The sequence below is a fragment of the Moraxella sp. FZFQ2102 genome (assembly GCF_024137865.1).
Taxonomy (GTDB): Bacteria; Pseudomonadota; Gammaproteobacteria; order Pseudomonadales; family Moraxellaceae; genus Moraxella.
Map to the genome: position 1 here is coordinate 1,845,486 of NZ_CP099960.1, position 57,671 is coordinate 1,903,156.

Annotated in this window: 48 protein-coding genes, 5 tRNA genes and 1 pseudogene (1 of these 54 only partly in view); 27 read left to right on the top strand and 27 right to left on the bottom strand. The window is 46.6% G+C overall.

Features of this window, described 5'->3' with window-relative positions:
• Positions 1–95: 95 nt before the first annotated feature.
• The 6 genes from kdsA (at position 96) to sppA (ending at position 7,314) form a co-directional block, all read left to right on the top strand.
• Entirely contained in the window at positions 96–959 is an 864-nt protein-coding gene (gene kdsA, locus NGM44_RS08700; RefSeq protein WP_253223281.1) for a 3-deoxy-8-phosphooctulonate synthase, read from the top strand.
• 65 nt (positions 960–1,024) lie between these two features.
• Positions 1,025–2,338: a phosphopyruvate hydratase gene (eno, locus tag NGM44_RS08705; RefSeq protein ID WP_253223282.1), complete on the top strand. Its 1,314-nt coding sequence runs from the start codon at positions 1,025–1,027 to the stop codon at positions 2,336–2,338.
• 3 nt (positions 2,339–2,341) lie between these two features.
• Positions 2,342–2,761 carry a septum formation initiator family protein gene (locus tag NGM44_RS08710; RefSeq protein WP_253223283.1) on the top strand — a complete coding sequence of 140 codons (420 nt, stop codon included), beginning with the start codon at positions 2,342–2,344 and terminating at the stop codon, positions 2,759–2,761.
• A gap of 99 nt (positions 2,762–2,860) precedes the next feature.
• Positions 2,861–3,595: a 2-C-methyl-D-erythritol 4-phosphate cytidylyltransferase gene (gene ispD, locus NGM44_RS08715; protein WP_253223284.1), complete on the top strand. Its 735-nt coding sequence runs from the start codon at positions 2,861–2,863 to the stop codon at positions 3,593–3,595.
• Between the two features lie 28 nt (positions 3,596–3,623).
• The gene (locus tag NGM44_RS08720; RefSeq protein ID WP_253223285.1) at positions 3,624–6,197 is read left to right on the top strand and encodes a ComEC/Rec2 family competence protein; all 2,574 of its coding nucleotides are present in this window, start codon (positions 3,624–3,626) and stop codon (positions 6,195–6,197) included.
• 94 nt (positions 6,198–6,291) lie between these two features.
• On the top strand, positions 6,292–7,314 hold the full coding sequence (gene sppA / locus NGM44_RS08725) for a signal peptide peptidase SppA (RefSeq protein WP_253223286.1): 1,023 nt from the start codon (positions 6,292–6,294) through the stop codon (positions 7,312–7,314).
• 107 nt (positions 7,315–7,421) lie between these two features.
• On the opposite strand, the gene NGM44_RS08730 is transcribed toward sppA, so the two are convergent.
• From NGM44_RS08730 to leuS, 10 genes are all read right to left on the bottom strand, one after another.
• Positions 7,422–7,727: a CopG family transcriptional regulator gene (locus NGM44_RS08730; protein WP_253223287.1), complete on the bottom strand. Its 306-nt coding sequence runs from the start codon at positions 7,725–7,727 to the stop codon at positions 7,422–7,424.
• Positions 7,728–8,002: 275 nt separating this feature from the next.
• Positions 8,003–8,078: transfer RNA gene (locus tag NGM44_RS08735), tRNA-Asn, on the bottom strand.
• A gap of 4 nt (positions 8,079–8,082) precedes the next feature.
• Positions 8,083–8,158: transfer RNA gene (locus NGM44_RS08740), tRNA-Lys, on the bottom strand.
• 20 nt (positions 8,159–8,178) lie between these two features.
• A tRNA-Lys gene (locus NGM44_RS08745) sits at positions 8,179–8,254 on the bottom strand.
• Positions 8,255–8,418: 164 nt separating this feature from the next.
• On the bottom strand, positions 8,419–9,324 hold the full coding sequence (locus NGM44_RS08750; RefSeq protein ID WP_253223288.1) for a 1,4-dihydroxy-2-naphthoate polyprenyltransferase: 906 nt from the start codon (positions 9,322–9,324) through the stop codon (positions 8,419–8,421).
• Positions 9,325–9,433: 109 nt separating this feature from the next.
• Positions 9,434–11,467, bottom strand: a complete 2,034-nt coding sequence (locus tag NGM44_RS08755; RefSeq protein ID WP_371923485.1) for a MacB family efflux pump subunit — start codon at positions 11,465–11,467, stop codon at positions 9,434–9,436.
• Positions 11,468–11,475: 8 nt separating this feature from the next.
• A complete protein-coding gene (locus tag NGM44_RS08760; protein ID WP_253223289.1) occupies positions 11,476–12,810 on the bottom strand; it encodes an efflux RND transporter periplasmic adaptor subunit in 1,335 nt (444 codons plus the stop codon).
• A gap of 428 nt (positions 12,811–13,238) precedes the next feature.
• Complete coding sequence (holA, locus tag NGM44_RS08765; protein WP_253223290.1) at positions 13,239–14,258, bottom strand: DNA polymerase III subunit delta; 1,020 nt, start codon at positions 14,256–14,258, stop codon at positions 13,239–13,241.
• Complete coding sequence (locus NGM44_RS08770; protein WP_253223291.1) at positions 14,258–14,773, bottom strand: hypothetical protein; 516 nt, start codon at positions 14,771–14,773, stop codon at positions 14,258–14,260. Before NGM44_RS08770 ends, holA begins: the two co-directional genes overlap by 1 nt.
• A complete protein-coding gene (gene leuS, locus NGM44_RS08775) occupies positions 14,773–17,403 on the bottom strand; it encodes a leucine--tRNA ligase (RefSeq protein ID WP_253223292.1) in 2,631 nt (876 codons plus the stop codon). The genes NGM44_RS08770 and leuS overlap by 1 nt, the downstream gene beginning before the upstream one ends.
• 120 nt (positions 17,404–17,523) lie before the next feature.
• On the opposite strand from leuS, the gene NGM44_RS08780 reads away from it, so the two are divergent.
• The gene (locus NGM44_RS08780; RefSeq protein ID WP_253223293.1) at positions 17,524–17,913 is read left to right on the top strand and encodes an ArsC/Spx/MgsR family protein; all 390 of its coding nucleotides are present in this window, start codon (positions 17,524–17,526) and stop codon (positions 17,911–17,913) included.
• A gap of 55 nt (positions 17,914–17,968) precedes the next feature.
• On the opposite strand, the gene NGM44_RS08785 is transcribed toward NGM44_RS08780, so the two are convergent.
• Positions 17,969–18,934 carry a hypothetical protein gene (locus NGM44_RS08785; RefSeq protein WP_253223294.1) on the bottom strand — a complete coding sequence of 322 codons (966 nt, stop codon included), beginning with the start codon at positions 18,932–18,934 and terminating at the stop codon, positions 17,969–17,971.
• 222 nt (positions 18,935–19,156) lie between these two features.
• On the opposite strand from NGM44_RS08785, the gene NGM44_RS08790 reads away from it, so the two are divergent.
• Both NGM44_RS08790 and lolD read left to right on the top strand, forming a co-directional pair.
• Entirely contained in the window at positions 19,157–20,401 is a 1,245-nt protein-coding gene (locus NGM44_RS08790; protein WP_253223295.1) for a lipoprotein-releasing ABC transporter permease subunit, read from the top strand.
• Between the two features lie 9 nt (positions 20,402–20,410).
• A complete protein-coding gene (lolD, locus tag NGM44_RS08795) occupies positions 20,411–21,085 on the top strand; it encodes a lipoprotein-releasing ABC transporter ATP-binding protein LolD (protein ID WP_253223296.1) in 675 nt (224 codons plus the stop codon).
• Positions 21,086–21,170: 85 nt separating this feature from the next.
• Here the strand turns inward: lolD and NGM44_RS08800 are convergent, their stop codons facing one another.
• From NGM44_RS08800 to ppc, 3 genes are all read right to left on the bottom strand, one after another.
• Positions 21,171–22,322 carry an ArgE/DapE family deacylase gene (locus tag NGM44_RS08800; RefSeq protein WP_253223297.1) on the bottom strand — a complete coding sequence of 384 codons (1,152 nt, stop codon included), beginning with the start codon at positions 22,320–22,322 and terminating at the stop codon, positions 21,171–21,173.
• 335 nt (positions 22,323–22,657) lie between these two features.
• The gene (locus tag NGM44_RS08805; RefSeq protein WP_253223298.1) at positions 22,658–23,974 is read right to left on the bottom strand and encodes an ArgE/DapE family deacylase; all 1,317 of its coding nucleotides are present in this window, start codon (positions 23,972–23,974) and stop codon (positions 22,658–22,660) included.
• 65 nt (positions 23,975–24,039) lie between these two features.
• Positions 24,040–26,793 carry a phosphoenolpyruvate carboxylase gene (gene ppc, locus NGM44_RS08810; RefSeq protein WP_253223299.1) on the bottom strand — a complete coding sequence of 918 codons (2,754 nt, stop codon included), beginning with the start codon at positions 26,791–26,793 and terminating at the stop codon, positions 24,040–24,042.
• A gap of 260 nt (positions 26,794–27,053) precedes the next feature.
• Here ppc and NGM44_RS08815 point away from each other — a divergent pair, with 260 nt between their 5' ends.
• The 4 genes and pseudogenes from NGM44_RS08815 to NGM44_RS08830 all read left to right on the top strand — a co-directional run bounded on the left by NGM44_RS08815 (position 27,054) and on the right by NGM44_RS08830 (position 28,689).
• Complete coding sequence (locus NGM44_RS08815) at positions 27,054–27,299, top strand: DUF333 domain-containing protein (protein ID WP_253223300.1); 246 nt, start codon at positions 27,054–27,056, stop codon at positions 27,297–27,299.
• A 76-nt stretch (positions 27,300–27,375) separates the two neighbouring features.
• Positions 27,376–27,807: a MarR family winged helix-turn-helix transcriptional regulator gene (locus NGM44_RS08820; RefSeq protein ID WP_253223301.1), complete on the top strand. Its 432-nt coding sequence runs from the start codon at positions 27,376–27,378 to the stop codon at positions 27,805–27,807.
• Between the two features lie 19 nt (positions 27,808–27,826).
• Positions 27,827–28,507: pseudogene (locus NGM44_RS08825) on the top strand (ABC transporter six-transmembrane domain-containing protein).
• Positions 28,486–28,689: a hypothetical protein gene (locus NGM44_RS08830; RefSeq protein ID WP_253223302.1), complete on the top strand. Its 204-nt coding sequence runs from the start codon at positions 28,486–28,488 to the stop codon at positions 28,687–28,689. Before NGM44_RS08825 ends, NGM44_RS08830 begins: the two are co-directional and overlap by 22 nt.
• Positions 28,690–28,736: 47 nt before the next feature.
• On the opposite strand, the gene NGM44_RS08835 is transcribed toward NGM44_RS08830, so the two are convergent.
• The 3 genes from NGM44_RS08835 to NGM44_RS08845 form a co-directional block, all read right to left on the bottom strand.
• Positions 28,737–29,069, bottom strand: a complete 333-nt coding sequence (locus NGM44_RS08835; RefSeq protein ID WP_253223303.1) for a DUF3144 domain-containing protein — start codon at positions 29,067–29,069, stop codon at positions 28,737–28,739.
• A 122-nt stretch (positions 29,070–29,191) separates the two neighbouring features.
• Entirely contained in the window at positions 29,192–30,352 is a 1,161-nt protein-coding gene (gene metK, locus NGM44_RS08840) for a methionine adenosyltransferase (RefSeq protein ID WP_253223304.1), read from the bottom strand.
• Between the two features lie 237 nt (positions 30,353–30,589).
• Positions 30,590–31,261 (bottom strand): DUF2062 domain-containing protein, encoded by a 672-nt coding sequence (locus NGM44_RS08845; RefSeq protein WP_253223305.1) that lies wholly within the window; start codon positions 31,259–31,261, stop codon positions 30,590–30,592.
• A 296-nt stretch (positions 31,262–31,557) separates the two neighbouring features.
• On the opposite strand from NGM44_RS08845, the gene orn reads away from it, so the two are divergent.
• From orn to NGM44_RS08870, 5 genes are all read left to right on the top strand, one after another.
• The gene (gene orn, locus NGM44_RS08850) at positions 31,558–32,145 is read left to right on the top strand and encodes an oligoribonuclease (RefSeq protein ID WP_253223306.1); all 588 of its coding nucleotides are present in this window, start codon (positions 31,558–31,560) and stop codon (positions 32,143–32,145) included.
• Positions 32,146–32,426: 281 nt separating this feature from the next.
• The gene (locus tag NGM44_RS08855) at positions 32,427–33,302 is read left to right on the top strand and encodes a pirin family protein (RefSeq protein WP_253223307.1); all 876 of its coding nucleotides are present in this window, start codon (positions 32,427–32,429) and stop codon (positions 33,300–33,302) included.
• Between the two features lie 111 nt (positions 33,303–33,413).
• Complete coding sequence (locus NGM44_RS08860) at positions 33,414–34,139, top strand: pirin family protein (RefSeq protein WP_253223308.1); 726 nt, start codon at positions 33,414–33,416, stop codon at positions 34,137–34,139.
• Between the two features lie 10 nt (positions 34,140–34,149).
• Entirely contained in the window at positions 34,150–34,290 is a 141-nt protein-coding gene (locus NGM44_RS08865; RefSeq protein WP_253223309.1) for a hypothetical protein, read from the top strand.
• A gap of 93 nt (positions 34,291–34,383) precedes the next feature.
• Positions 34,384–35,181 carry a transporter substrate-binding domain-containing protein gene (locus NGM44_RS08870; RefSeq protein WP_253223310.1) on the top strand — a complete coding sequence of 266 codons (798 nt, stop codon included), beginning with the start codon at positions 34,384–34,386 and terminating at the stop codon, positions 35,179–35,181.
• Between the two features lie 51 nt (positions 35,182–35,232).
• On the opposite strand, the gene NGM44_RS08875 is transcribed toward NGM44_RS08870, so the two are convergent.
• On the bottom strand, positions 35,233–36,021 hold the full coding sequence (locus NGM44_RS08875; RefSeq protein ID WP_253223311.1) for a UDP-2,3-diacylglucosamine diphosphatase: 789 nt from the start codon (positions 36,019–36,021) through the stop codon (positions 35,233–35,235).
• Positions 36,021–36,530, bottom strand: coding sequence for a peptidylprolyl isomerase (locus NGM44_RS08880; RefSeq protein WP_371923487.1), 510 nt, complete (start codon positions 36,528–36,530; stop codon positions 36,021–36,023). The genes NGM44_RS08875 and NGM44_RS08880 overlap by 1 nt, the downstream gene beginning before the upstream one ends.
• 213 nt (positions 36,531–36,743) lie before the next feature.
• Here NGM44_RS08880 and NGM44_RS08885 point away from each other — a divergent pair, with 213 nt between their 5' ends.
• Positions 36,744–38,513 (top strand): glutamine--tRNA ligase/YqeY domain fusion protein, encoded by a 1,770-nt coding sequence (locus tag NGM44_RS08885; RefSeq protein ID WP_253223312.1) that lies wholly within the window; start codon positions 36,744–36,746, stop codon positions 38,511–38,513.
• A gap of 61 nt (positions 38,514–38,574) precedes the next feature.
• Here NGM44_RS08885 and NGM44_RS08890 read toward each other — a convergent pair whose 3' ends face one another.
• Positions 38,575–39,267, bottom strand: a complete 693-nt coding sequence (locus NGM44_RS08890; RefSeq protein ID WP_253223313.1) for a hypothetical protein — start codon at positions 39,265–39,267, stop codon at positions 38,575–38,577.
• A gap of 115 nt (positions 39,268–39,382) precedes the next feature.
• Positions 39,383–41,281 (bottom strand): dihydroxy-acid dehydratase, encoded by a 1,899-nt coding sequence (gene ilvD, locus NGM44_RS08895; RefSeq protein WP_253223314.1) that lies wholly within the window; start codon positions 41,279–41,281, stop codon positions 39,383–39,385.
• A 582-nt stretch (positions 41,282–41,863) separates the two neighbouring features.
• Between ilvD and NGM44_RS08900 the strand changes: the two genes are divergently transcribed.
• The gene (locus tag NGM44_RS08900) at positions 41,864–43,549 is read left to right on the top strand and encodes a BCCT family transporter (RefSeq protein ID WP_253223315.1); all 1,686 of its coding nucleotides are present in this window, start codon (positions 41,864–41,866) and stop codon (positions 43,547–43,549) included.
• 58 nt (positions 43,550–43,607) lie between these two features.
• Here NGM44_RS08900 and NGM44_RS08905 read toward each other — a convergent pair whose 3' ends face one another.
• Entirely contained in the window at positions 43,608–44,282 is a 675-nt protein-coding gene (locus tag NGM44_RS08905; protein ID WP_253223316.1) for a hypothetical protein, read from the bottom strand.
• Positions 44,283–44,380: 98 nt separating this feature from the next.
• Between NGM44_RS08905 and NGM44_RS08910 the strand changes: the two genes are divergently transcribed.
• Entirely contained in the window at positions 44,381–44,806 is a 426-nt protein-coding gene (locus tag NGM44_RS08910) for an HIT family protein (protein ID WP_253224667.1), read from the top strand.
• 98 nt (positions 44,807–44,904) lie between these two features.
• On the opposite strand, the gene NGM44_RS08915 is transcribed toward NGM44_RS08910, so the two are convergent.
• The gene (locus tag NGM44_RS08915) at positions 44,905–45,678 is read right to left on the bottom strand and encodes a ferredoxin--NADP reductase (protein ID WP_253223317.1); all 774 of its coding nucleotides are present in this window, start codon (positions 45,676–45,678) and stop codon (positions 44,905–44,907) included.
• A 142-nt stretch (positions 45,679–45,820) separates the two neighbouring features.
• Between NGM44_RS08915 and tsaA the strand changes: the two genes are divergently transcribed.
• Entirely contained in the window at positions 45,821–46,537 is a 717-nt protein-coding gene (gene tsaA, locus NGM44_RS08920; protein ID WP_253223318.1) for a tRNA (N6-threonylcarbamoyladenosine(37)-N6)-methyltransferase TrmO, read from the top strand.
• A 68-nt stretch (positions 46,538–46,605) separates the two neighbouring features.
• On the opposite strand, the gene NGM44_RS08925 is transcribed toward tsaA, so the two are convergent.
• Both NGM44_RS08925 and NGM44_RS08930 read right to left on the bottom strand, forming a co-directional pair.
• A tRNA-Leu gene (locus NGM44_RS08925) sits at positions 46,606–46,692 on the bottom strand.
• Positions 46,693–46,763: 71 nt separating this feature from the next.
• Positions 46,764–46,837 (bottom strand) — tRNA-Cys (locus NGM44_RS08930).
• Between the two features lie 518 nt (positions 46,838–47,355).
• Between NGM44_RS08930 and NGM44_RS08935 the strand changes: the two genes are divergently transcribed.
• From NGM44_RS08935 to NGM44_RS08955, 5 genes are all read left to right on the top strand, one after another.
• Positions 47,356–48,801 (top strand): efflux RND transporter periplasmic adaptor subunit, encoded by a 1,446-nt coding sequence (locus NGM44_RS08935; RefSeq protein WP_253223319.1) that lies wholly within the window; start codon positions 47,356–47,358, stop codon positions 48,799–48,801.
• Positions 48,802–48,821: 20 nt separating this feature from the next.
• Positions 48,822–51,959 carry an efflux RND transporter permease subunit gene (locus NGM44_RS08940; protein WP_253223320.1) on the top strand — a complete coding sequence of 1,046 codons (3,138 nt, stop codon included), beginning with the start codon at positions 48,822–48,824 and terminating at the stop codon, positions 51,957–51,959.
• 10 nt (positions 51,960–51,969) lie between these two features.
• Positions 51,970–53,589 carry an efflux transporter outer membrane subunit gene (locus NGM44_RS08945; RefSeq protein ID WP_253223321.1) on the top strand — a complete coding sequence of 540 codons (1,620 nt, stop codon included), beginning with the start codon at positions 51,970–51,972 and terminating at the stop codon, positions 53,587–53,589.
• 162 nt (positions 53,590–53,751) lie between these two features.
• Positions 53,752–55,905, top strand: coding sequence for a M3 family metallopeptidase (locus NGM44_RS08950; protein WP_253223322.1), 2,154 nt, complete (start codon positions 53,752–53,754; stop codon positions 55,903–55,905).
• Positions 55,906–55,929: 24 nt separating this feature from the next.
• On the top strand, positions 55,930–56,529 hold the full coding sequence (locus tag NGM44_RS08955) for a hypothetical protein (RefSeq protein WP_253223323.1): 600 nt from the start codon (positions 55,930–55,932) through the stop codon (positions 56,527–56,529).
• 92 nt (positions 56,530–56,621) lie between these two features.
• Here the strand turns inward: NGM44_RS08955 and NGM44_RS08960 are convergent, their stop codons facing one another.
• Both NGM44_RS08960 and NGM44_RS08965 read right to left on the bottom strand, forming a co-directional pair.
• Entirely contained in the window at positions 56,622–57,476 is an 855-nt protein-coding gene (locus NGM44_RS08960; RefSeq protein WP_253223324.1) for a WG repeat-containing protein, read from the bottom strand.
• 90 nt (positions 57,477–57,566) lie between these two features.
• Positions 57,567–57,671, bottom strand: partial view of a DUF2939 domain-containing protein gene (locus NGM44_RS08965; protein ID WP_253223325.1) — the 3' end only. It continues 483 nt past the right edge of the window; the window shows 105 of its 588 coding nt (coding positions 484–588); its start codon lies beyond the right edge, outside the window; the stop codon is at positions 57,567–57,569.

Sequence of the window (57,671 nt, forward strand, 5' to 3'; positions counted from 1 at the left end):
TAAGCGCACCAAACAAGTTTTGGTGTGCTTTTATCCTTTTGAGCCAATTTAATGCTATAATCCATCTACTAAGGTAGCAAATAAAGGTAATCATTATGACACAGCCACTTACCGTTGCTCAATCTACGGTCACTGTCAGCGGCATCGAGATCGCCAACGACAAACCATTTGTTCTGTTTGGCGGCATGAATGTGCTAGAAAGCCGTGAATTGGCATTCGAAATCGCTGAGCAGTACATCGACATTTGTACACGACTAGGCATTGGCTATGTCTTTAAGGCAAGCTTTGATAAAGCCAACCGCTCAAGCCTGCATTCATTCCGTGGTCCAAGTCTAGAGACGGGTTTGACATGGCTTAATGACATCAAAGAAGCTTATAATGTGCCAATCATCACTGATGTGCACGAGCCATACCAAGCTGCACCAGTGGCGAAAGTCGCTGATGTGCTGCAACTGCCTGCGTTCTTGTCGCGCCAAACTGATCTGGTCAGTGCTATTGCGCGCACAGGTAAGGTGATCAATGTCAAAAAAGCACAGTTTCTAGCACCACATGAGATGCGTCATATCATCAATAAATGCCTAGAAGCAGGCAATGATCAAATCATTCTATGTGAGCGTGGTTCTGCGTTCGGTTATAACAACCTGATCGTTGATATGCTTGGCTTTGACACCATGAAAGCGATGAATGTGCCTGTATTCTTTGATGTCACGCACGCACTACAAGAGCCGGGCGGTCGCGCGGACAGTGCAGGCGGTCGTCGAAGCCAAATCACCACTTTGGCGCGTGCAGGTATGGCAACAGGATTAGCAGGGCTGTTCTTAGAAGCGCATCCAGATCCTGATCTTGCCAAGTGCGACGGTCCAAGTGCGCTGCGACTAAGCCAACTTGAGCCATTCTTGACACAGATCAAGCAGCTTGATGACTTGGTCAAGGGCTTTGCGGTGCTTGACACCAAATAAGCAAATATTTAATTGTACTAATTTTTATGCCAACTGGCGATTGATAACTGATTAAAGGAGTGACTATGTACGCTGAAGAGACCAAAAACCAAATTGAAATCAAAGACATTCGCGCGCGCGAAATCCTAGATTCTCGTGGTAACCCAACCATCGAAGCGGATGTGATTCTTGCCAATGGCATCTGTGGTCGTGCCGCTGCGCCAAGTGGTGCATCAACAGGTTCGCGTGAAGCCCTAGAGCTGCGCGATGGCGAAAGCCGTTATCTAGGCAAGGGTGTCAAAAAAGCTGTCGCCAATGCCAATAGCCAAATCCGCAGTGCGCTATTAGATAAAGATGTCACAGATCAACAAGGTATTGATAATATCCTAATCGAGCTTGATGGCACTGAGAATAAAGGCAATATGGGTGCGAATGCCATGCTTGCTGTGTCGTTGGCTGCGGCAAAAGCTGCTGCACTGGCTCAAAACTTGCCGCTACATCAATACATCGCCAATCTGCGTGGTCAGACTGCATTGACCATGCCAGTACCGATGATGAACATCCTAAATGGCGGTGCGCACGCGGATAATACTGTTGATATCCAAGAGTTTATGATTGAGCCGGTTGGTTTTAGTTCATTCTCTGAAGCATTGCGCGCAGGTACTGAGATTTTCCACAGCCTAAAATCAGTGCTAAAAGCACAAGGTCTGAACACTGCGGTTGGTGATGAAGGTGGTTTTGCACCAAACTTGCGCTCAAACGAAGAAGCGATCACTGTGATCATGCAAGCGATTGATAAAGCGGGCTATAAAGCAGGTCAAGATATCTTCCTAGCACTAGACTGTGCATCGTCTGAGTTTTATAAAAATGGTCAATATATCCTAGCAGGCGAAGGCAACAAAGCCTTTGACAGCCAAGGTTTTAGCGACTATTTGACTGGTCTGTGCAACCAATACCCAATCATCTCAATTGAAGACGGCTTGGATGAAAGCGACTGGGAAGGTTGGGCATATTTGACTCAGCAACTGGGCAAAAAAGTTCAGTTGGTTGGTGATGACCTATTTGTTACCAATCCAAAAATCCTACAAGAAGGTATAGATAAAAACATCGCCAACGCGATTTTGATCAAATTCAACCAAATCGGTACGCTATCAGAAACCCTAGATGCGATTTATCTGGCTAAGCAAAACGGCTATGCGACCGTCATCAGCCATCGCTCAGGTGAAACTGAAGACTCAACTATCGCTGATTTGGCAGTGGGTACAGCAGCAGGTCAAATCAAGACAGGCTCGCTATGCCGTTCTGACCGTGTCGCCAAGTACAACCAACTGCTTCGTATCGAAGAGCAAGTGAGCGCTGCTTACCGCGGTCGCGAAGAGTTTATCGGTCTGCGCGGCTAAGAGATGGCAAAGAGTACACAGAGTTTGACTTATGCACCTAAGCGACGCATTGGCAATAACATCGGCTATCTAATCGCTATTGTCTTTGCGTCTGTGGTGCTTGCGATGCTACAGTATCAATATTGGTATGGCGAATATGGTCATGTCAATTTGCAAAAGCTTGAGCTTGATCTTAAGGATCGTCAGCGACTGATCGAAGAGCAGATGTACACAAACAGTATCCTAGTGGCTGATGTACAAGATCTGAAATCAGGGCTGTCGGCAATTGAAGAGCATGCGCGCCTTGAGCTTGGTTTGATCAAGCAAGGTGAAGTGTTCATGCAGCTGTCGAATGCGCCGATTACCTACAGTCGGCAGGTAGCACCGAGTGCTGAAGATCAGGTGGAAGCGGTCGATGCTGTGCCTGAAGCTGTCGCCCCTTAATGCGTGGATGGTGTGAGCTTTGATAAGCTTTTACACCGACCAAATTTCCCCAAAAATCGTCAACTTTCGTTTGGCGATTTTTATTATGAGTAATTCACCATGAACACCCCAACTATCCATGCCTTGATGGTCGCCGCTGGCAAGGGCGCGCGCTTTGGTGCTGATCGCCCAAAGCAGTACCTACAGATCAATGATCTACCTGTGTTGGTGCATAGTGCGCTTGCAGTCAATGAACCGCGCATTAGTGATTTAACCTTTGTACTGGCGGCAGATGATGTGTATGCAGATCAGGCGGTGCGGCAAATCACTGATCGCTGTAATAAGCCGATTTATCGCACGCTAGGCGGTGATGAGCGTTGGCAGTCGGTGCAGGCAGGGCTAATGTCTCTAAAGGCGCGTGGCGTGGCTGATAATGCATGGGTGCTGATTCATGATGCGGCGCGTCCGTGCTTACCGATGGCTGATTTATCGCGATTGATTGATGCGATTGAGCAGATTGATCAAGGGCAGGATGCAGCCGATGCGTTGATCTTGGCAAGTCCTGTGGTCGATACGCTAAAGCGCGCACATGATGGCAAAATCCTTGAAACCGTTAGTCGTGATGGGCTGTGGCAAGCACTGACGCCGCAGGTGTTTCACTTAGGTGGGCTGATCACGGTACTTGATCATGTAGCGACGCACAAGCTTGTCATTACTGATGAAGCCAGTGCTTATGAATCTCTTGGTAAAATGGTGAAAATTATCCCAGCATCAAAGATGAATATCAAGCTGACTTATCCTGATGATTTGCCGCTATTGACGATGATTTTGGCACATCAAGCGCAGCATGGCTAATGATAGCGTGAGTGCGGGATAAATTGGCATGAGTGTCTGGCTGTTTGTACTGATTACGCTGGTATCCTTGACGGTGCTTGGCGTGATGGATGGCTTTATGCTCGATGCTGATTTGGTATCGCAGCTTGGCACAGGCAGTGGCACTTTGGGGCTTACGCTAATTTTATTATTGCTGCTATTTATTTTTGTTAAACTTTCAAATTTCAACCCTTCTTATTACTCATCAGATTTATCCAAATCTTTTTATCTAAAAATCGGGCAGAAGCATTTATTAAAGCTTGCTAAAACTGGGCTGATGATCGCCATCATTGTGCTGTTTGCTTTTCGGACGATGGTTGCATTTGATGCTTATCAAGCCAAGCTGCCCCAATCGCGCCATATCATCACTGCCACAGTGCATATCGAGCAGCTGAGTGATGGCGTGTACGATCCAGTGCTTGAGCGTAGTTTTCGCCAAGTGGCGCGCATTGATGATGTTAAGCTGGACGATGCCACCAGTAGCGGGCGATTGCTGACGGTGCATAATCCATTTGGTGGTGATGATGTCAATCTGCACACGGATACCGATACGCACAGTGATGATGTCGATGCACTAAATGACATGACTGTCATGCTACATGCCAATCCAGCATTTGCCAAAAGTGATTTATCCGCTTTAGGCAAAATAACTGTCGGTGATCGTGTGCCGATGGCTTTGCTGATCACGCCGATCGATACCAAAAGCAGCGCCAATGGCTTTGATGTTGCAGAGTGGCTAACGACACGCCATGTCCATGCCAATGCGCAGATTTTGGCGGTGGGTGAGCCTGTTCAGGATTTACCAAACGGTATCTTTGTCAAGTTTCGTCTTGCGCTTGAGCAATATCGAGCGCGATTGCGTGCGCATTTTTATCAAGATTGGCAAGCATACAGCACGGATCAAGCGCAGGCGCGCGCCGTGACTTTAAGCCTGCTTACTGGCGATCGTGCGCTGATTGATAATCCGACCAAGCAGCTGTATCAACTGGCAGGGATTTCGCACCTGCTTGCTATTTCGGGTACGCATGTGCTGTTCTTAGCGGTACTACTGTCGGCGATGGTGGTTGGCGTGCTTGATCGTGCTGCACTGCGCATCTATCAGCGCGTGCCCAGATGGCAGATCAAGATGGCGGTGATGGTCGCAGTAGGGTTGATTTATGCTGTTTTTACAGGCTTTGAAGTGCCTGCGGTGCGTACGGTGTATATGCTTGTCGTCGTATGGCTGGTGCGCTATTTGGCATTGCCGATTGGGGTGGTGTCAGCGGTGGCGATTACGGCGCTGGTGATGATTTGGCTAGATCCTTTTGTATTGTGGCAAGCAGGGTTTTGGCTGTCGTTCGTGGCAGTTATTATCCTTGCGCGTTATGGGCTTGATGAGACACAGAGTGATGGCGGCAGCTTGCGCACGCAGTCATGGTGGCGGAGATTTGTGCAATTGGCAAAGCTGCAAGCATGGCTATTTATCAGTATGCTGCCGATCAGCTTGCTGCTGTTTGGCAAGGTGTCGCTATGGGGCTTGGTGGTGAATTTATTTGCTATCGGCTTATTTGGCATGGTGATTGTGCCGATTAATTTGCTTGCAGGGGTGTTATTTGCCATCATGCCTTGGGCAGCAGATCTGTTATGGGCGGTGTCATCGCAGATTTTGTGGTTTTTGCATCAGCTGCTTGAAGTAGCTTTGGTGGATCAGTGGGGTGGTGTCAGTGCGTGGCTGTATGCACCGTTTGGCATGGCGGGCTTTGCGCTGTGTGTGATGGCGGTTGTAATTTGGCTGCTGCCCAATGTAGTGCCGCGATCGCTGCTTGTGATTATCATGACGGCGTTGATTTTGGTGAGTATCGGACGCATTACGCCAAAAACAGAACTCATCATCCTTGATGGCGCACCAAAAACCACGCAATGGCTGCTGCAATCGTATGCTGATGGCAAGCTTTCACGATGGCTGATTTTATCTGACCAAGAGGCGAATAAGCTTAGTGATATGCAGATACAGCGACTGATTGATCAGCTATTTGCTCAAGGTGTGGCACAAGGTGGGCTTGATGGTATCATCGTCCAAAGTCCAAGTGCATTGTTCGTCCCTGCTGTCGCCGCCATCAATGAGCGCGTGGCAGTGGGGCGGTATTGGCAAGCAGGGCAGCACGAGCCACTGCCGCATCTACATCACGACACTTGCGTTGCAGGGCTGAACTGGCAAAGTGATCATCTTGCGATCCGCACCCTGACAGGGTGGCGGCAGATTGACGATCAGCGTGTGTGGCATTGTGAGCTTGAGATTGACAGTAAGCTACCGTTTGAGCTGACCGATACTCGTGCTCAAGATGGTATGATTGCCGTCGATGAGCTTGATCGTTACGATGATGCGCCTGATAATACGCCGATGCAGTATGAGCAAGGGGTGCAGCTGATCACCGCGACCAGTCAAGCACCGATACTTTGGCAGCTGTGGCAGATGATGTGCGTAACAGATCTTAATTTGGATTTGACAAAAAGCACTCGCCCACGATTACTACTGAATGCGACCGAGACCATGCCTGATGCTTTGCAAGACAAGCAAGCACAGCAGATGCAGTTATCGCCGTAATTGATGTTGTATGGATTTTTCAGCGTATCTTTTTCTACCGTTTGAGTGTATTTTGCGGTAGAATGTAGCATGAATTTTCATTGGGATAAACATTATGGCATGGCCACCAAATCCAAATAAATCTGACAATCTGCCAAAAAGCGAGCTGACACCGCCAAGCACAGGGCAAGAATGGCGACTGCTTGAAAAGACCTTGCTTGCCAGTATCGAAGAGCAAAAATCCAGCCGCCGTTGGGGTATTTTCTTTAAACTATTGACCTTTGTGTATTTGCTGTTTATCATCATTGCGCTTGGCTATGGTTGCAGCGCATCATCGACATCGCTTGAGCGTGTGGGCGTTGGCGAGCCACACATTGCCATGATTGATGTCACAGGTGCGATCAGCAGTGATAGCGACACCAATGCAGCGAATATCAATGACGCCTTGCAAGATGCGTTTGACAATAGCCAAGCCAAAGCCGTGGTGCTGAACATCAATTCACCAGGTGGTTCACCAGTGCAGTCAGATGAGATTTGGCAAATGGTGATGGATCTGCGCAAAGAAAATCCAGACAAAAAACTCTATGCCATTATCGGCGATGTCGGCGCGTCGGGTGCATATTATATCGCGTCGGCTGCCGATGAGATTTGGGTTAATCCATCAAGCTTGGTCGGCTCAATCGGCGTGATCATGTCAGGCTACAATGTCGAAGAGCTGATGCGTAAAGTGGGCGTACAAGATCGCACCATGACTGCAGGCGAGTACAAGGATATCTTGAGTATGAGCCGCGAGATGACTGCGACAGAACAAGCCCATGTCCAAAAACTGCTGGACGACACGCACCAAAACTTCATCAATGCTGTTAAACAAGGTCGTGGTAATAAACTTAAAAATCCTGAACAAAATCAGCTATTTACAGGGTTATTTTGGAATGGTAATGAAGCGGTGAAATTGGGACTGGCTGATAAAACTGGCGGCATTAGCCAATTGAAAAAACAGCTTGAGCTTGACACGGTTGATTATACCTACATCGATCCGATGAATAAGTTTTTTGATCGCTTCGGGGTACAAATTGGCAAAGGGCTGGGTGAAGGTGTAAAACTCAGCTTTGGCGAGCCGAGCGCTGAGCTGAAGTAAGTTTTGTAAAAAGCCTAATCATAAAAAATCCGCTTATTTATAATACGCGGATTTTTTATGGGCTAAATTTGGTGGAATATTAATCAATATTCTAAATTGCTTTTCAATCACTTTTCCAAATCGCATTTGCCATTGACATCGTTCAGTGCTTCATCGATGATTTTTTGGCTGACGCCTTTTTTGCGCAGTTTTTCGATGAATAGCACATCATTGGCAAGGCTGTAGTTGCTGTTATCGCGGTCAAGTCCTTGGCGGATATACAGACGAATCAAGCCTTGAATGCGATTAAAACCATGCACGCTGGCGGTCTCTTCTAGATGCTTGATGATCTCTTCAGACAGGCGCAGATGCACAGGGCGCATGATGACCTGCGGATGATCAGAATAGCGATTTTTGATATGTGGGGGTAGCATGGGTCGTCCCTTGATAATGTCTTGGAATTGATTGTTGATGATTATAACATGATGAAGACACTTGTCAAACTGATAGTCTGCCAACTTTAAAATAATACTGCGTCAAACTCACTCGTAGTGCTACTTGTGCAACTTCGCTCGTTTTCCTTGCTTTATTTTTAAATTTGTTTGACTATGCATGTACAATCTGCATACTTGTGATCATAATTAATCGCTATCTTGTAAATCTCACATAAGAAAAAGCCCTGGGTAAATTACCAAGGGCTTCTCAAATATGGCTCCCCAACCTGGGCTCGAACCAGGGACACACGGATTAACAGTCCGATGCTCTACCGACTGAGCTATTGGGGAATGATGGTGGGTCGTGCAGGATTCGAACCTGCGACCAATTGATTAAAAGTCAACTGCTCTACCAACTGAGCTAACGACCCGTTAGCGATACTAGGATAAATGGTGGGTCGTGCAGGATTCGAACCTGCGACCAATTGATTAAAAGTCAACTGCTCTACCAACTGAGCTAACGACCCATTTATCTAGTCGGATACGGTACTCCGTATCGCTAATGTGGTGCATATTATACGCATAATTTTTATGATTGCAAGCATTATTTTGCAAAAAATTCAAAAAATTTGCGATTTTATCAAAATGATCTGCCAAAGCCTTATGCAGCAAGGGTTTTGGTAGTCAGATTTTAGCCAAAAATTTTATCCAAGATCAAACCCAAGCTGAACAAGCCATTAAAAATAAGCGTCAAAATCGCCATTTGTGCAAGTAGTGGGCGCAATTCAAGCGGGCTTTGGCAGTGATACACAGCACGCAGATGGCAATAAAGTAGCAGAATACTAAGCATAAATAGCCATCGCCACAGCGAGCCGTCTGTTATCAATACAAAGGTAGCATCTAGGCAGAGCGACAAAATGAGTAGCAGTGCGTGATAATGGCGTGCATTATGCGCGCCAAGCTTGACAGCAAGGGTGAGTTTGCCTGCTTGATAGTCTTGCTCAATATCGCGTAAGTTATTGATATTTAACACAGCAGCAGCCAGCAATCCTGTGGCAATGGCAGGCAGAAAAATCAGCGGTGTGATGATATGTGTCTGTAAATAAAAACTGCCACCAACGCCCAATATACCAAAAAATATCAGCACCGACACATCGCCAAGTCCGCGATAGCCATAGGGTCGTGCGCCCATAGTATAGGCGATCGCTGCAATGATGGCACACAAGCCTAGGGTTAAAAATATCAACAAATCCACCATACTTTGTACCGCCACCAACAGTAAAGTACTGCCAGAGATGACACACAGCGCAATCACCACCATCAGTGCTCGGCGCAAGGCATGACTGTCAATGCTGCCTGTCTGAATGGAGCGCACAGGTCCGATGCGCTCGGCGGTGTCACTGCCTTTTTGGTGATCGCCATAATCATTGGCAAAGTTTGATAAAATCTGCAAAAGGAGCGTCGTGACTAAGCATAATAATGCAATGGTTGGCTCAAATGCGTCTTGCCAAAATGCCAGCGCACTGCCCGTGATGATACTGGAAGCAGCGACGGGCAAAGTCTTTGGGCGAGCGGTGATGATCCAAGGATTCGGCATGGGTTTTGGTTTGTAATGATGATTTGAATGATACTTGTATTGTATAAAGCGATATTTAAGATTGCAATAAAAAACCGATGATAGCTGTGTGCATCATCGGCTGTTTGGGTTAGTTGTGGCTTAACGCATCCACAGGATTTAGCTGTGATGCACTGCGCGCAGGTAAGAAGCCAAAGACCACGCCAATCAGTGTTGAGCAGATAAAAGCTGCGACGATGGATAAGGTCGAATATACGACGCTAAAATTCCCGCCAGCAAATTTATTAATCAGCTCACCAATACCAAAAGCAAGCGCAACGCCCAAGATACCACCAAGTAAGCACACCAAAATCGCTTCGATCAAAAACTGCTGCATGATGTCGCTTTGGCGCGCGCCGACCGCCATGCGCACACCGATTTCGCTGGTGCGTTCGGTGACAGATACAAGCATGATATTCATCACGCCGATGCCGCCGACGATCAGCGAGATGATGGCAATGGACGATACCAGCAAGGTCATCGTGCCTGTGGTGGATTCGACCGTCTGACGGATGGAATCGGTATTCATGATATTAAAATCATCGGTGCCGTGCCGTGCTTTGATCAGATCACTGATGGCGGTTTCGGCGACTTTTGATGGCGTACTTTCATCGATCAGCACCACGAAGCGATCAATAAAACTCTTGCCAAGCATACGGTGCATGACGGTGTTGTAGGGCATATACAGCTGTGGCGTGTTATTGACGCGTCCAAAGCTCGTGTTTTTGCTTGATAAAACGCCAACCACTTGCCCTGGTACATTGCCAACCAAGATGATTTCGCCAATCGGATTGCCTTGACCATTAAAAAAGGTTTGATAAGCGTTATTATCAAGGATGATGTCTTGGGTGAGATCATTGATATTTTGACTACTAAAACCTTGCCCCATCACCAGTTTTTCACCAGTGACAGTCAGATAATCTTTGCCCACGCCACTGACGCTGGCGGTGGCTTCGATGTTCTTGTAGCGTGCGGTGACATTGCTATCTACTTGGGGGCTGACGCTTTTGGCATATGGCTGTGCGGCGACGGCATCGGCATCGGCGGTGGTGAGATTGTCATGTCCATAGCGGCGGCGCGGATCGCCAAAGGGATAGCCGTCGATGACGGTGATGGTGTTTGTGCCCAGCTGATTGATGTCGGCTAGGATTTTTTGTTGTGAGCCTTGTCCTAGACCGACCACCGATACCACCGATGCGATACCGATGATGATGCCAAGCATGGTGAGTAAGGTGCGCATTTTGTGCGCTTTCATCGCGTAGATCGACATCTTAAAGGCTTCGGTTAAGCGGTCAAAAAATCCCAATAGGGCGTTTTTACTCACCGATTTTTCACGGCTATGATCATCGTGCGTACTTGGCGTGCGTACTTTGGCGTGATCGGTATAATAATCATTGATCACTTGACCGTCTTTTAATTCGATCACGCGCTCAGCTTCACTGGCAAGCTTCGGATCGTGAGTAACCATGATGATGGTGTGTCCGCGATCTTTGAGCTTGTGCAAGATTTTCATCACTTCGATGCCTGAGTGACTATCAAGCGCACCTGTCGGCTCATCAGCAAGGATGATGTCACCGCCATTCATCAAAGCACGCGCGATAGAAACACGCTGCTGCTGACCGCCTGAGAGTTGATTGGGGCGGTTGTGTAGTTTTTCGCCCAGTCCCAATTCGCCAAGCAATTGCGCGGCACGCTCTTTACGCTTAACGGTATCCATCCCTGCATAGACAGCAGGCACCGTGACATTATCCAAAGCATCGATGTCACCAAGCAGATGATAGCGCTGAAAAATAAACCCAAAATGTTCGCGGCGCAGGCGTGCCAGCTCTTCGGTGTCCATCTCATCGACCGCGCGCCCAAAGATGCGATACTGTCCACCACTTGCTTTATCAAGGCAGCCTAAGATATTCATCAGGGTTGATTTGCCCGAGCCTGACTGACCGATGATGGCGACCATCTCGCCTTGGTATAGTGTCAGGTTAATCCCGTGCAAAATGCGAATGCTGCTATCGCCTGCAGGAAAATCACGCACCAAATCACGCACTTCGATCAATGGTACTTTATCTGGTGGCGATTGATTTGCAAGCATTGGTTCTGATGGCTGTTTATTGGAAATATCCGTCATGCCATCACCTACATCAAGCGCGGTGCATTGCCGCGGCGATTATTGTCACTGTTATTGCCGCTGCCATTATCGCTGCTTTGTTCGCCGATGATGATGGTGTCGCCATCTTTTAGCCCTGATGTGATTTCAGCATTGACGCGGTTATTGATGCCGACACTGACTTCTACAGGTTTGGCAAAGCCATCTTCGCCTAGGATACGCACCATGGTTTTGCCGTCTTGTTCGATCAGTGCTGATGATGGTACGATCAGTACATCGCGCGCAGCATTGATGATGATATTGACTTGCGCGGTCATATCGACGCGAAATTTACCTTCATGATTATCCACATCCAGATAGCCGATATAATACACCGCGCTGTCAGTACTGCTCGTGCTGCTGATGGTCTCAGGTGCAGGCTCGATACCGCGTAGCATGGCATCGTATTGAATGTCAGGATTGCCAATGATATTAAAGCGCGCTGGCATATTTGGCGTGATGTTCACGACATCCGCTTCTGAGATCTGCGCATTGATACGCACGCGGCTTAGGTCGGCTAGGGTGACGATGGTCGGCGCTGATTGATTGGCATTGACGGTGGTGCCTTGTTTTTGGCTGACTGAGACGATTGTGCCGTCCATTGGTGCGGTGATGGTGGTATAGCGCAAATCTTCTTGGGCGGTGACGACATCATTGCGCGCTTTGGTGATGGCGGCTTGTTGGCTGTCGATGGCAAGGCGTGCGTTGCTCACTTCGGTGAGCGCGTTATTATAGCTGGCTTGTGCGGCAGCAAGATTGGCTTTGGCAATGTCCAATGTCGTGCGCGCATCGTCGTATTCTTCGCGGCTGATGGCATCGATGTCGATCAATCCTGCTAAGCGGTTAAAGCTTTGTTCGGCTTTTTTTAGCTCAGCTTGCCGCGTGGCAATCGTGGCTTTGGCACTGACGACATCACCTTCGCGACTGGCAAGATCACCGCGTGCTTGATTGAGTTTAGACTGTGCTTGAGCAAGGCTGGCTTCGGCATTGGAGACGACATTTTTTTGCTCGACTTGGCTGATCTGTGCGATGACATCGCCTTTTTTGACATGATCGCCGACATCGACATACAGACGCACGATTTCACCAGAGACCTGCGCGCCAACATCAACCGTTTCGATGGCTTTGATTTTGCCTGATGCCAATACGGTGTTTTCAATGTCGCCTTTTTTGACGGTAGTGGTGAGATATTCAGGGGCGATAGGGTCAGGGTTTAGCTTTTTATAACCAAAAAAAGCCAATATCGCAAGGATAATGGCTAAGACGATCCATTTGATATACGGGGTGAGCTTGATCGGTTTGCGAACAGGTTTGCTAGAAGTCATAAAATTACTTGGGTCAATGCATGGTCTGATCAATCAAAAGATAAGTTTGGCGTATTTCAAGCTTGTGCTTATTTGCACATCTTATTTTGATGATAAAATGACCGTTTTATCGTCGTATTGTTAAAATTAATCCGTGTGAATGATAACAATTTTTATTTAGAGAAAAATTTGAACGAATGTAACTTATGTAGTGAAATGTTGTATTTTTGTAAATTTAGGGTTGGGGTGGTGGTTTAATTTATAAATTTTTATAAGTAGGGTGTTAAAAAATTAAAAAAAATTTGGGGTGTGTCCCGCGCGCCAATTTATCATAGATATTTGATTTTTATGATAAAATTTGCAAAAATTTTGCGAAATTGATGCATAGGGTATTTTAATGGTGCATGGAACGCACCCTGCGCTGCCGATTGTGCTTTATGAATTGCCAATCACCCTAACAAACCCACACCGCAAATCATCATCACAACCCGTTCAAATTGCCGCCAAGTATTATCATCGCTAAGACCTTTGATGCTTTTATCAATGGCATAAATCTCGCTCAGCAGCTGATTAATCATCATCGGTGATAAATGGTGCGACAGTGTGTGATAGCTGTGTTCTTTATTGCGCCAAATGCCAAGGCTTTGTGGATTTTTGCCTGCTTGCAGTCCTGCGACGGCTTGCACATCTTTATTAATTGCCCATAGGATGATGCTTGGTGCGGTGTCGGTCTGCTTAAGGTGGTGTAGGATTTTTAAAGATTGCGTGGCGTTTTGCTGAATCAGTGCATCGGATAAATCAAACACACTAAAGCTGCCACCATCGGTCAGTAGCGTCATCAAGGTGTCAGCATCAATGGCGGTCGGCGTGCTTTGATTGGGCGTGGTGTGGTTAAATGACAATCGCCACAAGGTCTGATAAGCATTCAATAAATCATGCTCGGTATGGCTCATCAGCACTTGCCATGCACCACGGTCAAGACTGAGTGAGAGTTCCTGTGCTTTAAAGGCTAGGATTTCTTGCCGCTGATTTTCGTTATAGACATTGGCATCGATCAGCGTGCCATGCGTCTCAAACAGCTTTACAGCTTTGGTGGCTTGCGCTTTTTTGTCTTGCTTGGGTAAAAGCCAAATCAAATGGTTCCGACTTTGACCATCTTTGATGTCTTGGGCGAATTGCTCAAGCTCGGCAAGGGCAGCAGCATCCGGTTTATGCTTACCTGTCACGATGATGGCACTGGCATCATCAAACAGTGACAGACTGCCAAGTTCATTGATGACTTCTTGCCACTGCTTAGGGCTGCCAAGCTCAATACGCTTGATGACTTGATGATGCGCGCGCCAACTGGGACGGCAGGCATCAATGAGCCACTGCAAGGTCAATGGTTCATCAGAATGCGCAAGCCACAAGCCACTGACAGCAGGGGTCTTGGCAAGTGACTGTAAAATCGCCAAAAAGCGTTGCTGCACTAGGGTGTACCCTTGCTGCCTGACTGTGTGGCAAGCGCGTAATACTGCTCGGCGATGCGCTCGGCTAAGTTATTTTGCAGCCAGTTTTGCGCTTGTTCGCCTTGCTGATCGCTGGTGGCGACAGTACCTTGGTTGTACTGATAACTGCGCTCGACTTGGATCGGATAGCTGTGGGTCTTGCCATCGACTTGATAAGTGACATCCGCCATCAATAATAGACGCACTTCGGTCAAAATCCCAAGCAGTTCATAGCGGCGATAGCGCAAATTATCAATGCGAATCTGCTGAGCGGCATCACTTGTGCTATTGACGCCAAGCTGAGACAGACGCGTTTCAAGCTTGTATTTGAACGCATATGCCGTTGGGTCATCGGCAGTGCTGATGGTGACTTGATGATAGGCAGGGGCAAGCTGTTGGCTGTTAGTCCCCACGCCACGCAGTGCAAAGCCACAAGCGGTCAGTGAAAAGACACTCACCGCAAGTAGGCTTGCACGGATTAGGTTATTGGCTTTCATTAGCTACCTGTTACGACGAAGCTGATCAGTTTATTTGGCACGACGATTTCTTTTTTGATTTCGCCGGTGATGAACTTGGCAACACCTTCTAGTGCTTTGGCTTCACGGATTAGCGTATCATTATCGGTGCCAACAGCAACTTCCATTTTGCCGCGTACTTTACCATTGACCTGTACAACCATTGTGATGGTGTCATTCACCAGTGCTGATTCATCCAGAGCTGGATAAGTGACTGTACGAGTGTCCACACCAAGTTGGGTTAATAGATACTCACCGACGTGTGGTGCGTATAGTGACAGCATGGCAAGCAAAGCATGGATGGCTTCGTGGCGTACTGCTAGCTCATTATCATTTACTACTTCAAAGCTTGCGATCTCATTGCACAGCTCCATCAGACTAGAGACTGGCGTATTTAGTGCCAAATGCTCACCTAGGCTGACATCAATTTTGGCGATGGTTTCGTGTGTCTTACGGCGTAGGTCTTTGGCAGCTTTTGATAAATTGGCTTTATCGATATCGCCAATGGTTTTATCACTAATGGCATCAATATGTTCGCCAACGGTACGCCATACTTTTTTGACAAAGTTATGCGGGCCTTTGAGTGCTGAATCTGACCATTCTAGTGTCTGATCAGCAGGGGCGGTGAATAGTGTGTATAGACGCACTGTGTCCGCACCGTATTGCTCAATGATTTCTTGGGGATCGACACCGTTGTTTTTAGATTTACTCATCTTTTCGATTTTGCCGATGATGACAGGTTCGCCATCAGCTTTGAGCGTCGCGCCACTGACTTCAGTACCATTCATCACAAGGTCGATCTCATGTGGGAAATAGTATGACTTTGAGCCATCGGAATTTTCACGATAATAAGTACCAGCCAGTACCATACCTTGGGCAAGTAGATTGGCAAATGGCTCATCACCGCTCACTAAGCCTTCATCACGCATCACCTTGTGGAAGAAGCGTGCGTATAGCAAATGTAGGACAGCGTGCTCAACACCACCAACATACTGATCCACAGGCAGCCATTTGTCAGCTGCAGCACGGTCAATCATTTGTGTGTCGTCATGTGGGCTGGCAAAACGCTGTGCATACCAGCTAGACTCCACAAAAGTATCAAAAGTATCTGTCTCACGCTCGGCAGGCTGACCGCATTTTGGGCAGGTGCAGTTGATGAATTCTGGCATATTTTTGAGTGGATTACCACGACCGTCAGGGATGACATCGGTCGGTAGCACCACTGGCAAATCTGCTTCATCGACAGGGACAGTACCGCAGTATTCGCAGTTCACCATCGGAATTGGGCAGCCCCAATAACGCTGACGGCTCACGCCCCAGTCACGCAGGCGATATTGAATGGTGGCTTTGCCAAGATTTTTGGCACTGACGATTTCTTCGACTTTGGCGGTGGCATCAGCTGATGATAGACCGTCAAGTACGCCTGAGTTGATGCAGTAGCCTGTGTCTTTGTCGCCGTACCATTCTTGCCACTCACGGCTGTCGTATTGACCTTGTTTGTCTTTGAAGTCAATGACTTGGGTGATTGGCAGGTTGTATTTATTGGCAAATTCAAAATCACGCTCATCATGCGCAGGAACGCCCATTACTGCGCCTGAGCCGTAGCTCATCAGTACATAGTTGGCGACCCAGACAGGGACATTTTCGCCAGTGATTGGGTGGGTGGCAAATAGACCAGTATCCATGCCGACTTTTTCGGCTTTGGCAAGGTCGGCTTCTGCCACCGAGCCTTGTTTGCATTCGGCACAAAACTGTGCAATCGCTTCGTTTTGCTTGGCAGCGTATTGTGCCAAAGGATGCTCAGCAGCTACAGCTAGATAGCTGACGCCCATCACGGTGTCAGGGCGAGTGGTGAATACACGCAGTACATCGTCATTACCATCGATATGATAAGCAAAATCCAGCTCCATACCACGGCTTTTGCCAATCCAGTTGTGCTGCATTGATAGTACTTGTTTTGGCCAATGACCTTCTAGGGTTTTTAGGTCATCAAGTAGCTCATCAGCATAGTCGGTGATCTTAAAATAGTACATCGGGATGTCGCGTTTTTCGACAATCGCACCTGAGCGCCAGCCACGACCATCCACCACTTGCTCATTGGCAAGGACGGTATTATCCACAGGATCCCAGTTTACGGTGGCAAGTTTTTTGTACACCAAGCCTTTTTTGTAGAGTTGTAAAAACAGCCACTGCTCCCAGCGATAATATTCAGGCGTACAGGTGGCAAATTCACGAGACCAGTCAATCGACAGACCCAACGCCTTTAGCTGCTCACGCATATTATCGATGTTTTGGAAGGTCCACTTGGCAGGGGCGACCGCATTGGCGATGGCGGCGTTTTCGGCAGGCAGACCGAACGCATCCCAGCCCATCGGCTGCATGACATCATAGCCTTTTTGGCGATAATAACGGCTTAGCACATCGGTGATGGCATAGTTACGCACATGACCCATATGTAGTTTGCCACTTGGATAAGGGAACATTGACAGCATATAGCGAGTTGGTTTATCGCTTGGCTCGTTGGTGGTGTGATAGCGTTTGTCATTATCCCATTGGGCTTGCAACTGGCTTTCGATGCTGGCAAAATCATAATTTTCTAAAGAAATTTTCATGTCTTTATCCAAAATAGCAAATTAAAATTAAATTGTGAAAAATAACATCGTATTATACCGAAAAATGCCAAGAATTTGCTATAATTTGCCAAATTTAACCAAAAAACTTTGGGGGATGTGATGACAATCACGGTTTATGGCATCAAAAATTGCAATACCATGAAAAAAGCCTTTGATAAATTGGGCGAGCTTGGCGTGGCTTATGAGTTTTTCGATTATAAAAAATCAGTACTCGATGGCAAGACTTTTGCGGAGTTTATTACCAAGTTTGGCGCGGATAAAGTGGTGAATAAAAAAGGCACAACCTACCGTAAATTTGACGATGCAACCAAAGCGCTGATCGATGATGCCATCGGCAATCCAAGTGATGAGAACATCGCGAAGCTGTATGAGATTGCTAAGGACAATCAAAGCTTATTAAAACGCCCAGTCATCATCGGCGATAAAGATGGTAAGGCAGTCGCGGTGATTGGCTTTGATGATGCAGAATACCAAGCGGTGTTTGGGTGATTTTTAAACTTTTATCAACAAAAAAGCCATCATCGCGATGGCTTTTTTGCTCGGCTTATTTCACCTGCTTTTGATTATCCGCATAGATGGCGCATTGTAGCCAAATATTGGCTTGGATATAATCATGCACTTGAATGCCATCGGTGGTGTCATTACTCACCGCAGCGATGCGCACGACGAATGGATCAGCATCAGGCTCGCGCAGGATCACCACATCAAATAAGGTGATGTCTTTATCAAAAAACTGCGTGTGCGATTTGCCTAAGACCTGACCTTGACACCAGGCTTCATCTTCTTGACCGAAAGTTTCGCCGTACAGATACGCGCACATATGCCCAAGATTGATCTCAACAGGGGCAAGCTCGCCACTGTCTTCAGGTTGCCATGCGCGGATTTTCTCATCGATGTCATCAGGGATTTTGCCGTTGTTTTTGGCGACGATGTCATTAAAGGCGCGATGATGGCGGATGGCTTCTTGATCTTCGACCAAGATGGTTTCGTCTTGGTTACTCGGCTCGATGTGGTACGCCCACGCACTGAAATTAACATAGTATTTCTTCGGTGTGCGATAGTCGGTGCGATTGGCGGCATACAGCTGATCGAAAGCATAGACGGTCGCGCCATCTGGGGTGCTTAGGCACAAAATCGCATCCGATGTCGAATCACAGCGGATGATGCGATCGATTTGGCAAGTCATACCGTATGGGCTGTGTACCGCAGGGAAAGCATTGATGAATGCTTGTGGCTTGCCTTCAGACATGGTTAAGATTTGTTTGATATGACAAGTGTCATTCATGCCAAGTAAAAGCTTGCTGTTATTTTCGCTGTTTTGGCGGCTTAGACCATGTGGCAAGGTTGCTTTATCCAGCATCGACTGCAGCCAAGTCGGGACATCCCCTGCGATATCATCGGTCAAAATCGCCCAATGATCGCCGTGACTGGCATTGACATCACAAGGCAAATCGATCTTAACTGGAGTGGTTTCAGGTGAGTAGTGAAACTTAAAAGTTTGAGTGCTCATGATAAATTCTCAGTGACAATTGTCCCTTACATGGGGATAAGCACAAAAATATCAAGCCTAAATATGGTGATTTTCGCCAAGACAAATGCGGTAAAAAATTTGCTGTCAATTCTCCCAATGGTATAAAAATTGGTAAATTATCAGGCTTTGGCGAGGCTTTTGTTGGTGTTTGGGTGAAAAAATGCTAAACTAATCGGATTATTTACTTAAGTGGAAAAATCTATGTTTCGTCCTTTGGCGCTGTTTATTGGGCTTAGATATACTAAGGCAAAGCGCAAAAACGGTTTTATTTCTTTCATTTCCCTGATCTCGATGATTGGGCTTACGCTGGGTGTGGCGGTGCTGATCACGGTGTTGTCGGTGATGAATGGCTTTGATCGCGAAATCAAATCGCGCATCCTAGGCATGATTCCGCAGGCGGCAGTGATGTCATCGGATATCATCAGTGACTGGCAGCCTTTGGCTGAGCGTATCAAAACCGAAAATAAAGATGTGCAAGCAATCGCGCCATTTATTCAGCTACAAGGGATGCTCACCGCGCAAGGGCAGGTGGCTGGCATTATGGTGACGGGCATTGAACCTGAATACGAAAAGCAAGTCTCGATCGTCGATGAGCACATGACCGCAGGCAGTATTGATAATCTAAAAGCAGGTGAGTTCGGCATTGTGCTTGGTGAGTCGATGGTGTATTCGATGGGGTTACAACTGGGCGATCAAGTCACCTTGGTACTGCCAGAAGCCACGCCATCGGCAGCAGGGGTGATTCCGCGCTTTAAGCGTTTTACCTTGGTTGGCGTATTCCATATCAATAAAGAGATCGATGATGTGATGGGCTTTGTGCAGATGCGTGATGCTGGTGTGATGCTTAGGCTGCCTGAAGGGGCGCAGGGTTTGCGCATGAAGCTTGATGATATTTTCACCGCACCAAAAGTGGCAAATAATGCGGTCAATATTGATCCGATGCGCCTACATAGCACGGACTGGACGCAGACGCATGGCAGCTTGTTCGGTGCGATCCAGATGGAAAAAGCGATGATTGGCTTATTGCTATTTTTAATCGTCGTCGTCGCTGCCTTTAATATCGTCTCAAGCCTTGTGATGCTTGTCACTGACAAAAAATCAGATATTGCTATTTTAAAGACCTTCGGTGCATCGCCCAAGCTTATCATGCAAGTATTTATGGTACAAGGTATGATCATCGGCGTGATTGGTACGGTCGTGGGAACGGCACTTGGGGTGACTTTGGCGGTATTTGTCAATGACATCGTCGTCGGTATCAGCAGTGTGTTTGGTGTTAGTTTGTTTGACGGCAGTGTGTATCCTGTGGACTTTTTACCATCAGAAGTGCAAGTGCTGGATGTGGTGATGATCATGACCGCGTCGTTCTTACTGAGCTTTTTGATGACGGTATATCCTGCGCTACGAGCATCTCGTATCGAGCCTGCGCAGACTTTGCGCTATGAATAAGGGGGCGTGATGAGTATTATTCTAGAAGCCAAAAACATCAGCAAAGTCTATGACGAAGGCAAAATCAAAACCACCGTACTGGCAGGGCTGGATCTCACTGTCCATGCAGGCGAGCGCATCGCCATCGTCGGTAGTAGTGGCTCGGGCAAATCGACACTGCTGCACTTGCTTGGCGGGCTTGATACACCAACCACAGGCGAAGTCTGGCTAAAAGGCGTCTGCCTAAATCAGCTCAATGAGACACGCCGTGGCGAGCTACGCAATCAGCATCTAGGCTTTGTGTATCAGTTTCACCATCTACTCGCTGAATTTAGCGCCACCGAAAATGTCGCCATGCCACTACTGATGCGAGCTGATGTCAGCATCAAAGAAGCTGAACGCCGTGCCAATGCATTGCTTGAGCGTGTGGGGCTGGGTCATCGCCTGCATCATCGCCCAAGTGAGCTGTCTGGTGGTGAGCGTCAGCGTGTGGCGATCGCTCGTGCTTTGGTCACTGAACCTGCATTGGTCTTGGCAGATGAGCCGACAGGCAATTTGGATGATGAAAATGCCACTGCGGTGTTTGAGCTATTGACCGAATTGCAATCATCCATCGGCATGGCACTACTGATGGTGACGCATGATAGACAGTTGGCTGCCCGTGCTGATAAGATTCTTGAGATGAAAAGTGGTCAATGGGCATAATGCTAGATTAAATGACTCATAATAAAAGTGCAAAATGACAAAAGGCAGAAATTCGTTTTCTGCCTTTTGTGTTGCCAGGCTTGGATTATTTGGATGCGGTACTAGGCGTCAGGTACCGACTGATGACCTGCTCATAGACATCAATAAATGCCAAATACTGCTCAAGTGGCACCCGCTCATCAACCTTATGATTGAGCATTGGAATACCTGGCCCATAGATGGCTAGGTCTATGTCATCACGATGTCGCAAAAACTGCGCCGCATCCGTCGTGCCTGAGACGGCCATCGGTGAGATTTGTGTTTTGCCAAATCGCTGCTTGGCAGCACTCAGATCTTGCTTAAGTACAGACTGCATCAGATCGAACTGCGCCGACACCCCAAGTGAGGGCTGATCCTTGACTGTGTCGATGATGGCATCGATCAGTGGTGATGATGCTTTGGCTTCTACTGGCGGCAGATCGGCGGTGACTTCTAAGGAGAGATTGAGTTTTTGTTCGCTGTTGAGTTGATCAATGATGCGTTGAATTTCGGCAATCACTGCTTGATTATCAAATTCAGGCACGGTGCGAGCATTGGCTTGATATTCCGCATGGTCTGGGATGGAATTGATTTGATTGCCACCTTTAATCAAAGTGACATTGCTAAATCCTTTGCCAAGTATGGCGTTATCAGCGGTATTGAATTTTTGTTGTAGCTCGCCATTGATGGTCGTCATCGCTAGCGTGAGTGCGTCGATGGCATTTTTTCCTACGGTAGGCATAGATGAATGTGCAGCAACTCCTTTGGCGATGACTTTATAATTCAGCGATCCTTTGTGTGCATGAATGATGCCGACATTACTTGGCTCGGCAATCAGTAGGCCATCGACATCATCCATGTAGCCAAGGGTAGTGAGCTGATTTGCACCAAGTTCACCAATCTCTTCGCCGACGGTGGCGATCAGTCGAATCGTACCAGTAAAATTTTTGGTCTCATTCAGCCGAATCATCGCCATTACCAGTGCCGACAATCCTGACTTCATATCCGATGCACCCCGACCCCACAGCACACCATCGTCATCAATGTGCGCCGAAAACGGTGGATGCGTCCACTCGGCAGGGTTGCCAGCATCAACGACATCCATGTGTCCTGAGATGGCAAGCGTTTTACCCTTGCCATTACGGATCTCGGCGATCAGATTGCTGCGACCAGGCGCATAGGGAACCAAAGTCGCCTGAATGCCGTGCGATTTCAGCACATCACGCAGATACTCAGCAACCTGGGCTTCATGGTTGTTTTTTTGATGGAATTTGGATTATATCTCGCAAAATACGGATGGATTCGTTAGTGATGGGATCATAAGTTGGCTTGGTACTTGCCAAAGCAGGCGTCCCAAATAGCAATCCTGTTGCTAGCATCAATGACATCAAGGCTTTTATGGTACACTCCATTGTATGGTATGAGCATACATTACAGCGTTGATGGCAAGTTTGCAAGGTGAGCGCTTATCCAAACTTTGACCACAGGGTCAAAAAAAGCCATGCACGCATCGATGCATGGCAAAATCAATCAGATCAATATGCATGACCAAGATTACGATTTGCTATTTAAGTAATTGGTAATGATTGCTTGATATGCATCGATAAAATCAAAATACTGTCCGATATTGATCCGCTCATCGATTTTATGGTTCAGCATCGGGATACCTGGCCCATAAACCGCCAAATCCACATCATTATGATGGCGCAAAAACTGTGCCGCATCGGTCGTACCTGATGCTGTGATCGGCGCAAGTCCCTTGGGGAATCTTTTGGCAAGGGTGCTTAAGTCTTGGTTCAGTACTTGACCCATGCTATCTAGTAGATAAGGCACTTGCAATCTTGGCAGATCTTGGGTGGTATCGATGATGCTGCAAATCAAGGGTGAATCTGGTGCGGCGTATACAGGCGGCTGATCGGCGGTGATGATTAGACTTAGCTCATAGCCGTCTTGGGCGTTCAGCGTATCGATGATGGCTTGGATGTCATGGATTACCGCTTGGTTATCATACTCAGGGATGGTGCGGGCATTGGCTTCAAATTCGGCATGATCTGGAATGGAATTTACCTGCGTGCCGCCTTGGATGAGCGTGATATTATGCAGGGTATTGCCAAGTAGTGGATTGGTGATGGCATCAGCCTTGGTGCGAATATCGGCAGTGATCTGCATCATGGCGGCGTTCAGCTGCTCGATGGCGTTATTGCCAAGCTCAGGCATCGATGAGTGTGCAGCGACCCCTTTGGCGATGACTTTATAATTCAGCGAGCCTTTGTGGGCATGGATGATGCCGACATTGCAAGGCTCAGCAATCAGTAAGCCATCGACATCATCCATATAACCAAGCTTGGTCAGCTGCTGAGAGCCGTATTCGCCAACTTCTTCGCCGACGGTCGCCATCAGGCGGATTGTGCCAGTGAAGTTTTTGGTCTCATTCAGATGAACCATCGCCATCACCAGTGCAGCAAGGCCTGATTTCATATCCGATGCACCCCGGCCCCACAGCACACCATCATCATCGATATGTGCCGAAAATGGCGGATGCGTCCAAAGACTAACATCACCAGCACTCACCACATCCATATGTCCTGAGATGGCAAGCGTCTTACCATTGCCATGATGAATTTCAGCAACCAAACTTGACCGATCTTTACAAAACTCAACCAGCTCTGATGAGATGCCATAAGACGCCAAAAATTCCTGTAAATGCAGAGCGACTTTGGCTTCATGATCGTTTTGGCTGTCAATTTTGATTAAATCGCACAGCAGTGTCAATGCTGTACGCTGCTCGTTACTGATCTGCGGAGCGGTGGGTTTATTATTGTTAGTGGCATTTAAATCGGTAGATAAGTGATCTAATAAAGTTTCGCACATAGGATACTCTTTTTTTGGTTTATAAAATAAAAAAGGTGAAACCATAAGTTTCGCCGATGAATGGCTCAGCCGGTATTTCGCAGACCCTGTGCTACGCCATTGATGGTCAAGTGAATCAGCTGTAATAATCGAGCATCATCAAAATTATCACTGCGATCCAGCGACTGCTCGCCACGGCGTTCTTTGAGTAGCAGTACCTGTAGCCAGTTTAATGCATTCAAATACGGTAGGCGCAGTGCCAATGAGCGCGCCAACGAGCGGTTGTCTTCAAGCAAAGTTTTATGCCCAGTCAGCTTTAACAGGGCTGATTTACTGCGCTGATATTCTGCTTCGATCATCGCATAGATTGCCTTGGCGGATTCTTGGTTTTCGGCAAGTTCGACATAAGTCTTGGCGATGGACAAATCAGTCTTGGCAAGCACCTGCTCCATGTTTGACAGCATCGCGTAGAAAAATGCACTGTCATCGGCATGGGTGATCAGCTGCTCTAAATGATCATTATCATCAGCGATTAGGCTTTCGATCGCAGTACCAAAGCCATACCACGCAGGCAACATCAAGCGGTTTTGCATCCAAGAAAATACCCACGGAATGGCGCGTAAGTCCTGAATGCGTGCAAGACTCTTGCGGCTAGCTGGGCGCGAGCCGATGTTCAGCGTCGCAATCTCGGTAATCGGACTGGTTTGCAAGAAATAATCAATAAACGCAGGATGTTCAATCAGCGCACGATAATGGTTAAACGCGCGTTCAGACAGCGATGACATCAAGCCAAAATCAGGCGTCATGGTCGCATTTGGTAGCACGGTAGCTTTGAGCGTCGCAGCGACCAGCACTTCCAGATTGTGCTCGGCATTATTGGCTTCGGCGTACTTGGCAGTGATGACTTCGCCTTGTTCAGTGATGCGGATTTGACCTGCCACCGAGCCTGCAGGCTGTGCCAAAATCGCTTCAAATGATGGACCACCACCGCGACCGACACTGCCACCACGACCATGGAATAGGCGCATTTGCACTTGATGTTTCTCAAAAATCTGCACCAATTTTTCTTCGGCTTGGTACAGTGACCACTGACTGGTGACATAGCCGCCATCTTTGTTGCTGTCAGAATAGCCAAGCATGATTTCTTGGGTATTGTTGCGGCTTTTGAGCAGGCTTTGATACCACGGTTTGGCAAGTAGCTCATCCATTACGCCAATGCAGTTTTGTAGTGCTTCGATGGTCTCAAACAATGGCACAATATTGACGCGCGATGTCGGCACGCCATTTTCTACTTTCAAAAGCCCTGTCTCTTTCATGATCAAGGCAAGCGCAAGCATATCGCTGATGGTTTCGCAGTTTGAGATGATGCTTTGTTGGATAGCTGCTTCACCATAGCGATTTTTGATATCTGCCGCTGCCAAGAAAATATTCAGCTCTTTGGTGGTCTGCTCATCGTACTCGACATAATGGCTGTACAATGGGCGGGCGGTGGCAAGCTCACGCAGTAGCACGCGTTGGCGCGCGGTCTCAGATAGGCTCAAATAATCTTCCAAATCGGCGTGCTTGAACAAATCATGCACCGTCTCAGCATGGATCTGCGCGTGCTGACGCAAATCCAGTGGCATCAGATAAAAGCCGAACAAGCTCACCGCGCGCATTAAATCAGTCAAGCGACCTTGGGCAAGATATTCACTGCCATTATCGGTCAGCGAGCGGTGCAGTTTTTGTAAATCTGCCAAAAACTCATCGCTATTGGCATAAGCATCCGCCTTACCAAAGCGACAACCATAATCCAGATCCAGTGCATTACTGCTCGCAACGATACGCGCAGAGATCAGCGCAACCGCTAAGCGATACGGCTCTTCAGCGCGTGAAATCAGCTTTTCTGGCGAGTTTTCTGCCATCTTAAGCACATCATCATTGACTTTCACACGGCGAATCGACAGCGGCAGCTCTTGATACAGCTCGCCCAATTGATCGCGATAAAAATAAAACAGTGCCGCACTTTGACGCTTGAAGGCTTGGCGCAGCGTATCAGCATCGACAAAAGGGTTGCCATCACGGTCGCCACCGATCCAGCCACCGATGCGAATGACATCAGGCAAGATGGTCTGTGGATAAGCTTCATTCAGCTGATGACCTAGGCGCGCATACAGACGTGGCAAGGCTTGGAAAAAACTTAAATCAAAATACGCCACGCCATTGATGATCTCATCAGAGACATTGAGCTTAAACGGGCGCGTCTCATTGGTCTGCCATAGGGATAGCAGCACGGTTTTGATTTGGTTGGTGAGTTTTTGTTTTTGATAGCCGACCGCGAATTGAAAATCGGTCAATAGCGCGCGGATTTGGCGATGAAGCTTTAGCACGCTTTGACGCTGTACTTCGGTTGGGTGTGCGGTCATTACAGCGCTGATATTGATTTTGTTTAATTCGCTTTGTAGCTGTGATGGAGTAATGCCGCTGTTTTCGATTTGGTTTAATACCCCTGCAAAGCTTGATGAATTCGGCGTTAAATCTTGTGCTTCATAGCTTTGGCGACGGCGCGCATGGTGATGATCTTCAGCGATATTTAATACTTGCGCAAATAGACTGCAGGCGCGGATTAGGTTTTCGGTTTGGCGGCTGTTGAGCTTCGGCAGGGCTTTTTTGATCACGGTTTCAGGGTTGCCACCTTCGATCAGCTGATGAATGGTCTCAGCGACGATCGGCGAAGTCTGCTCTTCAAGCACATCAAGTAGCGCGCGGCTTAATAGCTCAGTATCGGCGATCAGTGGTAGGTCTTTTTCTTGGTCGAGAAACTCAGCAGGTGTGTTTTGGTTGGATTTTTTGCTGCTCATGGTGGTTTCCTTATCATGCAAAATTACATGGTTTACATTATTAATAAACAAAACTTATCTAAAGAAAATTTATTCATACTTTATGGCATATTACACCAGTTTGATGAAATTTTAAAGTCAAAAATGCAGATTTTCTTGGCTGGTAAATTTAGTAAAAAATAAGACTGCTTTCCCTTGCATTTCCCCAATTTTTCGGTATAATACGCCAAAATTAGTAAATTTTAAGACTAATTTATCCATTCAGCATTTTAGGAATTTTTATGAAAATTTTAACTTTAGTGACATTGGGAGTTGCCATGCTTTTAACCGCTTGCACTACAACCAATAATACTACCGAACCAGAGCCTATGATTGGTATGGCAAATCCTGTTTCAGAATTTTGCGTAAAACAAGGCGGAAAATTAGAACCTCGTAAAGATAAAGATAGCGGTAAATATGCGATGTGTCATTTGCCAAATGGTCAAGTGGTAGAAGAATGGGATTATTTTCGCAAGCATAGCAAATAATACCTGTTCTCACCATTTGTGGCATGGCGTAATGTAATTTACGCCATGTTTTTTTAGGGAATATTAAGAAGATGTGATGAATTATTTTAATGAACTTGGCAATGCCATTGCTCAAATTGATGGTGCAGTTGAACATTGGATTGTCAAACTTGGCTTAACTTATAATCATTTTGCGGTATTGTATAGCTTGGCGGACAATGCAGATGGCATAACTCAAAAGCAAATTTGCGATGAGTGGTATATTCCTAAGCAAACGATTTTTAATATTTGTAAAGAATATAAGGAAAAAGGCTTACTTGAATTTTACCCAAGTGCGACCGATAAGCGTGAAAAAATCATGCGTTTGACGGACGCAGGTAGGGCGATTGCCAAGCCGATTTTGGCAAAAACGCATACGCTCAGCGAACAGGCTTTTGCTGAATTTGGTACAGAAAAAACCGCTCAATTATTTGCTTTAATGCACGAATTAAGTGCTATTTTTAACAGACATATTGAACATCATGACTGATTTGACCTTAGAACCGACCATGTTTCACACGCTAAAACACATTGCGATACAACATAAAAAACGCTTATTTGCGACCTTTAGCCTTGTATTTGCCGAAAATTTACTTTTGTTGCTTTATCCGCTGGTGGGCAGTTTTGCAGTCAATGCGGTGTTGGCAGGCAATTTATTGTCAGCTTTGGCGTATGCGTTGATGGTGCTGGTGATTTGGGCAGTTGGTTAGGCGCGGCGTGCGGTAGATACTCGTGCGTTTACTCGGATTTATAGTGAACTTGCCGTGCCTGTGATTTTAGGGCAACATCATAAGGGTTTTGATGTACCCACGACCACTGCTCGAGTGGCGTTATCAAGGGAATTTGTTAATTTTTTTGAACAGCATTTGCCAATACTCATCACATCTGCTTTTTCTATTGTTGGGGCGGTGGTGATGTTACTTTTGATTGAATTTTGGTCAGGTGTAGTGGCGTTGGGCATTGCCATGGTATTTGCTTTTATCTTGCCAAATTATATCAAGATGAATGATAAGCTGTATTTTAAGCTCAATTATCGTCTTGAAAAAGAAGTGGATTGTGTGGAGCGTGCCAGTCATCGAGAACTCTCCAAACATTATGGCTTAGTGGAAAAGTTACGGATTTTGATTTCCAATCGTGAAGCGGTGAGTTTTTGTGTATTGGTGTGGCGATGGCGATTTTGTTTGGCGTAACGCTCACCGTGCTAACGCTGAAAAATGGCGTAACGGCTGGGCATATTTATGCGGTGATTACTTATTTGTGGACATTTGCCATTAGCCTTGATGATATGCCAAGATTAGTGGAAGAATTATCTAAACTCAAAGATATTGGCAAGCGCGTGGAAGTAGGACGGGGTGAAGCGGTGGCGGTGTGATGGGTAATGTGCTGGGCAGTTTATAGCCCAACACATTGTACGATAAATCACTTTTCAGCTTTTGAGACATTGGTATATTGATCGAAATTCTCAATATACTGATCTAGGTTCTCTGACAGCATTTGTTGATATTTTTCGGTGTAAAACTTGATGATGTCGTCTTTTTCTTTGGCAAGATCGCTGCCTTTAACAAAGCCGATGCTTGCTGCTGATACCGCAAAGCGCGCTGCGGCATAGTTTAGGCTTGCGGCGACTTGTCCTGCGTGCGACTGTGGGCTCAGCTGACTGTTGGCAAGATTGATCACTTGATCAGCACGCTCAAAAAACGCATTCATCTGCGCTTGGAATTCTTCTTCGTTAAATTCTGGTTTGTTACTCATAATTTTTCCTAGTATTATCAATGGGTTAAATGACTTTTTAAAGATCAAATACAGCTTATAAAAAAGCCTTAGAACACGCTTATTCTAAGGCTTTTATCATGCTTAAGCAAGAGATTTACTGATTAAATCGCGGTGCGCAGCAGCTCAGCTTTATCGGTTTTTTCCCAAGTAAAGGCATGGTCTGAGCCTGTGCGACCGAAGTGACCGTAGCTGGCGGTTTGTTGGTACATCGGCTGCAATAGATCAAGCATACGCGTGATGCCATAAGGGCGCAGGTCGAAGTGCGCGCGGATTAGATCGACGATTTGTGCGTCACTGATTTTACCTGTGTTAAAGGTATTGACCGAGATCGAAGTCGGCTCAGCGACACCGATGGCATAGCTGACTTGTACTTCGCAGCGATCAGCAAGGCCTGCTGCGACGATGTTTTTGGCGACATAGCGACCTGCATAAGCAGCCGAGCGATCGACTTTTGATGGATCTTTACCACTGAATGCACCGCCGCCGTGACGCGCCATACCGCCATAGGTATCGACGATGATTTTACGACCAGTCAGACCAGCATCACCGACAGGACCGCCGATGACGAATTTGCCCGTTGGGTTGATGTGATATTGTGTGCCTGCGTGTAGCAGCTCAGCTGGGATGACTTTTTTGATGATTTCTTCCATCACCGCTTCATGCAGGTCAGTTTGGCTGATCTCTGGGCTGTGCTGAGTTGATAGCACCACCGCATCGACGGCAAATGGCTTGAATGCTGCATCATAATGCAAGGTGACTTGCGCTTTGGCGTCTGGACGCAGCCAAGGCAAAGTACCGTTTTTACGAAGTTCAGCTTGACGCTCCATTAAGCGGTGTGATAGCTGAATCGGTGCAGGCATCAGTACTTCAGTTTCGTTGGTTGCATAGCCGAACATCAAGCCTTGGTCACCTGCGCCTTGGTCTTCTGGGCGTGAGCGATCGACACCTTGGGCGATCTCTGGTGACTGCTTGCCGATCATGTTGATCACTGCGCAGGTTGAGCCATCAAAGCCAAGATCTGAATGGTTGTAGCCGATGTTGTTTACGGTGTCGCGGACGATGGCTTCGACATCGATGTTCGCGTGTGTGCTGATCTCGCCAGCTAATACCACCGCCCCTGTTTTTACCAAGGTCTCACACGCCACGCGCGCATCTTTGTCTTGTTCTAAGATAGCATCAAGTAGGGCGTCAGAGATTTGGTCTGCCATCTTATCTGGATGGCCTTCGCTGACAGATTCTGAAGTAAATACGGAATAATTCATAAGATTTTCACTATAAAAAAGAAGAAAAAAGTGTGCGATTCTGGTGGCTTTTTTAGGCTTGACAGAACAAATACCCACTCGCAAAAGGCTTGGTCTGAATCAATTATTCATCGATAAGAAAAATCTTTGGGTATTTGGCGGAAAATTATACTTGAAAAGTATGATAAAAACCAATGAAAAATTTTCATATAAAGATGAAAATGATTACGCTTACGGTTGTGAATGTGATGAAATTGATCAAATAGAAAAATCGTCAGAAGACTTGGCGGACTTTTGGGCTTGGACTTTTTCTTGTTCAGCGCGGGCTTTTTCGCGGGCTTTATGACCTTTTTGCTTGCTAAATCGCGGCGCTTTGGCGTTATAACCGTGGCGTGCTTGCCAGTCGCGCACCGTGCGATAATGCCAAAAAATCCGAAACGCCACGCCCAGCACAATACTGGTGATGATCGCAGACAGCACAAGCCCGACCACCATCGTTTGCCAAGAGAAAATCTTGTGATGGGTAAAGGGGTTAATAGCGTCGCTTGTCGTCACCCAAAGGGTTAAATCGCTTAAGATGATACCAATGCTGCGAATGCCGATCATCGGCTCACCAAGCAGCCATGCGCCAAGTGAATACGCCGCCCAAAATACAGGAATGCCTGTCAAAGGATTGGTAATCCATGTCAAAGCCACCGCCATCGGTACATTGGCACGCACAAGCAGCGCACCGATGATGGCAAGCGGCATCTGCCCTGGTAGTGGAAAAAACGCCGCCAACACGCCGACATATACCGCACGATTAAGCGAACCACGATTCATCTGCCACAGGCGCGGATCTGCCAAAAAAGGCGCAAACATCGCGATCAGGCGATTTTCACGCAGCTTTTCGGGGGTAGGCAGCCAGGCTTTGATTTTATTTTTTGGCATGAAAATCTGGTCGCGAGTAGCATGGATGGTTGATGATAAATTTAAGTCGCTGATTATAACAAAATTTTATAAAGATTTCGATGTTAAAGCGTGTGTTTTTGTAAGCAAGCGGTATCGAAAACTGTATCTGTTGCTACAATGATTTTTGCTAAGAGTATTTACCAAGCGTATTTGCTAAGATAAGGCGCGTGCCAGTTTGTCAATGTATCTGATAATCATCTGATGACTGCTTTTTAAATCATGGCGTATGCGTGCAAGCTGTGCTACAATGGCAAGGTTTGATAAAGGATAATTTCATGACTGACAAAATTAAAATCGCCACGCCAAAACCATCAACCAAAGCCAAAAAAGCCTTGATTTGGATTGACCTTGAGATGACAGGGCTTGATACCCAGCGCGATGAGATCATCGAGATCGCAACCATCGTCACGGATGATGATTTGAACATCCTTGCTGAAGGTCCCGTGCTTGCCATCAAGGTCAGTGATGTGGTGCTAAATGGCATGGATGACTGGAATAAGAACCAACACGGACAATCTGGTCTCATTGATCGCGTGCGCCGCAGTAAAGTGACGCTTGAAGATGCTGAAGTGCAGACCATTGAATTTCTGTCAAAGTGGGTGGATGCGGGCATCTCACCGATGTGTGGTAATTCCATCTGTCAAGATCGCCGATTCTTGGCGCGCCAAATGCCGAAGCTTGAGCGTTATTTTCACTATCGCAACCTTGATGTTTCAAGTATCAAAGAGCTGTGCTATCGCTGGCGTCCTGATGTGGCAAGCGGCTACCAAAAAGGCGGCGCGCATCTTGCCCTAGACGACATCCGCGACTCAATCCGCGAGCTGCGCCATTATCGTGAGCATTTTTTTAAGTTATTGGATTGATGGCTGTGCAATGAATCAACGGAACGCAGTGAGTGTGTTCCGTTTTTTATTTATAAATTGGTTTAAAAATCAATGACTCATCATCAGATTATCGATCAAGATTGCGTTTTTTTTCTTGAAAAATTACCCTGCCATCCTTATAGTATAATCACCGCTGATGATTTTATGGGTATCTGTATAATTATCCAAAGCGTGACAATGCCGAAAATCTACACATAATAAATGGCATATTAACATTATAATAAATTCATAATTAAATAATAATCAATAAGGAGCTTTCCATGACTACTGTCACCCACACCCGACAAGTCGAACAATTAAACAAAGGTATGCCAACTTCTGATGGTGCAGGCGTGAATTTGACGCGCGTACTGACGCACAATCTACAAAAACGCCTTGATCCATATCTGATGCTTGATCACTTCAGCAGCGATGACCCAAATGACTATATCGCAGGTTTTCCTGATCATCCGCACCGTGGCTTTGAGACCATTACCTTTATGATCCAAGGTCGTATGCTGCACCATGACAGCGCAGGGCATCGCGGACTACTCGAAGATGGCGGCGTGCAGTGGATGACGGCAGCGCATGGCGTGATCCATTCTGAGATTCCCCAACAAGAAAACGGTGTGATGGAAGGATTTCAGCTGTGGCTGAATCTACCTGCCAAGGATAAATTGAACAAGCCTTGGTATAAGGATTTTGCTAAGGCGGATCTACCGCACGCGCGATTGGATAATGGTGTGGATGTCACGGTGATTGCGGGTCATAGTCATGGTGTCGATGGCGCGGTGACGCGAGAAGTGACTGAGCCGACTTATTTGGATGTCAAAATGCCTGCAGGTACGCGTTTTGAGCAGCAGCTGCCAGATACGCACAATGCCTTTATCTTTGTCTTCCGCGGCAGTGTCAGCATCAATGGTAAAAAAGTTGCGCTTGATACCATGGCGATCTTGGCAAATGATGCAGGCAGTGATGGCGTGGTCATCGATGCAGATGAAGACGCGCGATTCTTATTGATCGCAGGTAAGCCGCTGAATGAACCAATCGTCCAATATGGTCCATTTGTGATGAATACCGAACAGCAAATCATCGATGCGATGAATGATTATCGCGCAGGCAGATTGGGCGAAAAAGCCGATGTGATGGCTGATTAAACCATCCGCATAAGTTGTCTATATTAATAAGATGAATTAAAAAATTTTCCGTTCAAATATAATCTTATCATGTGAATTTGGGCGGAAAATTCATACACAAGGATCACCAAGATGAGTGATAATATCTTAAAGCCGCGTGAAGCACTGCTCAATGAAGGGCTGTATGTCAATCGCGTATTGCCGCAGCGTGGTCGTCGCACGATTGGCGCGTGGTGCTTTTTGGATCATTTGGGTCCAACCAAGTCGGATAAGCCACTGAATGTCGGCGAGCATCCACATACAGCACTACAAACCTTTACTTGGATGATCTCAGGTGAGACGCTGCATCATGACAGCTTGGGCAATGCCAATACCGTAGGTCCAGGTGAGATCAATATCATGACGGCAGGGCATGGCATCGCACACACTGAAGTGAACGCGCCGAATAGCACGGGCGATATGCACGCGGTGCAGCTGTGGATCGCCTTGCCGCCTGATCGCTATGATGGCGCAGCGGATTTTCAACATTTATCACAGCTGCCTGTGTGGACAGATCAGGGTGTGACGCATACTTTATTGGTTGGTGAATTTGCTGATCAACGCTCCGCTGCTAAGGTCTATACGCCGCTTGTGGGTCTAGATCTACACAATGACAGCGATACGGCGCAGATGCTGACTTTGCCATTGAATACTGAGTTTGAATACGGTATATTTGTCAGCCTTGGCGAAGCGCAAGTGGTGGATAGTACTGTGCCGATGCATCATCTGTATTATCAGCAAGCAGGCGCGAGTACACTTACCATCAGCTTGCCTGCTCATGCGCGTGTGCTGCTGATCGGTGGCGTGCCGATTGATTAATCCTGTGACTATGTGGTGGAACTTTGTCGGTCCTGATAAGGGCTATATTGGCACGGCATTCGGTGATTGGCAAGCACAAAATGCACGCTTTGCCCCTGTAGTAGATGCGCCGTATCGCTATGACGCGCCGCGTCCGCCGTGGGTCGATTAATACAAATTATGCAAAAGACGAAAATTGATGGTTTTCGTCTTTTTTATTTTTCGTTATAATGCTATTTCAATTTATCAACCAATGGAGTGTAGGGTGAAAAAACTGTTTACCTCAAGCATGGTGGCTGCAGCGGCAAATCTTATGATAGCACCAAGCGTGCAAGCGCAGACGAGTGCGATGCCTGATACTTTGGCGCAGGTCATGAAGACTAAGACTTTGCGCGTGTGTTCACCAGGCGATTATAAGCCGTTTAGCTTTGATCATCAGGGTAAGTTTGAAGGTGTGGATAATGACTTGGTTGAGCTGTTGGCAGACAGTATGGGTGCAGAAGTTCAGATGGTTAAGACCAGTTGGTCAAATCTGATGAGTGATTTTACCGCGGGTAAGTGTGATATTGCCATCGGTGGTATTTCGATTACTTTACCACGACAGCAGCAAGCCTTGTTTAGCGTACCATATTTTACCAATGGCAAGACGCCACTTGTACGCTGTGAAGATGTCTCAAAATACCAAACCATTGATCAGATTAATCAGCCAACTGTGCGCATCGTAGCCAATCCTGGCGGTAGTAATGAGAACTTTGCTCGCACTGTTTTGACCAAGGCAAAACTTACGATGCATCCTGAAAATTTGACGATTTTTAATGAAGTGGCTGAAGGTCGTGCGGATGTATTTGTCACTGAAGCGGCAGAAGCCATCGTCAAGACCCATGAGCATAAAGGCGTGCTGTGTGCTGTCAATCCTGATAAACCACTAAAACCTGCCCAAAATGGCTGGTTGATCGCCAATAATGATTTTCGCTTTAAGGCGTATGTTGATCAATTTTTACATCTTGAAAGACTATCAGGCAATCTTGATCGCGTGATCAGTAAGTGGTTGCCAAAGGATTGATTATCCTGATGAAAACAAAAAAGATTGGTGAACTTGCCAATTTTTTTATCTCTAAAGCCTTGCCAAAACCAGTGCATCATCCACCAAAAGCCCAATTTCAGCGCTAACTACTTGCCTATCATCGCGCCAGTCACCCAGTACCGTGCGGACTTTGTCATCGGCATGATGCACGGCAGGGCGGTGGGTATGACCGTGTAATAGTGCATCACAGTCTTTTAAGGCATGGCTTACAGCATCGTTATTGACATCCATGATTATGGCGGATTTTTGGCTTTTGTCATTTTTTGATTTATCTTTAATATCTTTGCCAAGTTTTTCGCGTATGGATAAGGGAAGCTTGAGCAGTAGATAACGCATGAGCGGATGGCGGATGATGGCGCGGTATTGCTGATATTTGACATCATCGGTACACAGCGCGTCGCCATGCTCTAGGCGAATGCGTGCTTGCGGGGTATTGATATAAAAAGGCTCGGCAATGATAGCACCGCCAAATAATTTGGTGAGTTTATCAGACAAAGCAAAATCACGATTGCCATGCATGACTAAGATTTGCACCTTTTTGTCAGACAGTTTTTTTAGGGCTTTGATGATGGGTGTGAGCCAATGCGTGTCTTTGGTTTGTTTATCCAAGCTTAAATAAGCATCATCACCGATCCAAGCATCCAACCAGTCGCCAAGAATGTATAAGCTGTTCAAATTCGGCAGGTGGCACAGATCTTCAATCAGGCGAATAAATGCCGCTGCAAGCTTGGGCGTATGTGCTGATAAGTGCAAATCACTAACAAAAACCGCCTGAATTTCAGACGGCTTTGTGGTGAAATAATAATCAGCGCTGTGCATTATTTCTTAATAACTTTAGCGCTGTTGATCACGATCGGTGTGGTCGGTACATCCGCGTGATAGCCGAAGCGACCAGTTGGAACGCCTTTGATTTGGTTCACGATATCCATACCATCGATGACGCGACCGAATACGGCATAGCCCCAGCCTTGTGGTGTTGGGCTGGTGTAGTTTAGAAAATCGTTGTCGCGCACATTGATGAAAAACTGTGCAGTCGCTGAATGCGGATCGGAAGTGCGCGCCATGGCGATTGTGCCAGTATCATTTCTTAGACCGTTATCCGCTTCGTTTTTGATCGGCGTGCCAGTGCGCTTTTCTTTCATCTCGCTGTCCATACCGCCGCCTTGGATCATGAAGCCGTCGATCACACGGTGGAAAATCAAGCCATCATAATGACCAGACTCGACATAGTCGATGAAGTTGGCGACCGTTACAGGTGCTTTTTCGGCGTTTAGCTCGATGACGATGTTACCATAAGTGGTGTCAAATTCTACAATTGGCATATCCATGACAAATCCTTAAAGTGAGTGAAATTTTGGCTATTATAGCACAGTTGTCTGATAAATATGGGGATGATTTTATCGATTTCAAAGGGTTTCAAGGATAAATCTGCCAAGAAATGGCTGATGAAAATTGCTGATTAAACAGATGAAAAATCATGCCAATTATGCTAAAGTATCAAGGTTTATTTTGTATTGATTGATAATAATTTGGACACAGATATGACCACTGCTAACGAGCTACCCGAAAAAAACGATTTTATCCGCACCATCATCCGTGATGACCTGCAATCAGGCAAGCATGAGAGCATTTTGACCCGTTTTCCACCTGAGCCAAATGGCTATTTGCACATCGGCCATGTCAAGTCGATTTGCCTAAATTTCGGCGTGGCAGGCGAGTTTGATGGTGCGTGCAATTTACGCTTTGACGACACCAACCCAACCGCCGAAAAACAAGACTATGTCGATGGTATCAAAGAAGATGTCAAATGGCTTGGCTTTGACTGGGCGGGTGATGTGCGTTATGCATCGAGCTACTTTGATCAGCTGCACGCTTGGGCGGTACAACTCATCAAGCAAGGGGATGCTTATGTCGATCTACAAAGCATCGATGAAATCCGCGCCAATCGTGGCTCATTCACCGAAGTGGGTAAGCCATCACCGCAGCGTGATGAGAGTGTGGAAGTGAATTTGGCTCGTTTTGATGATATGAAAAACGGTAAATATCCTGATGGCGGTGCGGTACTGCGTGCCAAGATTGATATGGCACATCCGAACATGAATATGCGTGACCCTGTCATCTATCGGGTGATGCACGCTCATCACCATCAGACAGGCGATGACTGGTGCATCTATCCGATGTATGACTTTGCCCATCCTTTGTCTGATGCGCTTGAGGGTATTACGCACTCGCTGTGTACGCTAGAGTTTGAAGATCATCGCCCATTTTATGATTGGGTGATTGAGAAAGTGGGCTTTGATAATCCGCCGCATCAGTACGAATTCAGCCGTCTAAACATCGATCATACCCTGACTAGTAAGCGTAAGCTGAAGCGTTTGGTGGATATGGGTGCGGTGTCAGGCTGGGATGATCCGCGTATGCCGACCGTGGCCGGTATGCGTCGCCGTGGCTATACGCCTGAAGGCTTGCGTGATTTTTGTGAGCGTGTGGGCATCACCAAGTCTGATGGCTTGGTGGATCATCGTATGCTTGAGTTTAGCGTGCGTAAATCGCTCGAAGACACCACCGCTCGTGGCATGGCGGTATTGCGTCCCTTGAGGGTCACCATCACCAACTTTGATGAAGCGGTGGCAAAATTTGCTGAACTCAAAAACCCAAAAACCGTCGCTGACTTTGATGGTGAAGTGCTATGGCTCACCCAGCCAAAGCATCCGTCCTTGGAGATGGGCGAACGCCGTATTCCATTTACCAAGACCATTTATATCGACCAAACCGACTTTGAAGTCGTGCCACCAGCAGGCTACAAGCGTCTATCGCCAGAAAATCCTGAAATCCGCCTGCGTAATAGCTATGTCCTAAAGGTCAATGAGCATAAGCTGGATGATGCAGGTCAAGTGGTTGAGCTGATTGCTACTATTGATGAAAATACACTGGGTAACAACCCAGAAGGTCGCAAAGTCAAAGGCGTCATCCACTGGGTATCAGCCAGTCATGGCGTCGATGCGGTGGTGCGTCTGTATGAGTATCTACTGCTCGAAGATGATGAAATCAGCGATGTCAGCCTACACGAAAAAGAAATCATCGATGCCGACACCGATGCTGATACACTATGGATTAAACAGCATCTCAATCCAAACTCACTCACCATCTGTCAAGCGGTGGTCGAGCCTGATTTGGCAAAAGCGGCGGCAGGCGAGCGTTTCCAATTCGAGCGTGAGAGCTACTTTATCGCTGATGCCATTGAGCACAATGCCGACTTGCCAGTATTTAACCAAATCGTCGGGCTAAAAGACAGCTTTAAGCTTGAATGATTATTTTAATTGTCAAAACCCCCAATTGTGATTGGGGGTTTTCTGTTTGGTGGCAATTAAGCTAAAACCCACGTTGGGCTTTATATTTGGTCAGGATTTCATTAAGTTGCGGTTCAAACTTACTGATATATTCATTTGTTAATCCTATAGTACCGCTTGGATGTGGAAAGGTTACAGTATGACAATGCTCAAAATCCTGAAAAATCACTCTAAATTTTCTACCACTTGTTTCTGCGGTTACTGATTTCCTACCAGCGATGGATTGACCTAAAATATTTTCAATTTTTGATAAATTATCTGGTTTATTAATGAAGTCAGAATTTCTTACACCCATGAATAAAATAAGACTAGGCTTGAGTTCTTTTAATAGCTCAACAAAGTTATCAAAGCCACTAGCAATTACATCGTAGTCCTGAACATGATTGCTTTGTGTATTTGAGAGATTGGTTTGCATAATGCTTTTGGTAAAGTCATCCCCTAAGCCATCGTGATTTAATGGATGTCCCCACAGTCTAAACCATGTAGCAATACGACTGTCATAAGGGAAAGAATATTTACCTAAAAATGGTTCTTTATTGGCAAATGTAAATGTAACTTCGTCTTTATTGGGATGTGAGATTTTTTGTGTTTTGTTAGCTTCATATTTTGCAACATCTGCTTTTGATTCCCCATGCTCATAACCGCAAATCAATATACCATTTTGGTCATTAAATCCTTTAAAAATACTATTGCCTAAATTAAGGTGTGCAGACATAATAAAATCCTTATTTAATTAAAATGACATTATGGGATATTTTATTGAAAAATACAAAAAAATCAAGCCATCGTCTGATGGCTTGATTTGTATTGATATCAATCAATTGAATAATTTACTCAACCTGACTGACATCACGCACCGCACCCGTATCAGCAGATGTTGCCATCGCTGCATAGGCACGCAAAGCTTGTGAGACATAGCGTTCACGATTGGCAGGTTTCCACGCCATCTTGCCACGAGTTTCCATCGCTTCACGGCGTTTTGCCAATTCTTCATCTGACACATCCAAATGAATACTACGATTTGGGATATCAATCTCAATGGTGTCAAACTCTTCGACCAAGCCAATGGCGCCGCCTTCGGCAGCTTCAGGGCTGGCATGACCGATAGACAGACCCGATGTACCGCCACTGAAGCGACCATCAGTGAGTAGGGCACAGGCTTTGCCTAAGCCTTTTGATTTGAGATATGAAGTTGGGTAGAGCATCTCTTGCATACCAGGACCGCCTTTTGGGCCTTCGTAGCGGATGATGACGATGTCACCTGCGACGATCTGATCATCCAAGATGGCAGCGACAGCAGAGTCTTGGCTCTCAAACACACGAGCACGGCCAGTGAATGTTAGGATGCTTTCGTCCACACCTGCAGTCTTGACCACACAGCCACGCTCAGCAATATTACCAAATAGTACTGCAAGTCCGCCATCTTGAGAGTAGGCGTGTTCACGGCTACGGATACAGCCTGATTCACGATTGACATCGAGATTTGACCAGACTTTATTTTGGCTAAAGGCTTGGGTGGTGCGTACGCCGCCTGGGGCTGCGATATATAGGTCACGTGCTTGGGTATTGTCAGGATTCATGATATCCCACTTGGCAAGTGCATCAGCCATCGTCGCACTGTGTACAGTCGGCACATCAGTCTGTAGTAGCCCTGCACGGTCAAGCTCGGCTAGGATACCCATCACACCACCAGCACGGTGCACATCTTCCATGTGATATTTTTGGGTAGCAGGGGCGACTTTTGATAGACAAGGTACTTGGCGAGATAGGCGATCAATGTCCGCCATCTTAAAGTCTACGCCCGCTTCATTGGCAGCTGCCAGTAGGTGCAAGATGGTATTGGTCGAGCCACCCATGGCGATATCTAGGCTCATGGCATTTTCATAAGCAGCTTTGGTGGCGATCGAGCGTGGTAGCACCGATGCATCATCTTGTTCATAGTAGCGTTTGGCAAGCTCGACGATACGGCGACCTGCTTCTAGGAACAAATCTTTTCGCTTGGCGTGCGTCGCAAGTAGTGAACCATTACCTGGTAGTGATAGACCAAGTGCTTCGGTCAAGCAGTTCATTGAGTTTGCGGTGAACATACCTGAGCATGATCCACAAGTTGGACAGGCTGAGCGTTCGGTGGTGGCGACATCGCTATCGCTGATCAAATCATCGGCAGCATCGATCATTGCATCGACTAGGTCAAGCTTACGCACCTTTTGACCGCTCTCATCCGTCACAGTCTCATGTACGGTATGACCATCACCCAAAGTGCTCGCCAGCACCTTACCTGCTTCCATTGGCCCACCAGAGACAAAGATGGTCGGGATATTCAGACGCATCGCTGCCATCAGCATACCCGGGGTGATTTTGTCGCAGTTTGAGATACAGACCAGTGCATCAGCGCAGTGGGCATTGACCATATATTCGACGCTATCAGCAATCAAATCACGGCTAGGCAAGCTATACAGCATACCGCCATGACCCATCGCGATGCCATCATCGACAGCGATGGTGTTGAACTCTTTGGCGACACCACCGGCAGCTTCGATCTCACGAGCGACCAACTGACCTAAGTCCTTAAGATGCACATGACCTGGCACGAACTGAGTGAATGAGTTGGCGATGGCGATGATTGGCTTGTTAAAATCGTCATCCGTCATACCGGTGGCACGCCATAGGGCACGAGCACCTGCCATGTTGCGACCAGCGGTAGAAGTTTTGGAGCGATAAACTGGCATAAATGTTATTCCTATAATTTTGTCAAACTTGACATGAATGAAATTTGTTCGGTTATTTTAGCATTGTTTGACGCGCTTTGGACAGCTTTTTAGCCGAACTTTGCGCTAATTCCGACCCAACCAAAAGTTTGCCAAATTTTCTCGTTATATAATAATTTATTGGCTTTTCATATATAATTACAAAGTTGATACAAGTTAAAATATAAGCATATTTATTATTATAAATCAATAAGTTATGATAATTTATTATCAATAAATGACTGCCAAATTCATCATCAATATATCGGAAAATTTGCAATATCAAGCAAATCTTGCTAGGCTGTTTGCCAAACATGATTGATTTTTAATTGTATTTTTCTGTGCAAAAGGAAATGGGGATCACCCCGATTGCGCGAAATTGACATCATGGGAGATATGGTCTGACAGCTTTGAAATAATACTGCGTTAAGCTTGCTTGTTGCACTGCTTGTACAACTTCGCTCGTTTTATTTCAAATTTGTCTGACTTAAAGTGTTTAACCAGTCAAATAATACAACTAAAAATCCATCCCAACAAAGTGCTTTTTGATAAAGGATGAGATTTATGAATCAAACCGATAAATCGACACAAAGCCATGATGAAAAAATCATGCAAGCAGGCGTGAATATCAGCCGTTTTGGGATTTTCCCCAAGGTAAGTGTGCCTGTGTTTGCCATTTCTGCGGCGCTGATCATTGTGTTTATGCTGTATGGCGCGCTGTTTAGTGATCATGCTGGCTGGCTGTTCGGACATCTGCAGTCGTGGATCAGTACACATTTTGGCTTTGCACTGATTATTTTATTTAATATTGCTTTGGTGTTTTGCTTATATTTGGCGATGAGTCATTATGGTGATATTCGTCTAGGGCATCAGACAGAAACGCCGCAGTATAGCTTTGGCTCTTGGATTGGGATGTTGTTCTCGGCAGGGATTGGTATTGGGCTTTTGTACTGGGGTGTGGCTGAGCCTTTATACCACTTTGTCGCACCACCAGTGGCACAGGCACAGACGGTAGAAGCAGCTAAGCAAGCGATGACGATTTCATTTTTGCATTGGGGGTTGCACGCGTGGGCGGTTTATGCGGTGGTGGCGTTATCCTTGGCGTATTTTCATTATCGTCGTGGCTTACCATTGTCGGTGCGTTCGGTGCTGTTTCCGATTTTGGGTAAGCGGATATATGGTGGCTGGGGACATACGGTTGATATTTTGGCGGTATTTGGCACTATGTTTGGTGTGGTGACAAGCCTTGGTCTTGGGGTGATGCAGCTTGAGACAGGGCTTGTGCAGATGTTTGGCATGACGCCGAGTATGACACTTAAGGTGGCGTTGATTGCAGGTATCACGGCGTGCGCGGCTGTCTCAGTCATGGCAGGTCTGGATAAAGGGGTGAAGCGTCTGAGCGACTTTACCATTATTGTGACCTTACTGCTGCTTGGTTTTATGGTGGTGATGGGGCCGACGCAGTTTATCTTTGATAGCTTTGTCGAAAATGTCGGTAATTATGCAGGTAATCTGATCACACTTGGTCTATGGAACGAAGCCTATAGCGAAAGCAACTGGCAGGCGAGTTGGACAGTGTTTTATTGGGCGTGGTGGGTGAGCTGGTCGCCTTTTGTTGGCGTGTTTATTGCTCGTATTTCTCGTGGTCGAACGATTCGTGAGTTTTTGTTTGGTGTACTGTTTGTGCCGATGCTGCTACTGTTCTTTTGGTTTACGGCATTTGGTGGTGTGGCGGTGCAGATGGAGCTGAGTGGTAACTTTGGCTTGGTCGAAGCGGTGCAGGCGGATTATGGCAGTGCGATTTTTAAGCTGATTGAATATTATCCATTCACCAAAGGCTTGATGGTGATTATCTTGATGATGATTGTGCTGTGGTTTGTGACATCAGCGGATAGTGCCAGTCTTGTCGTGGATATGCTGACCGCAGGTGGTGATACCAATTCGACAAAGATTCAGCGACTATTTTGGGTGACTTCCGAAGGCTTGATGGCAGTGGTGCTACTGGCTGCAGGTGGACTGACGGCACTACAGGCAGCAGCGATTGTGGCAGGCTTACCGTTTGCCATCGTGGTGCTGGTGATGATGTATGCGCTGCTACGAGGCTTAGGTCGAGATCGTTTGACCTTGTACCGCAAAGGGCAATGGTACATCACCCAGGAATCAGCTGATCATAACTCTGCTGATGAGATGGTCGATGAGCATCTACTCAAAGGCCCATTGGCACTGCCCAAAGACGAAGAAGATAAATAAGCGAAAAAGACAGCCGAATTAACTTTGAGCTGTCTTTTTTTGAACTAATGATGCGTAATTAATAATGCGTATTAACACTTGCCAAGACAGTTTCTACGATACGCTCGTGTAGGTACTGCAATTTGATCGGTGAGTCATGCTTGATGGTATTGATCGCGTGTGTGGTGGCAAGTGCATGAGCATTTGGCAGCTGTATAAAGGTTGCTGTAGGCTCAATGATGAGTGATTCGCCAGATAAATCATGGCTAATCAGGGTGAATTTTGGGTTTTTGTGCAGGACATTGACCAAGCCTGCCAACTGCCATTTTTGGGCTTCGGCTTCGATCATCGCAGATGGCTCGTTGCCATACAGTGCTTGCGAAGATTTGGCAGTATTGGTAAAGCTGATGTGCAGAGCAACTGGCAGGCTATCGCAAACGATGACAGCCGTGCCGGTGATTTTGATATGATGAGCTGGACGAATGGTGCCAGAGGGCAGTCCAAGCAGGGCATTTGCTTGCTCAGCAGTGGTTTTTTGATTGATTTTTTTGAGCAAATCAGCCGTCAAAGGATGCTCTGCCTTGATCTCATCTGCCAAGCTGTCATAGTGAGCCAAAAACATCTGCGGCAAATCCATGTCATGTTTGACGATGATATTTTTGACATTATGCACACGAAAGACAAGCGATTCATCATCAAACAAGCTTTGTAATACAAACTGTGGTAAATCGGTGGTTTCGGCGGTTTGGCTCATGATGGTTGATACTACGAAAGCAAAAAATCTTACTATATCATATTTTTATAAAATCGTGTTAAAATGTCGTTAAATCCCCGAAAATCAAGGAGCTAATGATGCCAGCTGTATATGATGAGAATAATATTTTTGCCAAGATTTTGCGTGGTGAAATCCCTTGCCACAAGGTCTATGAAGACGACAAAACGCTTGCCTTTATGGATATCATGCCAGTAGATACCGGTCATGTGCTCGTCATTCCAAAGTGCCAAGCGGTTGAGCTGTCAGATTTGCCTTGTGAATACGCCTGTGCGGTGTTTAAGACCGCCCAAAAAGTGATGACGGCACAGCGTGCGGTGCTTGGCGTACAAGGCATCACCCAGATGCAGCTAAATCACTCAGATGCAGGTCAGTCGGTGTTTCATTATCATATGCACCTTGTGCCGACGCATTTTAGTGCCTTTGCTCATCACGAAAGCAAGATGGGCGACCAAGATGAACTTGCCAAATTGGCAGAGCAGCTACGCACCGCCATTGGTGAATAATCGCCAAATAACTCTTTTCTCATAAAAGTGTTTATCAAAAAAGCAAAAAGCCAACAAATCACTGTGTTGGCTTTTGTTTTGCTGGTTGTATGGCTGAATCAACCCACAAACGCACGCTCAACCACATAATCGGCAGGCTCGCCCATGCGTGGTGAGATGGTGAGACCAAAGCTATCCAAGATAGCGCAAGTGTCGTTGTTCATCGCCATGCTACCGCAAATCATCACACGGTCGTCATCTTTGTTCATCACAGGCAGACCGATGTCTTCAAACAGCTTACCTGATTTCATCAAGTCAGTCACACGACCGGTGTTTTTGAACTCATCACGGGTGACGGTTGGGTAATAGATGAATTTTTCACGCACCCACTCGCCAAAGACTTCATCATTTGGCAATTCATTTTCAAAGAAATCACGATACGCCAAATCATCGACATGACGCACGCCATGCACTAGGATGACTTTTTCAAAGCGTACATAGACTTCAGGGTCACGGCATAGCGACAAGAAAGGCGCAAGACCTGTACCTGTAGCGAGCATATACAGATGCTTACCCGGGAGTAGGTCATCTAGCACGAGCGTGCCCGTTGGTTTTTTGCTGATAAGTAGCTCATCGCCAACTTTGATATGCTGTAGGCGAGAAGTGAGTGGGCCATCAGGAACTTTGATTGAGAAAAACTCCAGCTCTTCTGCCCAGTTTGGACTGGCGATAGAATAAGCGCGTGCCAATGGCTTGCCATCGACCATGATACCAATCATCACAAACTCACCATTGCGAAAACGCAAGCTGTCGCCACGAGTGGTCTTGATGGTGAATAGGCTATCATTCCAATGATGCACATAAGTGACGGTTTCTGTGATAAACTTTGACATAATAATCTCTTATTATTGGATACTTGGCAATGGATATGCCAATGATTGAAATTTTGGCTATAATAGCGAGTTTTTACCCAATGGTTTAGGGTAAATTTGGAATAAGCACCGTTTATTTTAGCATAAATAAGAAAAATTCTCTATGACTACTGTTCAATTACCCATCATCGGACATCATCGCTCGCCACTGGTGCAAAAATTTGGCGCACCAAGACAGCCTAATCTTGTCGAAGTGGCAAGTGTGATTGAGTTTGTGCCGCCGTATGATACGCCGTCCGCTTTTGTTGGGATTGAGAAATTCAGCCATCTGTGGGTGATGTGGCAGTTTCATCAGAATAAATCACAGGATAATTTTCGCCCGCAGGTACGTCCACCCCGTTATGGTGGCAATGATAAGGTGGGCGTGTTCGCCACTCGCAGTATGTATCGCCCGTCAGCGCTTGGTTTGTCGGTGGTGCGACTGTCTCGAGTGGAGATTATCCAGTATCGGGTGCGGCTGCATATCATCGGTGCAGATATGGTTGATGGCACGCCGATTGTCGATATCAAGCCGTATCTGCCCTTTGTTGATAGTGTACCTGATGCTATCAGTGGTGAGATTGATGTGCCGATGACCAAGATGGTGCAGATGTCAATGCAGGCGAGCCATGAGTTTGATAGGCTTTGTAAAGATAATAAACTCACCATAGCAGATAAAAATATTATCCAAAATCTCATCGCCCAAGACCCACGAGTGGCATACCGTCAAGCTGAAATCGAAGTGGTCAGCACCATGCGTTATGGCGCGGTGGATGTGGATTTTTGGATGGATAAAATGGGTGTGATGGTTATCACGGGTTTGCGAGTGGTGGATGAATAGCGGTGGCGAACAAGCAAAATTAAGACAACAAAAAAGCCCTTATCGCTGATAAAGGCTTGATAATACGGTGGTGCCCGGGGCCGGACTTGAACCGGCACGCTCAAAAGAGCGAGGGATTTTAAATCCCTTGTGTCTACCAATTTCACCACCCGGGCATTTATTACTTGTTTTTATGTTTTTTACATCATCACGCAAAAACATAAAACAAGCTGGTAAACTAAAAAAATGGAGGCTGGAGTCGGAATCGAACCGGCGTACACGGAGTTGCAGTCCGCTGCATGACCACTCTGCCATCCAGCCATTAAGTGCTAGCTATATTACCAAAAATTTTCAAAAACACAAGCGAAATTTTCAAATTTTGACAAAAAAACGCAAATTTGCAGGATTTGTCAGTGCTTTGTACACAAAAATTACTAAAAAGCAAGACACATTTTTGTCACCTAAGGCGAAAAAGCAAAAATATAGCCTGAAATCACCAGAAAAAACATGCTATAATCAAAATATTTCTCTCATGCTGTATTGTTTGTATTGAGTGGCCTAATCATACTGCGATGTATCCAGTTTAACTTATATATTATAACAATTTATAAGGCATTGGGTGATGTTCTCAGTCAATAAATGCAGTTTTTATATACAATCATTCAGTTTCTATATTAATTAGAAGAAATTGCTATATTTTTAAAAAATTTAATAGAAATCGTTTTTTTTTTTTGAAATGTGGCAAAATGAAAAGCTTAGTGATATAGAACGATATTTTTTAACTTTAACTGATTAATTTTTATAATTAATTATAATCTAAAAGCCAATGTGAGATACTTATGAAAGTGAAATTTCAAGTGGCGATGATCGTTGCGCTGATGGCAGGTACTGGTGTACTGACTGCGTGCAGCAAGTCAGACGAGCAGCAAGCCGCCGCAGCCCAACAGCAAGCGCCAAAAGCGACCGTCGATATCCAAACCATTCAATTGCAGCCTGTGCCGATCATTCAGACCTTCGCAGGTCGTGTCGCGGCTGTCGAGACTTCTGAAGTCCGTCCGCAGGTGACAGGCATCGTCGATGAAGTGCTATTCCGCGAAGGGGCGATTGTCCAAGCAGGTCAGCCGCTGTATCGCATCAATGTGGACAGCTACACCAGTGCCATCGAGTCGGCGCGTGCAGCGATCGCCAGTGCCGAAGCTTCAGTGAACAATGCCAAGGCGTCGCGCGCATCTGCACAAGCGAACCTACAATCCCAAGAAGCAAACCTTGCGCAGGCGCGTGCAGATTTGTCGCGTTATAAAGAGCTGATCGAAGTCGAAGCGGTCTCTCGCCAAGTCTATGACCAAGCGATCACCGCAGTACGCACCGCTGAAGCGAATGTCGCTGCCGCGCGCGCTGCTGTTCAGCAAGCAGAAGCTATCATCCAAAGTTCGCAATCAGCCGTGCGTAATGCACAAGCAAGCCTAAGCGCAAGCGAGCTAGATGTCGGTCGTACCATCGTACGCGCACCGATCACAGGTCGTATCGGTATCTCGAATGTCACCGCAGGCGCACTGGTCTCAGCGAACCAATCGCAGTCGATGGTGACGATCAACCGACTGGATGAGGTGTATGTTGATATCAGCCAGTCATCAACCGATATGCTCAGATTGCGCGAAGCGGTCGAGTCGGGTCGTGCAGGCGCAGGTTCGCTAGAAGTGCAGCTACAGCTAGAAGATGGCACGATTTATCCTGACATCGGTCGTCTGTTGCTTGCCAATGCACAAGTTGATCAAGCCACTGGCGCGATGACCTTGCGTGCGGTATTCCCAAATCAATCGGGTAAATTAGTGCCAGGTATGTTTGTCAATGCTCGCCTTATCCAATCGGTAGTGCCAAGTGCTGCCTTGTTACCACAGAGTGCTATCACTCGCACCCCAAAAGGTGAAACCCAAGTCTATGTGGTGAATAGCCAAAACAAAATCGAAGTCCGTACTGTTACGACCGCAGGCACTTATAATGGTAATTGGATTGTTACAGGTGGTATCAATAATGGCGATCGGGTTGTGATTATTGGTGGCACCAAGGTAAAAGCAGATCAAGAAGTGGATGTCCGTGAATTGCCTGCCACGACCAATGAAGCCAATGCCAATACAGGTGGCGAACCATCAGCACAAGGTCAACAAGCACCGGCCCAAAATCAGCAAGCACCAGAACAGCAAGCAGCGGTACCGATGGCACGCCCAGCCGAAAATGCTCAGGCTGATACTGCTGAGGATAAAACAGAAGCTCAAAAAGCCAATTAACCCAATCAAATAGGTAAAATATGTCTCGTTTTTTTATTCATAGACCAATTTTTGCTTGGGTTATCGCCTTACTCATTATGTTGGTGGGCGTCCTGGCAATTAAAAATCTCCCCATTGAGCAATACCCCCGTATCGCACCGCCGACAGTGACGGTCAATGCCGTTTATCCAGGTGCTGATGCACAGACCATCGAAAACTCAGTGACGCAGGTGATTGAGCAACAGATGAAAGGCTTGGATGGTTTGATGTATATGTCATCTAGCTCATCTGCAAACGGTCAAGCAAGCGTTACGCTTACCTTTGAAAGTGGTACTGACCCTGATACAGCACAAGTCCAAGTGCAAAACAAACTACAATCAGCGACCAGTTCATTACCAGAAAGTGTGCAGCGTCAAGGCGTCTCGGTCAATAAGTCATCCAGTGGCTTTTTGATGGTTTATGGCTTTGTCTCAGAAGATGACAGTATGGATGAGGCGGATATTGGTGATTATCTTAATACCAATATTGTTGATGGTCTAAGCCGTGTCGAGGGCGTGGGCTCAGTACAGGTGTTTGGTTCATCTTATGCGATGCGTATTTGGCTAGATCCTGCCAAGCTACGCGCCTATAACCTAATGCCATCTGATGTCTCAGCGGCGATTCAGTCGCAGAATGTGCAAGTCTCAGCAGGTCAGTTGGCAAGCCTACCGACCAATAATGAGCGTGCTTTGATTAGTGCTAGTATTGGCGTTCAAAGCCTGATGCAGACTCCAGAAGAGTTTGAAAATATTCTGCTAAAAACTGATACCGCGGGGGCAAAGGTATATCTAAAAGATGTCGCCCGTGTGGAACTTGGCTCTCAAGATTATTCAAGTAACACCAAGTACAATGGCAAGACCGCTGCAGGTATGGCAATCAGCCTAGCATCTGGTGCTAATGCGCTTGAAGTGCGTCAGGCGGTCGAAGATAAGATGACTGAGCTGTCGGTCAACTTCCCAAAAGGCCTAAGTTATGTTGTGCCATTTGATACTACACCATTTGTCCGCTTGTCGATTGAGCAAGTTGTGCATACTCTACTTGAGGCGATTGCACTGGTATTTGTGGTGATGTTCTTATTCCTTCAAAACTGGCGTGCGACCATCATCCCGACTTTGGCGGTGCCTGTGGTGATTTTGGGTACATTTGCTGTGCTGTCCGTATTTGGCATGAGTATCAATATCTTGACCATGTTTGCGATGGTGCTTGCTATTGGTTTGCTGGTCGATGATGCGATTGTTGTGGTTGAGAACGTTGAGCGTCTGCTCGAAGAAAATCCGGAAATGTCCGTCATCGAAGCAACCACCGAATCAATGCGTGAGATTAGTAAAGTTGTTATCGGTATTGCGCTGATTTTGTCAGTGGTGTTTGTTCCGATGATTTTCTTTGGTGGCTCAACAGGGGTGATTTATCGTCAATTTGCTGTGACGCTGATTACCAGTATGGTGCTGTCGGCGATTGTGGCGTTGGTATTTACGCCTGCACTGTGCGTGTCGATTCTTAAGCGCAAAAAACACCATGATATTCAAACCCAAAAAGGCTTTTTTGGTTGGTTTAACCGTGCTTTTTATAAGGCAAGTAGCGGTTATGAAAAATTTGTTGGCAAAACCTTTAATGCCAAGCTGATTTATGTCGTTGTCTATGCGGCGATTATTGCTGTACTTGGCTTTTTCTTTGTGCGTCTGCCAAGCGCGTTTGTCCCTGAAGAGGACCAAGGCGTGCTATTTGCGATGGTGCAGATGCCAGCAGGCACAACCGAAGAGAAGACTTCAGCAGTGATGGACAAGGTTCGTCAGTATTATCAAACCCAAGAAGAAAAGAATGTCGAAAGCGTATTTTCGATTACTGGCTTTAGCTTTATGGGTAGTGGTCAAAACATGGGTATGGCGTTCATCAAGCTCAAAGACTGGAGCGAGCGTACGGGCGATGAGAATGCCGCGGCAAATATCGCCAATCGTGCCATGATGATGAATATGACCATTCCTGAAGCAAGTATGGTAATTTCAATGGCACCGCCTGCGATTATGGGTTTTGGTAACTCAAACGGCTTTAACTTGCAGGTTAAAGATAATGGTGGTGTTGGTCGTGAAAAACTACTCGAAGCGCGCAATATGTTACTTGGCATGGCGTCCCAAAGCCAAGTGGTGACAGGTGTCCGCCCTGGTGGTCAAGAAGATGCACCAAAACTAAAACTCAATGTTGATTATGAAAAGGCGGCAGTGCTCGGCATCCCTGCAAGCAATATTAACTCAACACTTGCAATGGCATGGGGTAGTAGCTATGTCAATGATTTCATTGACCGTGGCCGTATCAAAAAAGTCTATATGCAAGGTGAGCCTGATAGTCGTGTGATACCAGAAGATATTGGCAAATGGTATGTGCGTAACAACGATGGTCAGATGGTGCCGTATAGTGCTTTTGCAACGAGCGAATGGGAGTACGCTAGCCCAAGTGTCGTCCGTTATAATGGCGTACCATCGATGGAGCTATCGGGTAATGCTATCCCTGGCAAGAGCTCGGGTGATGCGATGGCTGAGATGGAGAATTTTGCCAAGCAGCTGCCTGAAGGTGTTGGCATCGAGTGGAGCGGCTTGTCTTTAGAGGAGCAAAAATCTGGTGGTCAAGCACCACTCCTTTACGCACTAGCTGTTGTGGTGGTGTTCTTGTGCTTGGCAGCATTGTACGAAAGCTGGTCAATCCCATTCTCGGTGCTACTGGTGATTCCGCTGGGTGTCTTGGGTGCGGTGTTGTTGACCAAGGTGCATGGGCTTAGCAATGATGTGTACTTGCAAGTTGGTCTATTGACCGTCGTGGGTTTGTCCGCCAAAAACGCCATTTTGATCATTGAATTTGCCAAAGAACTGCAAGAATCTGGTAAAACACTCAAAGAATCAGTGATGGAAGCGGCTCGTATGCGTCTGCGTCCGATCATCATGACATCGCTTGCATTTGGTATTGGTGTTGTGCCATTATACATCGCAAGCGGTGCAGGCTCGGGTAGCCAAAATGCTGTCGGTACGAGTGTACTTGGCGGTGTGATTACGGCGACATTATTGGGCGTGTTCTTTATCCCGATGTTCTATGTATGGGTGCGTACCTTGTTCCCATATAAACCAAAGCCTGTCGATACGACGCAACAGTAAGAGAGTTATTATGAAAACAACAAACCCTGTGCGCATCTTTGGTCTATCGCTATTGGCTGTCAGTATGGCTGCCTGTAGCACGATCCCAAAAAAGATCGATACCACAAAGCCTGTGGTTGCTGTGCCGAATGTGGATCTTGACCAAGCTTATGAAGTCTTGGATAAAGAAACGCTCAGCAGCGGCGAAGCGCCGAGTGTCGCATCAATGCGTTGGCAAGAATACTACACCGATCCGAAGCTAAAATCACTGATTCAACTGGCTTTGGACAATAACAAAAATCTAGAAAAAGCCGTACTGGCAGTGCAGTCAGCACGCGCGCAGTATCAGATCACCGAAGCAGGCAGCTTGCCGACAGTCGGTGCATCGGGCGGGGTCAGCCGCTCGGCGAATCATCGCACCGATGCCAATCCATCGACAGGCTATAATGTCAATTTGGCGATGAGTAGCTATGAGCTGGATCTGTGGGGCAAGGTCGCAAGCCAAAAAGAGCAAGCGCTGCATAACTATTTAGCAACCAATGCTGCCAAAGATGCGGTGCAAATTTCGCTGATCTCAAGTGTTGCCCAAGGCTATGCCAATCTTGCCTATGCAGTGGCTCAGCGTAAGCTTGCGGCAGCGACCATGCAGACGCGCGAACGCTCGCTGATGATCAACCAAAAACGCTTCGAAGCTGGTGTGGATTCACGCTCACCAAGCCTACAAGCCGAAAGCTCGCTTGAGCAAGCGCGTCTGGCGGTATATCAAGCTGATGCCAATATCTTGCAAGCGCGCAATGCCTTGCAGTTATTACTCGGTGCGCCGATCCCTGATGCGCTACTGCCTGATATTCTGGGCAATAATAAGACTGATGTCGATCCAATCACCGCGCAGACTTTGTTCAGCACAGGTCTGCCAAGTGAGCTGCTGTACTATCGCCCTGACATCGTCCAAGCCGAACACGCGCTCAAGGCAGCAGGTGCGAACATCAATGTCGCGCGCGCGGCGTATTTCCCATCGATCAGCCTTGCGACTAATGTCGGCTTTAGTAGCTCAAGCCTTGATAATCTACTAAAATCAAGCGCGATGGGTTGGTCGTTCGGTCCATCGGTAAGTCTGCCGATCTTTGATACAGGTGCGCGCCGTGCCAATTATGAAATGGCACAAATTGCACAGCAGTCAGCACTTGCCAGCTATGAGCAGTCGATCCAGTCGGCGTTCAAAGAAGTGGCAGATGTGCTTGCTACGCGCGCAACCTTGGGTAGTCAGCTAGAATCGCAGTACCGCCTACAGCGTAATTATCAACAAACCTATGACATCGCCTTTGCGCGTTTCCGTTCGGGTTTGGATAATTATCTGACGGTGCTTGATGCAGAGCGTTCATTGTTCAGCATTCAGCAAAGCATTCTACAGCTTGAGCTGCAAAGTATGCTGAGCCAAATTCAGCTGTACCAAGTTCTAGGCGGCGGCGCGGATCTGAGCGCAGAACAAATCACTGCCAAAAATGCCCAGCGCGATGCGATGCGTACCGCTGAACTTGCCAACCAAGCACAGATCAGTACCGTACAGCCACAAGCTGTCAGCACTGATGCGACCCAAATCGCTCAGCCTGCACCAAGCAGCATTCCTGTGGTTGAGCCAGTAGCGAAATAAGCTTGTACTTTGTCAATATAAAAGCACTCAGTTTGGGTGCTTTTATTTTTGCCAAAAAAAGTGCGCAATGATTGAGTAAGTTATTTTGGTACAAATTGCACTGGTAAGTTGTATAAAAGTTGTGTATTTTATAAGGATATGAATGCTACAAGGAAATTTTTTATGAAGCGTCGTCAGTTATTACAAGGCACTTTGTCATTGACCGCGTTAAGCTTGGTGGGTTTGCCTAAGCTTGCCACAGCGATGGTGCCATCTGTTGCCATGCAGCTGCCTGATCATCTGCTGGATAATCCGCTCTTGGATTTTTACGGTTTACCAAAATACAGCCAGATCAAAGCAAATGATGTTGTACCTGCGATTGAGTTTTTGATCGAACAATCCAAAAGCCAAATTGCGCAAGTGGTGGCAAATCCTGCACCGAATTGGCAAAGTTATTATTTTGGGCTTTTTGATACCGATGATAAGCTGTCAAAAGCATGGGGTGCGGTGGCGAATCTGCACGCGCTGCGTAACGATGATGCGCTTCGTGATGCTTATGCCAAGGCGCAGCAGAGTTTGACTGAGTACAGTACTTGGCGCGGTATGCACAAGGGGCTGTTTGACACCGTGACCAAGATCAAAAACTCTGCTGAATTTGCCACGCTTAGCATCGCCGAACAAAAATCCATCAATGATGTGCTGCGTGATTTTCGCTTATCAGGCATTGATCTGCCGAGCGATCAGCAGGTGCGATTGGCGCAGATTAACACGCGTTTATCTGAACTTAGCACGGCATTTAGCAATAATGTGCTGGATGCAACCAATGGTTGGTCGAAGATTGTCGATGAAGCTGCGCTCACAGGCTTGAACGCCGCCGCCCTTGAAAGCGCCAAACAAAAAGCGGCTGATAAAGGCAAAAGCGGCTATTATATCGGGCTTGATATGCCAAGCTATATGGCGGTAATGAATTATGCCGATGATGAAAAGCTGCGCGAAGAGATGTACCGCGCGTTCTCAACCAAGGCATCTGATCAAGGCGCCAATGCAGGCAAATGGGACAATCAGCCCGTGATCGCTGAGATTTTGCAGCTGCGTCTTGAGATGGCGCAATTACTTGGTTTTAAAAATTATGCCGAATATTCACTGGCAACCAAGATGGCGGACACGCCGCAGCAGGTGATGGAGTTTTTGACTGGGCTTGCGATGCGTAGCCGTGATCAGGCGCAGGCGCAGATCGATGAGCTTCGCGACTTTGCCAAGCAAGAATACGGCAAAGAAATGCTCAATGCTTGGGATGTGTCTTATTATACCGAAAAGCATAAAGCCAAACTGTATGATTTTGATAAAGAAAAACTGCGCGAGTATTTTCCAGAAGATAAGGTGCTGACAGGGCTGTTTGCTATTTTACAGCGATTATTTGGCATTAAGGTACGCGAAAAATCAGCCGATGTATGGGATGAATCGGTGCGGTTCTTTGAAGTGTATGATGCTGCCAATCGCCAAAAAGCGGCGTTTTATCTTGACCTATACGCGCGTGACAACAAGCGTGATGGCGCGTGGATGAGCACGGCGATCGACCGTGTGCGTGATGCTGATGGGCGAGTGCAGCTGCCTGTGGCGGTACTGGCGTGTAATTTTCGCAAGCCTGCTGATGGTCAGCCGTCGCTACTATTGCATGATGAAGTAACGACGCTGTTTCATGAGTTCGGACATGGGCTGAATTTGATGCTGACTCAGATGGATGTGATGGGCGTAACAGGGCTTAATGGCGTGCCGTGGGATGTGGTGGAGGTGCCAAGTCAGCTGATGGAAGGCTTTGCACTGGATCGCACGACACTGCCGATGATCTCAGCGCATTACAAAACTGGTGAGTCGCTGCCTGATGAGATGCTTGATAAGCTGATCGAAGCCAAGCATTATCAAGGGGCGTTTGCTTTGACGCGCCAGCTTGAGTTTGGGATTTTTGATATGCGGGTCAATAGCGAATATACAGCGGATAAGCCCACCAATTTTGCCCAGCAGCTGTATTTGGATGTGACCAAACAGATTGGCGTGCTTGCCATGCCTGACTATGTGCGCCGTCCGAACTTTTTCACTCATGTGTTCTCAGGCGGCTATGCGGCAGGCTATTATAGCTATCTGTGGGCGGAATTGCTTGCCAATGACGGCTTTGCTAAATTCGAAGAAGATGGGGTGTTGAGTCCTGTAACGGGTAAGCGACTGGAAGACACCATTATGGGGCAGGGTGGTTCACGCTCGCCGATGGATCTGTTTGTTGAGTTCCGTGGGCGCGCACCTAAGCTTGATGCACTACTTGCCAATTATGGGATTCAATAATTTAATTTTGGTGATAAGGTATTGATGAAAAGATATTATCTGCAGACAGTGTTGTGCACTATGCTATCTTTATCTAGTGTGGCATTTGCATATGATGGCTTTGAAAAATACGCCCAATCATATGCAGATACCCATGGCGTAACAATTGTTGAAGCTAAGAGAGCTTTAAATATTGAGATGCATAAAGATGATATCATGGAGCAAATTATTAGCAATTATCACGATCGCTTAGCGGGTGTTTATATTGATCATGTGCCAAGTTACACCATTGTTGTGCGATTGCTGGGCGATGGCTGTGATAAAACGCAATTTTTCCAACTAGCAAATGGCTTGCCAAATCAGACCGTGCCAGTTAGATTTGTTTATGGTGCAAAAATCACCCAAGATGCTGCTGCTCTGCAAATTGACGCAGTTAAGTCGGTGGCATCAAAATACCTTACTGGTGTACAAATGATTTCTTATAATCCAATGACAGGTAAGATTGACATTGAAGTCAATGGCGAGAATACGCCTGAAATGCAGTCCAAAATTGCACAATTGCAAGATGCTTGGCAAAATACATCGGTGGATTTAAATGTGATTTTGGTGAGTTTCACCATTAAACCCATGCTTGAGATGCAGTAGTGATCAGTTAAACATTCTCTTTCTAGTTATGGTATTCAATAAGTAACTAAAACCACCTTGTATATATTGTGCAAGGTGGTTTGGCTGTGTAATTATTGATCATTATAGCCAATAAAGATGGGTTTGTCTGTCCAATTAAGGCGCTCACCTTGCTTATTGATATAAAACGCTTCGCCAGTGGAGCGATCCAAAACAGCCGCTATGCCATTATAAAAATACTCAGCCCAATCATAGCTTAGCGGAATCACCACCTGACCGGTGTTATCAACAAATCCCCATTTGCCATTTTGCGAAACCCTTACCAATCCCTCGTTAAAAAAATCAGCCGAATCATACTTCAGCGGAACCACTACCTTACCAGTGTTATCAACAAATCCCCATTTGTCATTTTGCTGAACCCTTGCCAATCCTTCGCTAAAATACCCAGTCTCATCATACTTCAGCGGAATCACCACCTTGCCAGTTTTATCAATAAATCCCCATTTGCCATTTCGCTCAACACTTGCCAATCCTTCGTTAAAAGACCCAGCTTCATCATAGTTTAGCGGAATCACCACCTTACCAGTGTTATCAATAAATCCCCATTTGTCATTTCGCTCAACCACTGTCAATCCTTCGCTAAAATTGTAAGCCATATCATACTTCAGCGGAATCACCACCTTACCAGTTTTATCAATAAATCCGTCTTTGCCATTTTGCCGAACCTTTGCCAATCCTTCGCCAAAAGAGTAAGCACCATCATAGTTTAGCGGAATCACTACCTTGCCAGTTTTATCAATAAAGCCGTATTTGTTATCACGCTTAACCTTCGCCAAGCCATCCGACAGGCAATCAACATAATCATATCCATACACTTTTGGTCGCTCACACGCCCAGAGATTTTGGCTGTATAAGATACCGCCCGTCAGTAGCAGGGCGGATGAGAGATGGCGGATGGTGCGTTTCATTAGATATCCTTAGTAAGTCTAAGTAAATAATTGGATAATGTAGCAGAATTTGATGAGTTGGGCAAGTGAGGCTAGCGTTATCTGACTTAGTTACTCCATCGGCAGTCGTACATCAACAATTTTCCAAGTAAATAAACCCTGTCGCTCCATGACGACAGTCAAGGCTTTATCGGCATTGGCTTTTTTGACATCGAC

What these genes read in the sequence shown, in the direction of transcription:
- tsaA (WP_253223318.1), top strand. Translation starts at nt 45,821, where the DNA reads ATGACTACTGTTCAATTACCCATCATCGGACATCATCGCTCGCCACTG.
- NGM44_RS08885 (WP_253223312.1), top strand. Translation starts at nt 36,744, where the DNA reads ATGACCACTGCTAACGAGCTACCCGAAAAAAACGATTTTATCCGCACC.
- NGM44_RS08780 (WP_253223293.1), top strand. Translation starts at nt 17,524, where the DNA reads ATGACAATCACGGTTTATGGCATCAAAAATTGCAATACCATGAAAAAA.
- NGM44_RS08830 (WP_253223302.1), top strand. Translation starts at nt 28,486, where the DNA reads ATGGCGATTTTGTTTGGCGTAACGCTCACCGTGCTAACGCTGAAAAAT.
- NGM44_RS08890 (WP_253223313.1), bottom strand. Translation starts at nt 39,267, where the DNA reads ATGTCTGCACACCTTAATTTAGGCAATAGTATTTTTAAAGGATTTAAT.
- NGM44_RS08880 (WP_371923487.1), bottom strand. Translation starts at nt 36,530, where the DNA reads ATGGATATGCCAATTGTAGAATTTGACACCACTTATGGTAACATCGTC.
- NGM44_RS08730 (WP_253223287.1), bottom strand. Translation starts at nt 7,727, where the DNA reads ATGCTACCCCCACATATCAAAAATCGCTATTCTGATCATCCGCAGGTC.
- NGM44_RS08940 (WP_253223320.1), top strand. Translation starts at nt 48,822, where the DNA reads ATGTCTCGTTTTTTTATTCATAGACCAATTTTTGCTTGGGTTATCGCC.
- NGM44_RS08820 (WP_253223301.1), top strand. Translation starts at nt 27,376, where the DNA reads ATGAATTATTTTAATGAACTTGGCAATGCCATTGCTCAAATTGATGGT.
- NGM44_RS08915 (WP_253223317.1), bottom strand. Translation starts at nt 45,678, where the DNA reads ATGTCAAAGTTTATCACAGAAACCGTCACTTATGTGCATCATTGGAAT.
- NGM44_RS08790 (WP_253223295.1), top strand. Translation starts at nt 19,157, where the DNA reads ATGTTTCGTCCTTTGGCGCTGTTTATTGGGCTTAGATATACTAAGGCA.
- NGM44_RS08760 (WP_253223289.1), bottom strand. Translation starts at nt 12,810, where the DNA reads ATGACTTCTAGCAAACCTGTTCGCAAACCGATCAAGCTCACCCCGTAT.
- NGM44_RS08935 (WP_253223319.1), top strand. Translation starts at nt 47,356, where the DNA reads ATGAAAGTGAAATTTCAAGTGGCGATGATCGTTGCGCTGATGGCAGGT.
- NGM44_RS08945 (WP_253223321.1), top strand. Translation starts at nt 51,970, where the DNA reads ATGAAAACAACAAACCCTGTGCGCATCTTTGGTCTATCGCTATTGGCT.
- metK (WP_253223304.1), bottom strand. Translation starts at nt 30,352, where the DNA reads ATGAATTATTCCGTATTTACTTCAGAATCTGTCAGCGAAGGCCATCCA.
- NGM44_RS08755 (WP_371923485.1), bottom strand. Translation starts at nt 11,467, where the DNA reads ATGACGGATATTTCCAATAAACAGCCATCAGAACCAATGCTTGCAAAT.
- NGM44_RS08805 (WP_253223298.1), bottom strand. Translation starts at nt 23,974, where the DNA reads ATGTGCGAAACTTTATTAGATCACTTATCTACCGATTTAAATGCCACT.
- NGM44_RS08750 (WP_253223288.1), bottom strand. Translation starts at nt 9,324, where the DNA reads ATGCCGAATCCTTGGATCATCACCGCTCGCCCAAAGACTTTGCCCGTC.
- NGM44_RS08875 (WP_253223311.1), bottom strand. Translation starts at nt 36,021, where the DNA reads ATGCACAGCGCTGATTATTATTTCACCACAAAGCCGTCTGAAATTCAG.
- NGM44_RS08720 (WP_253223285.1), top strand. Translation starts at nt 3,624, where the DNA reads ATGAGTGTCTGGCTGTTTGTACTGATTACGCTGGTATCCTTGACGGTG.
- NGM44_RS08860 (WP_253223308.1), top strand. Translation starts at nt 33,414, where the DNA reads ATGAGTGATAATATCTTAAAGCCGCGTGAAGCACTGCTCAATGAAGGG.
- NGM44_RS08865 (WP_253223309.1), top strand. Translation starts at nt 34,150, where the DNA reads ATGTGGTGGAACTTTGTCGGTCCTGATAAGGGCTATATTGGCACGGCA.
- leuS (WP_253223292.1), bottom strand. Translation starts at nt 17,403, where the DNA reads ATGAAAATTTCTTTAGAAAATTATGATTTTGCCAGCATCGAAAGCCAG.
- NGM44_RS08815 (WP_253223300.1), top strand. Translation starts at nt 27,054, where the DNA reads ATGAAAATTTTAACTTTAGTGACATTGGGAGTTGCCATGCTTTTAACC.
- ppc (WP_253223299.1), bottom strand. Translation starts at nt 26,793, where the DNA reads ATGAGCAGCAAAAAATCCAACCAAAACACACCTGCTGAGTTTCTCGAC.
- NGM44_RS08855 (WP_253223307.1), top strand. Translation starts at nt 32,427, where the DNA reads ATGACTACTGTCACCCACACCCGACAAGTCGAACAATTAAACAAAGGT.
- lolD (WP_253223296.1), top strand. Translation starts at nt 20,411, where the DNA reads ATGAGTATTATTCTAGAAGCCAAAAACATCAGCAAAGTCTATGACGAA.
- ilvD (WP_253223314.1), bottom strand. Translation starts at nt 41,281, where the DNA reads ATGCCAGTTTATCGCTCCAAAACTTCTACCGCTGGTCGCAACATGGCA.
- NGM44_RS08960 (WP_253223324.1), bottom strand. Translation starts at nt 57,476, where the DNA reads ATGAAACGCACCATCCGCCATCTCTCATCCGCCCTGCTACTGACGGGC.
- sppA (WP_253223286.1), top strand. Translation starts at nt 6,292, where the DNA reads ATGGCATGGCCACCAAATCCAAATAAATCTGACAATCTGCCAAAAAGC.
- NGM44_RS08950 (WP_253223322.1), top strand. Translation starts at nt 53,752, where the DNA reads ATGAAGCGTCGTCAGTTATTACAAGGCACTTTGTCATTGACCGCGTTA.
- NGM44_RS08835 (WP_253223303.1), bottom strand. Translation starts at nt 29,069, where the DNA reads ATGAGTAACAAACCAGAATTTAACGAAGAAGAATTCCAAGCGCAGATG.
- NGM44_RS08910 (WP_253224667.1), top strand. Translation starts at nt 44,381, where the DNA reads ATGCCAGCTGTATATGATGAGAATAATATTTTTGCCAAGATTTTGCGT.
- NGM44_RS08900 (WP_253223315.1), top strand. Translation starts at nt 41,864, where the DNA reads ATGAATCAAACCGATAAATCGACACAAAGCCATGATGAAAAAATCATG.
- eno (WP_253223282.1), top strand. Translation starts at nt 1,025, where the DNA reads ATGTACGCTGAAGAGACCAAAAACCAAATTGAAATCAAAGACATTCGC.
- NGM44_RS08785 (WP_253223294.1), bottom strand. Translation starts at nt 18,934, where the DNA reads ATGAGCACTCAAACTTTTAAGTTTCACTACTCACCTGAAACCACTCCA.
- NGM44_RS08845 (WP_253223305.1), bottom strand. Translation starts at nt 31,261, where the DNA reads ATGCCAAAAAATAAAATCAAAGCCTGGCTGCCTACCCCCGAAAAGCTG.
- NGM44_RS08905 (WP_253223316.1), bottom strand. Translation starts at nt 44,282, where the DNA reads ATGAGCCAAACCGCCGAAACCACCGATTTACCACAGTTTGTATTACAA.
- kdsA (WP_253223281.1), top strand. Translation starts at nt 96, where the DNA reads ATGACACAGCCACTTACCGTTGCTCAATCTACGGTCACTGTCAGCGGC.
- NGM44_RS08710 (WP_253223283.1), top strand. Translation starts at nt 2,342, where the DNA reads ATGGCAAAGAGTACACAGAGTTTGACTTATGCACCTAAGCGACGCATT.
- ispD (WP_253223284.1), top strand. Translation starts at nt 2,861, where the DNA reads ATGAACACCCCAACTATCCATGCCTTGATGGTCGCCGCTGGCAAGGGC.
- orn (WP_253223306.1), top strand. Translation starts at nt 31,558, where the DNA reads ATGACTGACAAAATTAAAATCGCCACGCCAAAACCATCAACCAAAGCC.
- NGM44_RS08770 (WP_253223291.1), bottom strand. Translation starts at nt 14,773, where the DNA reads ATGAAAGCCAATAACCTAATCCGTGCAAGCCTACTTGCGGTGAGTGTC.
- NGM44_RS08955 (WP_253223323.1), top strand. Translation starts at nt 55,930, where the DNA reads ATGAAAAGATATTATCTGCAGACAGTGTTGTGCACTATGCTATCTTTA.